Origin of the sequence: Streptomyces sp. NPDC058620, from assembly GCF_042717135.1 — a bacterium.
Taxonomy (GTDB): domain Bacteria; phylum Actinomycetota; class Actinomycetes; order Streptomycetales; family Streptomycetaceae; genus Streptomyces.
Map to the genome: position 1 here is coordinate 1 of NZ_JBHXQO010000028.1, position 57,671 is coordinate 57,671.

General features: G+C 68.2%; 52 protein-coding genes and 3 tRNA genes (1 of these 55 running past the window's edge). 33 read left to right on the forward strand and 22 right to left on the reverse strand.

All coding sequences use genetic code 11. The features are described from left to right. Positions 1-64: 64 nt before the first annotated feature. Positions 65-1,507 (reverse strand): CCA tRNA nucleotidyltransferase, encoded by a 1,443-nt coding sequence (locus ACFWSK_RS23465; RefSeq protein WP_383789467.1) that lies wholly within the window; start codon positions 1,505-1,507, stop codon positions 65-67. Between the two features lie 183 nt (positions 1,508-1,690). On the opposite strand from ACFWSK_RS23465, the gene ACFWSK_RS23470 reads away from it, so the two are divergent. The 7 genes from ACFWSK_RS23470 (at position 1,691) to trxA (ending at position 11,166) form a co-directional block, all read left to right on the forward strand. After that, on the forward strand, positions 1,691-3,988 hold the full coding sequence (locus ACFWSK_RS23470; protein WP_383789470.1) for a DUF6049 family protein: 2,298 nt from the start codon (positions 1,691-1,693) through the stop codon (positions 3,986-3,988). A 49-nt stretch (positions 3,989-4,037) separates the two neighbouring features. Next, positions 4,038-6,194, forward strand: a complete 2,157-nt coding sequence (gene murJ / locus ACFWSK_RS23475) for a murein biosynthesis integral membrane protein MurJ (protein ID WP_383789474.1) — start codon at positions 4,038-4,040, stop codon at positions 6,192-6,194. Positions 6,195-6,322: 128 nt separating this feature from the next. Then, positions 6,323-8,020 (forward strand): serine/threonine protein kinase, encoded by a 1,698-nt coding sequence (locus ACFWSK_RS23480; RefSeq protein ID WP_383789477.1) that lies wholly within the window; start codon positions 6,323-6,325, stop codon positions 8,018-8,020. A gap of 25 nt (positions 8,021-8,045) precedes the next feature. Beyond that, the gene (sigM, locus tag ACFWSK_RS23485; protein WP_383789480.1) at positions 8,046-8,750 is read left to right on the forward strand and encodes an RNA polymerase sigma factor SigM; all 705 of its coding nucleotides are present in this window, start codon (positions 8,046-8,048) and stop codon (positions 8,748-8,750) included. Continuing rightward, entirely contained in the window at positions 8,747-9,691 is a 945-nt protein-coding gene (locus tag ACFWSK_RS23490; protein WP_383789483.1) for a hypothetical protein, read from the forward strand. The genes sigM and ACFWSK_RS23490 overlap by 4 nt, the downstream gene beginning before the upstream one ends. A gap of 124 nt (positions 9,692-9,815) precedes the next feature. Further along, positions 9,816-10,787 carry a thioredoxin-disulfide reductase gene (gene trxB / locus ACFWSK_RS23495; protein ID WP_383789486.1) on the forward strand — a complete coding sequence of 324 codons (972 nt, stop codon included), beginning with the start codon at positions 9,816-9,818 and terminating at the stop codon, positions 10,785-10,787. A 46-nt stretch (positions 10,788-10,833) separates the two neighbouring features. Beyond that, the gene (gene trxA, locus ACFWSK_RS23500) at positions 10,834-11,166 is read left to right on the forward strand and encodes a thioredoxin (RefSeq protein ID WP_383789490.1); all 333 of its coding nucleotides are present in this window, start codon (positions 10,834-10,836) and stop codon (positions 11,164-11,166) included. A 79-nt stretch (positions 11,167-11,245) separates the two neighbouring features. On the opposite strand, the gene ACFWSK_RS23505 is transcribed toward trxA, so the two are convergent. The 9 genes from ACFWSK_RS23505 to rpmH form a co-directional block, all read right to left on the reverse strand. Next, positions 11,246-11,863 carry a GNAT family N-acetyltransferase gene (locus ACFWSK_RS23505; RefSeq protein WP_383789493.1) on the reverse strand — a complete coding sequence of 206 codons (618 nt, stop codon included), beginning with the start codon at positions 11,861-11,863 and terminating at the stop codon, positions 11,246-11,248. Positions 11,864-12,166: 303 nt separating this feature from the next. Beyond that, complete coding sequence (locus tag ACFWSK_RS23510; RefSeq protein ID WP_383789496.1) at positions 12,167-13,258, reverse strand: ParB/RepB/Spo0J family partition protein; 1,092 nt, start codon at positions 13,256-13,258, stop codon at positions 12,167-12,169. Beyond that, positions 13,255-14,331 (reverse strand): ParA family protein, encoded by a 1,077-nt coding sequence (locus ACFWSK_RS23515; protein WP_383789685.1) that lies wholly within the window; start codon positions 14,329-14,331, stop codon positions 13,255-13,257. Before ACFWSK_RS23515 ends, ACFWSK_RS23510 begins: the two co-directional genes overlap by 4 nt. A 304-nt stretch (positions 14,332-14,635) precedes the next feature. Next, the gene (gene rsmG, locus ACFWSK_RS23520) at positions 14,636-15,352 is read right to left on the reverse strand and encodes a 16S rRNA (guanine(527)-N(7))-methyltransferase RsmG (RefSeq protein WP_383789499.1); all 717 of its coding nucleotides are present in this window, start codon (positions 15,350-15,352) and stop codon (positions 14,636-14,638) included. A gap of 109 nt (positions 15,353-15,461) precedes the next feature. Then, positions 15,462-15,971, reverse strand: coding sequence for a protein jag (locus ACFWSK_RS23525; protein ID WP_383789503.1), 510 nt, complete (start codon positions 15,969-15,971; stop codon positions 15,462-15,464). A gap of 14 nt (positions 15,972-15,985) precedes the next feature. Further along, positions 15,986-17,263, reverse strand: a complete 1,278-nt coding sequence (gene yidC / locus ACFWSK_RS23530) for a membrane protein insertase YidC (protein WP_383789506.1) — start codon at positions 17,261-17,263, stop codon at positions 15,986-15,988. A 3-nt stretch (positions 17,264-17,266) separates the two neighbouring features. After that, complete coding sequence (gene yidD / locus ACFWSK_RS23535; protein ID WP_383789509.1) at positions 17,267-17,629, reverse strand: membrane protein insertion efficiency factor YidD; 363 nt, start codon at positions 17,627-17,629, stop codon at positions 17,267-17,269. Next, positions 17,626-17,997, reverse strand: a complete 372-nt coding sequence (gene rnpA, locus ACFWSK_RS23540) for a ribonuclease P protein component (RefSeq protein WP_328911246.1) — start codon at positions 17,995-17,997, stop codon at positions 17,626-17,628. The genes yidD and rnpA overlap by 4 nt, the downstream gene beginning before the upstream one ends. 19 nt (positions 17,998-18,016) lie before the next feature. After that, entirely contained in the window at positions 18,017-18,154 is a 138-nt protein-coding gene (rpmH, locus tag ACFWSK_RS23545) for a 50S ribosomal protein L34 (RefSeq protein WP_003967884.1), read from the reverse strand. A gap of 379 nt (positions 18,155-18,533) precedes the next feature. Between rpmH and dnaA the strand changes: the two genes are divergently transcribed. The 9 genes from dnaA (at position 18,534) to ACFWSK_RS23590 (ending at position 31,136) form a co-directional block, all read left to right on the forward strand. Continuing rightward, positions 18,534-20,318: a chromosomal replication initiator protein DnaA gene (gene dnaA / locus ACFWSK_RS23550; protein WP_383789512.1), complete on the forward strand. Its 1,785-nt coding sequence runs from the start codon at positions 18,534-18,536 to the stop codon at positions 20,316-20,318. A gap of 916 nt (positions 20,319-21,234) precedes the next feature. Beyond that, positions 21,235-22,365 (forward strand): DNA polymerase III subunit beta, encoded by a 1,131-nt coding sequence (dnaN, locus tag ACFWSK_RS23555; protein WP_383789515.1) that lies wholly within the window; start codon positions 21,235-21,237, stop codon positions 22,363-22,365. A gap of 132 nt (positions 22,366-22,497) precedes the next feature. Beyond that, positions 22,498-23,376: a phosphogluconate dehydrogenase (NAD(+)-dependent, decarboxylating) gene (gnd, locus tag ACFWSK_RS23560; RefSeq protein WP_362844775.1), complete on the forward strand. Its 879-nt coding sequence runs from the start codon at positions 22,498-22,500 to the stop codon at positions 23,374-23,376. Between the two features lie 46 nt (positions 23,377-23,422). After that, positions 23,423-24,553: a DNA replication/repair protein RecF gene (gene recF / locus ACFWSK_RS23565; RefSeq protein ID WP_383789518.1), complete on the forward strand. Its 1,131-nt coding sequence runs from the start codon at positions 23,423-23,425 to the stop codon at positions 24,551-24,553. Beyond that, on the forward strand, positions 24,550-25,170 hold the full coding sequence (locus ACFWSK_RS23570; RefSeq protein WP_383789521.1) for a DUF721 domain-containing protein: 621 nt from the start codon (positions 24,550-24,552) through the stop codon (positions 25,168-25,170). The genes recF and ACFWSK_RS23570 overlap by 4 nt, the downstream gene beginning before the upstream one ends. Before the next feature lie 403 nt (positions 25,171-25,573). After that, on the forward strand, positions 25,574-27,643 hold the full coding sequence (gene gyrB, locus ACFWSK_RS23575) for a DNA topoisomerase (ATP-hydrolyzing) subunit B (protein WP_383789524.1): 2,070 nt from the start codon (positions 25,574-25,576) through the stop codon (positions 27,641-27,643). Between the two features lie 46 nt (positions 27,644-27,689). Continuing rightward, positions 27,690-30,305, forward strand: a complete 2,616-nt coding sequence (gyrA, locus tag ACFWSK_RS23580; RefSeq protein ID WP_383789527.1) for a DNA gyrase subunit A — start codon at positions 27,690-27,692, stop codon at positions 30,303-30,305. Positions 30,306-30,410: 105 nt separating this feature from the next. After that, the gene (locus ACFWSK_RS23585) at positions 30,411-30,989 is read left to right on the forward strand and encodes a DUF3566 domain-containing protein (protein ID WP_383789530.1); all 579 of its coding nucleotides are present in this window, start codon (positions 30,411-30,413) and stop codon (positions 30,987-30,989) included. 70 nt (positions 30,990-31,059) lie between these two features. Further along, positions 31,060-31,136, forward strand: a tRNA-Ile gene (locus ACFWSK_RS23590). 377 nt (positions 31,137-31,513) lie between these two features. Here the strand turns inward: ACFWSK_RS23590 and ACFWSK_RS23595 are convergent. Then, entirely contained in the window at positions 31,514-31,870 is a 357-nt protein-coding gene (locus ACFWSK_RS23595; RefSeq protein ID WP_383789533.1) for a DUF6344 domain-containing protein, read from the reverse strand. Between the two features lie 272 nt (positions 31,871-32,142). Here ACFWSK_RS23595 and ACFWSK_RS23600 point away from each other — a divergent pair, with 272 nt between their 5' ends. The 4 genes from ACFWSK_RS23600 (at position 32,143) to ACFWSK_RS23615 (ending at position 34,920) form a co-directional block, all read left to right on the forward strand. Next, positions 32,143-32,277, forward strand: a complete 135-nt coding sequence (locus tag ACFWSK_RS23600; protein WP_208809277.1) for a DLW-39 family protein — start codon at positions 32,143-32,145, stop codon at positions 32,275-32,277. Positions 32,278-32,487: 210 nt separating this feature from the next. Continuing rightward, complete coding sequence (locus tag ACFWSK_RS23605) at positions 32,488-32,832, forward strand: hypothetical protein (protein ID WP_383789535.1); 345 nt, start codon at positions 32,488-32,490, stop codon at positions 32,830-32,832. A 49-nt stretch (positions 32,833-32,881) separates the two neighbouring features. Next, complete coding sequence (locus ACFWSK_RS23610; protein WP_383789538.1) at positions 32,882-33,583, forward strand: hypothetical protein; 702 nt, start codon at positions 32,882-32,884, stop codon at positions 33,581-33,583. Continuing rightward, the gene (locus tag ACFWSK_RS23615; RefSeq protein ID WP_383789541.1) at positions 33,580-34,920 is read left to right on the forward strand and encodes a hypothetical protein; all 1,341 of its coding nucleotides are present in this window, start codon (positions 33,580-33,582) and stop codon (positions 34,918-34,920) included. Before ACFWSK_RS23610 ends, ACFWSK_RS23615 begins: the two co-directional genes overlap by 4 nt. Positions 34,921-34,953: 33 nt before the next feature. On the opposite strand, the gene ACFWSK_RS23620 is transcribed toward ACFWSK_RS23615, so the two are convergent. Both ACFWSK_RS23620 and ACFWSK_RS23625 read right to left on the reverse strand, forming a co-directional pair. Further along, complete coding sequence (locus tag ACFWSK_RS23620; protein ID WP_383789543.1) at positions 34,954-36,378, reverse strand: serine/threonine protein kinase; 1,425 nt, start codon at positions 36,376-36,378, stop codon at positions 34,954-34,956. Between the two features lie 72 nt (positions 36,379-36,450). Continuing rightward, positions 36,451-36,999, reverse strand: coding sequence for a DNA-binding protein (locus ACFWSK_RS23625; RefSeq protein ID WP_328911234.1), 549 nt, complete (start codon positions 36,997-36,999; stop codon positions 36,451-36,453). Between the two features lie 171 nt (positions 37,000-37,170). On the opposite strand from ACFWSK_RS23625, the gene ACFWSK_RS23630 reads away from it, so the two are divergent. Beyond that, positions 37,171-37,243, forward strand: a tRNA-Ala gene (locus tag ACFWSK_RS23630). 247 nt (positions 37,244-37,490) lie between these two features. On the opposite strand, the gene ACFWSK_RS23635 is transcribed toward ACFWSK_RS23630, so the two are convergent. Next, positions 37,491-38,210, reverse strand: a complete 720-nt coding sequence (locus tag ACFWSK_RS23635; RefSeq protein WP_383789545.1) for a DUF5324 family protein — start codon at positions 38,208-38,210, stop codon at positions 37,491-37,493. 286 nt (positions 38,211-38,496) lie between these two features. On the opposite strand from ACFWSK_RS23635, the gene ACFWSK_RS23640 reads away from it, so the two are divergent. Both ACFWSK_RS23640 and ACFWSK_RS23645 read left to right on the forward strand, forming a co-directional pair. Beyond that, entirely contained in the window at positions 38,497-39,024 is a 528-nt protein-coding gene (locus tag ACFWSK_RS23640) for a peptidylprolyl isomerase (protein ID WP_383789548.1), read from the forward strand. A gap of 154 nt (positions 39,025-39,178) precedes the next feature. Continuing rightward, positions 39,179-40,072 (forward strand): rhomboid family intramembrane serine protease, encoded by an 894-nt coding sequence (locus tag ACFWSK_RS23645; protein ID WP_383789551.1) that lies wholly within the window; start codon positions 39,179-39,181, stop codon positions 40,070-40,072. Positions 40,073-40,420: 348 nt separating this feature from the next. Here ACFWSK_RS23645 and crgA read toward each other — a convergent pair whose 3' ends face one another. After that, entirely contained in the window at positions 40,421-40,675 is a 255-nt protein-coding gene (gene crgA / locus ACFWSK_RS23650) for a cell division protein CrgA (protein ID WP_383789554.1), read from the reverse strand. A 141-nt stretch (positions 40,676-40,816) separates the two neighbouring features. On the opposite strand from crgA, the gene ACFWSK_RS23655 reads away from it, so the two are divergent. Genes ACFWSK_RS23655 through ACFWSK_RS23680 form a run of 6 tightly spaced genes read left to right on the forward strand, consistent with a single transcriptional unit; the run spans position 40,817 to position 45,331 of the window. Then, a complete protein-coding gene (locus ACFWSK_RS23655; RefSeq protein WP_383789557.1) occupies positions 40,817-41,584 on the forward strand; it encodes a DUF881 domain-containing protein in 768 nt (255 codons plus the stop codon). A 20-nt stretch (positions 41,585-41,604) separates the two neighbouring features. After that, entirely contained in the window at positions 41,605-42,285 is a 681-nt protein-coding gene (locus tag ACFWSK_RS23660; RefSeq protein WP_383789559.1) for a class E sortase, read from the forward strand. A 56-nt stretch (positions 42,286-42,341) separates the two neighbouring features. Further along, positions 42,342-42,530: a hypothetical protein gene (locus ACFWSK_RS23665; RefSeq protein WP_383789562.1), complete on the forward strand. Its 189-nt coding sequence runs from the start codon at positions 42,342-42,344 to the stop codon at positions 42,528-42,530. Then, positions 42,527-43,165, forward strand: coding sequence for an aminodeoxychorismate/anthranilate synthase component II (locus ACFWSK_RS23670; RefSeq protein WP_383789565.1), 639 nt, complete (start codon positions 42,527-42,529; stop codon positions 43,163-43,165). Before ACFWSK_RS23665 ends, ACFWSK_RS23670 begins: the two co-directional genes overlap by 4 nt. Beyond that, positions 43,162-44,577, forward strand: a complete 1,416-nt coding sequence (locus tag ACFWSK_RS23675) for a class E sortase (RefSeq protein ID WP_383789568.1) — start codon at positions 43,162-43,164, stop codon at positions 44,575-44,577. The genes ACFWSK_RS23670 and ACFWSK_RS23675 overlap by 4 nt, the downstream gene beginning before the upstream one ends. Positions 44,578-44,602: 25 nt before the next feature. Beyond that, positions 44,603-45,331, forward strand: coding sequence for a class E sortase (locus ACFWSK_RS23680; RefSeq protein ID WP_383789571.1), 729 nt, complete (start codon positions 44,603-44,605; stop codon positions 45,329-45,331). 119 nt (positions 45,332-45,450) lie between these two features. On the opposite strand, the gene pknB is transcribed toward ACFWSK_RS23680, so the two are convergent. The 6 genes from pknB to ACFWSK_RS23710 form a co-directional block, all read right to left on the reverse strand. Next, a complete protein-coding gene (gene pknB, locus ACFWSK_RS23685; protein ID WP_383789574.1) occupies positions 45,451-47,451 on the reverse strand; it encodes a Stk1 family PASTA domain-containing Ser/Thr kinase in 2,001 nt (666 codons plus the stop codon). 165 nt (positions 47,452-47,616) lie between these two features. Then, on the reverse strand, positions 47,617-49,071 hold the full coding sequence (locus tag ACFWSK_RS23690; protein WP_383789578.1) for a peptidoglycan D,D-transpeptidase FtsI family protein: 1,455 nt from the start codon (positions 49,069-49,071) through the stop codon (positions 47,617-47,619). Next, a complete protein-coding gene (locus ACFWSK_RS23695) occupies positions 49,068-50,468 on the reverse strand; it encodes an FtsW/RodA/SpoVE family cell cycle protein (RefSeq protein WP_383789581.1) in 1,401 nt (466 codons plus the stop codon). The genes ACFWSK_RS23690 and ACFWSK_RS23695 overlap by 4 nt, the downstream gene beginning before the upstream one ends. A 20-nt stretch (positions 50,469-50,488) precedes the next feature. After that, positions 50,489-52,000 carry a PP2C family protein-serine/threonine phosphatase gene (locus ACFWSK_RS23700; protein ID WP_383789584.1) on the reverse strand — a complete coding sequence of 504 codons (1,512 nt, stop codon included), beginning with the start codon at positions 51,998-52,000 and terminating at the stop codon, positions 50,489-50,491. 129 nt (positions 52,001-52,129) lie between these two features. Next, positions 52,130-52,651 (reverse strand): FHA domain-containing protein, encoded by a 522-nt coding sequence (locus ACFWSK_RS23705; RefSeq protein ID WP_382725982.1) that lies wholly within the window; start codon positions 52,649-52,651, stop codon positions 52,130-52,132. Between the two features lie 10 nt (positions 52,652-52,661). Then, positions 52,662-53,546, reverse strand: coding sequence for an FhaA domain-containing protein (locus tag ACFWSK_RS23710; RefSeq protein WP_383789587.1), 885 nt, complete (start codon positions 53,544-53,546; stop codon positions 52,662-52,664). A gap of 315 nt (positions 53,547-53,861) precedes the next feature. Between ACFWSK_RS23710 and ACFWSK_RS23715 the strand changes: the two genes are divergently transcribed. Beyond that, positions 53,862-53,944 (forward strand) — tRNA-Leu (locus tag ACFWSK_RS23715). A 160-nt stretch (positions 53,945-54,104) separates the two neighbouring features. On the opposite strand, the gene ACFWSK_RS23720 is transcribed toward ACFWSK_RS23715, so the two are convergent. Next, entirely contained in the window at positions 54,105-54,554 is a 450-nt protein-coding gene (locus tag ACFWSK_RS23720) for a MarR family winged helix-turn-helix transcriptional regulator (protein WP_383789589.1), read from the reverse strand. A gap of 107 nt (positions 54,555-54,661) precedes the next feature. Between ACFWSK_RS23720 and ACFWSK_RS23725 the strand changes: the two genes are divergently transcribed. The 3 genes from ACFWSK_RS23725 to ACFWSK_RS23735 form a co-directional block, all read left to right on the forward strand. Continuing rightward, positions 54,662-55,777, forward strand: a complete 1,116-nt coding sequence (locus tag ACFWSK_RS23725) for a hypothetical protein (RefSeq protein WP_383789592.1) — start codon at positions 54,662-54,664, stop codon at positions 55,775-55,777. A gap of 159 nt (positions 55,778-55,936) precedes the next feature. Beyond that, positions 55,937-57,397: a DUF2252 domain-containing protein gene (locus ACFWSK_RS23730; protein ID WP_383789595.1), complete on the forward strand. Its 1,461-nt coding sequence runs from the start codon at positions 55,937-55,939 to the stop codon at positions 57,395-57,397. 58 nt (positions 57,398-57,455) lie between these two features. Then, a protein-coding gene (locus ACFWSK_RS23735; RefSeq protein WP_383789597.1) for a hypothetical protein crosses the window boundary here: on the forward strand, positions 57,456-57,671 show its start. Its footprint extends 768 nt past the window's final position; only the first 216 of its 984 coding nucleotides appear in the window; the start codon lies at positions 57,456-57,458; the stop codon falls past the right edge of the window.

The following is a 57,671-nucleotide window of genomic DNA, read 5'->3' on the forward strand; positions in this document are numbered from 1 at the left end:
CAACACGCCCCCCGTGCGGTGGGCGCGGCGTAATTTTTCCAGGTTAAAATGGCGGGAGGGGACCTCAGCTCTGCTTCGCCCACCACTCCTTGAGCGCGGCGATGGCCGTACCGCGCTCCATCGGCCCGTTCTCCAGTCGCAGCTCCAGCAGGAACCCGTACGCCTTGCCGATCACCGGCCCCGGACCGACGCCCAGGATCTCCATGATCTCGTTGCCGTCCAGGTCGGGCCGGATCGAATCAAGCTCCTCCTGCTCCTGCAACTGGGCAATGCGCTCCTCAAGGCCGTCATACGTCCGCGAGAGGGCGTTCGCCTTGCGCTTGTTCCGCGTCGTGCAGTCCGAGCGGGTCAGCTTGTGCAGGCGCTCCAGGAGCGGGCCCGCGTCGCGCACGTACCTGCGAACCGCGGAGTCGGTCCATTCCCCGTCGCCGTAGCCGTGGAAGCGCAGATGCAGCTCGACGAGCTTCGATACGTCCTTGACCATGTCATTGGAGTACTTGAGGTCGGTCATCCGCTTCCTGGTCATCTTCGCGCCCACCACTTCGTGGTGATGGAAGGAGACGCGGCCGTCCTTCTCGAAGCGACGAGTCCTCGGCTTGCCGATGTCGTGCAGCAGGGCGGCAAGCCTCAGCACGAGGTCGGGCCCGTCCTCTTCGAGGTCGATGGCCTGCTCGAGGACGGTCAGCGAATGCTCGTAGACGTCCTTGTGACGGTGATGCTCGTCACTCTCCAGACGCAGTGCGGGAAGCTCCGGCATCACGTGGGCCGCCAGGCCGGTGTCGACCAGAAGCCCCAGCCCCTTGCGCGGGTGTGCGGAGAGAAGCAGCTTGTTGAGCTCTTCGCGGACCCGCTCGGCCGAGACGATCTCGATGCGCCCAGCCATGTCCGTCATCGCCGCGACCACTTCGGGGGCTACCTCGAAGTCCAGCTGTGCCGCGAAGCGCGCCGCACGGAGCATGCGCAGCGGGTCGTCGGAGAAGGACTCCTCCGGCGTGCCAGGGGTGCGCAGGACGCGCTCCGCGAGGTCCTTCAAGCCGTCGTGCGGGTCGACGAACTCCTTCTGCGGCAGCGCGACGGCCATCGCGTTGACCGTGAAGTCCCGACGTACGAGGTCTTCCTCGATGGAGTCGCCGTAGGAAACCTCGGGCTTCCGTGAGGACCTGTCGTACGCCTCCGACCGATATGTCGTGACCTCGACCTGGTATCCGTCCTTCTGGCACCCGACAGTGCCGAAGGCGATTCCGACCTCCCACACCGAGTCCGCCCACGGTCGGACGAGCTTGAGCACGTCCTCGGGACGGGCGTCGGTCGTGAAGTCCAGGTCGTTCCCGAGCCTGCCGAGCAGCGCGTCGCGAACCGAGCCACCGACCAGAGCGAGACTGAACCCGGCCTCCTGGAATCGGCGGGCGAGGTCGTCGGCGACCGGGGACACTCGCAGCAGTTCGCTCACTGCGCGGTGCTGCACTTGGCTCAGTGCACTGGCGTTGTCTTCCTTGGCGTTCGGCACAACAGAAAAGGGTACGTGCACCGACCGGCCCGGGCGTCATCGTTTCTTGTGACCCTGCGAGACTCTCCCGATCATGTGGCGCAGTCCCCAGCACTTAGCTCCGGCGCACATCGTTACCATGCGGGGACGCAGGGACCGACAACGATCGACAGCAGTTGACGACGACGAGGGACGGGTAGGCGCGTGGCCGAGGCGGCAGACTTTCAGGGGATGAGTCCCGCTCCTGCCCGCCGGTGGTTGCGGCGCACAGCCTCCTTGCTCCTCGGAGCACCGTTGCTGGCCGGCCTCCTCGGCGGTCCCACAGCGCCCGCAGCGCAGGCCGCTGGAACGGCAAAGGCTCCCACCGGCTCCAGCACCGTCGCAGTGTCGCTCGACACACTGAGCCCCAGTGCACCGGTGAAGGGGGACACCCTCACCGTCTCCGGCACGCTGACGAACAACGGCCGGGAGACGATCAGCCGCGCCAATGTCGATCTGCGGGTGGGCCCGAAGCTGTCCGGCAGGACGGCGATCGACAATGCCGCAAAGCGCACCGGCTACGTGCCCGGGGTCGATCCGGCCCCGCTCGGCGGCAAGTACACGGTCAAGACCGCGAACCTGCGGCCCGGGCTCAGTCAGGACTTCGAGCTCTCCGTGCCCGTCAGCAAGCTGCCGCTGGACGACGCGGGCGTCTACCAGCTCGGCGTCTCGCTCTCGGGCCGGACTGCCCGTGCACCGTACGACCGGGTGCTGGGTCTCCAGCGCACCTTTCTTCCCTGGCAGCCCAAGGAAAGCAACGGCAAGACCAAGCTGACCTACCTCTGGCCGCTCATCTCCTCTGCCCACGTCAGCGCCGAGACGGGCTCGGACGAACAGCAGACCCCCGTCTTCGCCAACGACGACCTCGCGGCCGAGCTCGCCCCGGGGGGCCGGCTCGAACAGCTGGTCTCCCTGGGGCGTTCTCTCCCTGTGACCTGGGTCATCGACCCGGATCTGCTCGCCACGGTCGACGCGATGACCAAGAACTACCGGATCAAGGTCGGGGACACCACCGTCGCGGGGGAGGACCAGGACGTCGCCAAGCAGTGGCTGACAGCGCTGGGGACGGCGGTGCAGGACGGCAAGGTGATCGCTCTCCCGTTCGCCGACCCCGACCTGGCATCGATCGCCCACCGCGGCAAGAGCGTCTCGGGCACCCTCAGCCATCTGCAGACCGCCACCGAGGTGGCGGACATGACGGTGGAGACGATCCTTCACGTGACTCCCTCCACCGACTTCGCATGGCCGGTGGAGGGAGCGGTCGATCCGTCCATCGTCGATGTCGCCACCTCGGCCGGCGCGCACAACGTGATCGCCCGCAGCGACAGCCTCGCGGAAACCGGCAGCCTTCCCTACACGCCGACCGCGGCCCGGCCGATCGGTGGCGGTACCACTGCCGTCGTCGCGGACTACCGGCTCTCGACGGCGTTCAGGGGCGACATGTCGCATGCCGGGGATTCCACGCTCGCCGTCCAGAAGTTCCTGGCGCAGACGCTGGCGATCACGGAGCAGGACCCCGAGAAGCAGCGCAGCATCGTCGTCGCTCCCCAGCGGACCCCCAGTGCGTCCCAGGCACAGACGATGGCCGACGCCCTGCACGCGCTCATCGACGAGCGCTGGACGCAGCCTCTGGACCTGACCGCTGCGGCCGAGGAGAAGCCCGACGCGGGGGCGACGACCAAGGTGCCGCGGTCCTCCCAGTACCCGAAGAAGCTGCGCGGCCAGGAGATCCCCACCCAGGCGTTCCAGGACATCAGGACGACCAAGGACTCGCTCAACAGCTTCCAGGTCATCCTCACCCACCCCGACCGGGTCGTGACCCCGTTCGGCAACGCGATCAACCGCTCCATGTCGACGTCATGGCGCGGCAGGCCGCTGGAGGCACAGAGGTACCGTGACGCGGTACGCACCTATCTGCGTAGTCTCACCAGCGAGGTCCAGCTCATCGCCAAGTCGGACGTCACGCTGTCCGGCCGGAGCGCGACGATTCCCGTCACGGTCCAGAACAAGCTGGTGCAGGGCGTCGACAACCTCGTGCTCAGGCTGACGTCGGAGAACGCGACCCGGCTGAAGCTCAACGACGACGGCCCGGTGGCGGAGCAGCCCGTAAGGATCGCGGGCGGCCACAGCCAGTCCGTGAAATTCGACGCCGCGGCCAACGTCAACGGGCAAGTGCAGGTCACAGCAAGGCTGTTCACCGAAGACGGCACACCGTACGGCGAAGAGATGACCTTCACGGTGAAGGTCTCCGAAGTCACACCGACTGTGCTTCTCGTCATCGCCGGCGGACTGCTGCTGCTGGTCCTCGCGGGCATCAGGATGTACACACACCGCAAGCGCACCATCGCAAGCGACACCACGGAGGACAACGGCGGCGAACCCGAGCAGCCGAGTGACCCGACGCCGGACACTGGTCCGGAAAGCGGGGACCCGTCGGGCACGGGTGAGAAAGTGGACCGTTGAGCGATGTCTGTCGTGGCCGGTCGGCCGGAAACGATGAGGTGGGGTTTCGATGAACGCGCCGTACGACGGTGACCGCGGCCAGGGCGCGGGCGGAGGTGGGGCTCCCGGTGGGCCAGCGGTCCCTCCGGGCGGCTACGAGAGCCCGACACCTCCGGATCCGTATCTCCAGCACGCCTACGACCATGATCCCTACCAGGCTCAGGACCTCGCGGCCCAGGACCCGGTGACCGAGGCGCTCTACGACCGCGCCTCGCACCCACCGCCGCCCCCGGGCTCGTTCCAGGAACCCCAGCCCCTCTACCAGCAGCCTCCGGCGGCCCCGTACGCCCCCGATCCCCGGCTGTGGGCCCAGACGCCCGCCCCGGAGCCCTCGGGTCCCTCCCGGCACCTCCCGTACGGTGACAACGCGGCGACCACCCAGTTCGTCGGAGTGGACGACCTGGTCACCCGCGCAACGGACGACCGCGAGGAGCCGGACGCCTTCGCCCATCTCTTCCGTGACCAGGAGGGCTCGGCAAAGCCCCCGGGTCAGCCGGAGCCCGCACCGGCCCCTGCTCCCGTCCCGCCCAAGTCCGGCGGCCGGGCCTCCAGCCTGCTGAAGTCCAGTGCACTCATGGCGGCCGGCACCCTGGTGTCCCGGCTGACCGGTTTCGTACGCAGCCTGGTGATCACCGCCGCGCTGGGTGCGGCCCTGCTCGGTGACGCCTTCACCATCGCGTACACCCTGCCCACGATGATCTACATCCTCACCGTGGGCGGCGGACTGAACTCGGTGTTCGTCCCGCAGCTCGTCCGGTCCATGAAGGAGGACGAGGACGGCGGCGAGGCGTTCGCGAATCGTCTGCTGACCCTCGTGATGGTCGCCCTCGGTGTGATCGTCGTGCTCGCGGTGTTCGCCGCACCCTGGCTGATCGGCATGATGTCGCAGACGATCGCGACGAGGCCCGACGCCAACAGCGTGGCTGTCACCTTCGCCAGGTACTGCCTGCCCACCATCTTCTTCATGGGTGTCCATGTCGTGATGGGCCAGATCCTGAACGCCCGCGGGAAGTTCGGCGCGATGATGTGGACCCCGGTCCTCAACAACGTCGTCATGATCTTCACGTTCGGTCTGTTCATCTGGGTCTACGGCACCTCGGGCGAGTCCCAGATGGGTGTCGAGACGATCCCGGAGGATGGCATCCGGCTCCTGGGCATCGGCACCCTGCTCGGCCTGACCGTCCAGGCGCTCGCCATGATCCCGTACCTGCGGGAGGCGGGCTTCCGCTTCCGCCCCCGCTTCGACTGGAAGGGCCACGGGCTCGGAAAGACGATCAGGCTGGCCAAGTGGACCGTCCTGTTCGTCCTGGCCAACCAGGCCGGTGTGCTGGTCGTCACCCAGCTGGCGACCTCGGCGGGCGAATCCTCCGGCACGGACGGCACCGGCTTCCTCGCCTACTCGAACGCCCAGCTGATCTGGGGCATGCCGCAGGCCATCATCACCGTCTCGGTCATGGCCGCTCTGCTCCCCCGCATCTCCCGGGCCGCCCATGACAACGACCCCGGTGCGGTCCGCGACGACATCTCGCAGGGGCTGCGCAACTCGGCCGTGGCCATCGTGCCGGTCGCCTTCACCTTCCTGGCGCTCGGCCTGCCCATGTGCACCCTGCTGTACGCCTCCAGCGGCACCGAGGCCGCCCGGTCCATGGGCTTCATCCTGATGGCGTTCGGGCTCGGCCTCATCCCGTACTCCGTGCAGTACGTCGTACTGCGCGGCTTCTACGCGTACGAGGACACCCGCACCCCTTTCTACAACACCGTCATCGTCGCTGTGGTCAACGCAGCCGCCTCCGCCCTCTGCTACGTGGTCCTTCCGGCCCAGTGGGCAGTCGTCGGCATGGCGGCCTCGTACGGGCTGGCCTACGCGGTCGGCGTCGGGATCGCCTGGCGCCGGCTGCGCAACCGGCTGGGCGGCGACCTGGACGGCGCCCACATCGTGCGCACCTACGCCCGCCTCTGCCTGGCGGCGGTGCCTGCGGCCGTCGTCGGTGGCGGCGTCGGATTCGCCCTACTGACAGTTCTCGGCGAGGGCGCCCTCGGCTCGCTCGCCGCTCTGGTGTGCGGTGGCATCGTGCTGCTGGGCATCTTCTTCCTGGCGGCGAAGAAGATGCGCATCGAAGAGCTCAACGGCATGGTCGGCATGGTCCGGGGGCGGCTCGGACGGTAAAGGGGACCCGGCCGCACAACCTTCGCCCGACACCGCGTGTCGTGCATAGCGCCGGAGTGTGGGCACAATTGGCCTGACTGTGCAGAGCCGGCTGGCATCGCTCAACGGATGGGGAGGCAGGAACGACGGTGGCGGAACGTAGCACGGCTGCCGTCGACGTGGCCGACAACAGCGGCGACGAGCCGCTGACCGCCAAGGCGGACGAGGCCACGACCGACGGGACCGCGGAACCCCAGGACACAGCAGGCGCGAGCCCCAAGAATGCGGATGGTGGGCGAGATGCCTCACGTGCCATTCCCCCGGCGCCCGATGTGCACAGTGGCCACAAACTCGCCGGACGCTATCGCCTCGAAGAGTGCGTCACCCGTCTGGACGGATTCAGCAGCTGGCGTGCTGTCGACGAGAAGCTGCGCCGTGCGGTGGGAGTGCATCTCCTCCCCGCAGATCACCCGCGCGCCCGCTCCGTGCTGGCCGCCGCCCGGTCCTCCGCTCTGCTCGGGGACCCGCGCTTCGTACAGGTCCTGGACGCCGTCGAGGAGGACGACCTCGTCTACGTCGTCCACGAATGGCTTCCGGATGCCACCGAGCTCACCGCTCTGCTGGCGACGGGCCCCCTGGAGGCCCACGACGCCTACCAGCTCGTCAGCCAGATCTCACAGGCGATGGCGGCCGCTCATCGTGAGGGCCTCGCACATCTGAGGCTCACTCCCGGAGCCGTGCTGCGCAGTTCGACCGGGCAGTACCGGATTCGCGGCCTCGCCGTGAACGCCGCCCTGCGCGGCATCACCGCGGAACGCCCCCTGCGTACCGACACCGAAGCCATCGGGGCGCTGCTCTACGCCGCTCTCACCCACCGCTGGCCCTACGAGAACGACGCCTACGGCCTTTCGGGGCTGCCCAAGGGCGTCGGGCTGATCGCCCCCGACCAGGTGCGGGCCGGCGTCCACCGCGGGCTCTCGGAGATCGCCATGCGGGCGCTCGCCAACGACGGCGCGACCGCCTCCCGGCAGGAACAGCCCTGCACCACGCCGGACGAGCTGGCCAAGGCCGTCGCCGCCATGCCGCGCATCACGCCGCCGGAACCGACGTTCACCGCACCGCCCGAGTACCAGCGCACGACCTACCAGCAGGGCACCTACGGGCGCCCCTCGTCCCGTCCGAGCCAGGCGACACAGCCCGTCATGGCTCCGCCGCCCCCGCTGCAGAGCCGCACCGGCAAGGCCCTGAAGTGGGCCGTGTCCGCCCTTCTGATCGCGGCGCTGGGTCTGGGCAGCTGGCAGCTTGCCGAGACCGTCCTCGACCGGAGCAAGGACCCCGTGGACCCGGGAACCACCCAGACGCCCCCGGACGACGACAAGAAGAACAAGGCGAGCGAAGCCGGCAAGCCCGTATCCATCGCCGGGGCCCGGGACTACGACCCGCTCGGTGCGGACGGTTCCGAGAAGCCCGCTGCGATAAGGAACGTGCACGACGGCGATGCCAGCACCTTCTGGCACACGGACGGCTACTACAGCGCCGACTTCGGCAGACTGAAGGAAGGTGTCGGAGTCGTTCTCGACCTGGGCAAGGTCCAGCAGGTCGGGACCGTGGACGTCTCCTTGCTCGGAGGCACCACGTCGGTCGAACTCCGGACGACGGAAAGCGCGTCCGCGCCGGCACTTCCCGGTGGTTTCACCAAGGTCGCCGACGGATCAGGTACGAAGGTGTCACTCAAGCCCGACGAACCGGTAAAGGCACGGTACGTTCTGGTCTGGCTGACCAATTTGCCGCTGAGCGACGACGGAAGATTCCGCGGCAAGATCTCGGATATCAAGATCACCAGCTGACGGCACCAGGGGAGGGGGCTCACCGTTGGACAACGCCAGATTCGCCGACACGAACGACCAGGATCTCCTGGCCCAGCACGTCGCAGGCGAACAGGACGCCTTCGGCGAGCTCGTACGGCGACACCGTGACCGGCTCTGGGCCGTGGCCCTGCGCACGCTCGGCGACCGTGAGGAAGCTGCGGACGCGGTCCAGGACGCCCTGATATCCGCCTTCCGCGCCGCCCACACCTTCCGAGGCCAGTCCGCCGTCACCACATGGCTGCACCGCATCACGGTCAATGCCTGCCTCGATCGGGCGCGCAAGGCCGCCTCGCGGAAGACATCCCCGGTGGACGACGCCGAGCGGCTCGATCAGCTCCTGGAACCCCATGAATCCGCCGAGGCACCCGCCGAACGCCAGGATCTGCACCGCGAACTCCTGGCCGCCCTGGCTACACTGCCGGCCGAGCAACGCGCCGCGCTCGTCCTGGTAGACATGCAGGGCTACCCGGTCGCGGAGGCCGCCCGCATTCTCGACGTCCCGACCGGCACCGTGAAGAGCCGCTGCGCACGGGGGCGCGCGAGACTGGTCCCCATGCTCACTCATCTGCGCGGTGATGGCAGGGATAGCGGCGACCTCACCGTGGGAAGGAACCGCACGCAGGGGACATCCGTCCCACCGGCGTCGGGACCTAGAGATGCAGGGGCAAGCGACCCTGCTGCTGCGAAGGGAGGAGGTGGGCGCTCGTGACTTCCACGGCCGATATGAATCAGCACCCGGACGTCTCGGAGATCTCGGACCTCACTGAGGGACTCCTCTCCGCCTCCCGCACGGCGGATGTCCGTCAGCACATCGACGGATGTGAGCTCTGCGACGATGTCCAGAGCTCCCTGGAAGAGATCCGCAGCCTTCTCGGAACCCTTCCCGGCTCCCCGCGGATGCCCGACGACGTCGCCGGACGCATCGATGCCGCGCTCGCCGCCGAAGCACTTCTGAACGCCACCGCGCCCGCTGAGGAAGCCTCTGTTTCACGTGAAACAGAACCCGCTGCCGACGAACCGGCCGGCGCCAAGCCCAGCCCCTCCGGCCGCCCGGCAGGCCACCCACGAGGCGCGACCGGGCCCAGCCGCCGTCCCGCCCGTCGGCGGCGCCGCACGGCCGTGCTCGGTGCAGCGTTCGGCGCAGCGGTTATCGGCGTGAGCGTCTTCCTGTTGCAAGCCGTTCAGCCCTCTCAGAACTCGGATTCGGCCTCGAAGATGGCGGACAGCAGCGCCAGTGCGGCCGAGGACGGTGCCCGCACCTTCTCGGAAGGCACATTGGGGGCTCGCGTCGACGCCCTGCTCAGCAGCGCCACGACGTCGCAGGTTCCGGGCGGTGAGAAGAGGGAACCGACCTCGGACTCCCAGTTGACCCCCGAGGTTTCGTCAGCGGACCCCTCGGCGCCCACGAGCCCCCTGCGCACACCCGTGGTGGCCGTCCCGTCCTGCGTTCAGCAGGGCACCGGCCGCAACACCCCGCCCCTGGCCGTGGAACAGGGCGTGTACCAGGGAAGCGACGCCTACCTCGTCGTCCTGCCCCACACCACGGACGCCTCACGCGTGCAGGCCTACGTCGTCGATGCGGCCTGCGTGGACGCCACCCCCGCGGCAAAGGGAACGCTGCTCCTCACTGACTCCTACGCCCGCTCCTGAACTCTGCGCCGACTGCCGCGGCACGTCGGGAATGCACGGCCCGTAGGATCCGTTGGGTGGGGTGAGAGTCGTTGAACCGGCCCCAGTAGGCAGTAGGCAGTCTGCAGAGACGAGGAAGACACCAGTGAGCGACGTCCGTAATGTGATCATCATCGGTTCCGGGCCGGCCGGTTACACCGCCGCCCTGTACACGGCTCGTGCGTCGCTGAAGCCGCTGGTGTTCGAGGGCGCCGTCACCGCCGGTGGTGCTCTGATGAACACCACCGACGTGGAGAACTTCCCTGGCTTCCAGGACGGCATCATGGGCCCCGAGCTCATGGACAACATGCGCGCCCAGGCCGAGCGCTTCGGGGCGGAGCTCATCCCCGACGACGTGGTCTCCGTCGACCTGACCGGTGACATCAAGACCGTCACCGACACGGCGGGCACGGTCCACCGGGCCAAGGCCGTGATCGTCACCACCGGTTCCCAGCACCGCAAGCTCGGCCTGCCCAACGAGGACGCCCTCTCCGGACGAGGTGTCTCCTGGTGCGCGACCTGTGACGGGTTCTTCTTCAAGGACCAGGACATCGCCGTGGTGGGCGGCGGCGACACGGCGATGGAGGAAGCAACCTTCCTCTCCCGCTTCGCAAAGTCCGTCACGATCGTCCACCGCCGTGACTCGCTGCGTGCCTCCAAGGCCATGCAGGAGCGGGCCTTCGCCGACCCGAAGATCAAGTTCGCCTGGGACAGCGAGGTCGCCGCGGTCCAGGGCGAGCAGAAGCTTTCCGGTCTGACGCTGCGCAACACCAAGACGGGCGAGACCTCCGAACTCGCGGTCACGGGCCTGTTCATCGCTGTCGGCCACGACCCGCGCACCGAGCTCTTCAAGGGCCAGCTCAACCTGGACGACGAGGGCTACCTCCAGGTCGAGGCGCCTTCGACGCGCACCAACCTGTCGGGTGTATTCGGCGCCGGAGACGTCGTCGACCACACCTACCGCCAGGCCATCACCGCGGCCGGCACCGGATGCTCCGCGGCACTCGATGCCGAACGCTTCCTTGCCGCGCTCGCCGACGAGAAGCTCGCCGAACCGGAGAAGACCCCCGCGGTCTGACCCGCGGCAACCCCACCCCACACCCCGCGAAGTTAAGGAGGCCGCCGTGGCCGGCGACCTGAAGAACGTGACCGACGACACCTTCGACGAGGTAGTCCTCAACAGCAAGAAGCCCGTACTCGTGGACTTCTGGGCCGCCTGGTGCGGTCCGTGCCGTCAGATCGCCCCCTCGTTGGAGGCCATCGCGGCTGAGCACGGGGAGCAGATCGAGATCGTCAAGCTCAACATCGACGAGAACCCGGCCACCGCCGCCAAGTACGGCGTGATGTCCATCCCGACGCTCAACGTCTACCAGGGCGGCGAGGTCGCCAAGACCATCGTCGGCGCCAAGCCGAAGGCCGCGATCCTCCGCGACCTCGAAGCCTTCATCGGCGAGTAGCAGGCACCGCACTCTGTTTCACGTGAAACGGGCCCACCCCCTCGGGGGTGGGCCCGTTTCGCTATCTGCGCCGAACTGCTCAGAGCGGCCGCAGCGCAGGCTCCTTCTGAACCGCGCCCAGCAACCTGTCCAAGGCCAACTCGACGTCTTCCTTCCAGGACAGGGTCGTCCTCAGCTCCAGTCGCAGACGCGGGTACTTGGGATGCGGCCGCACGGTCTTGAATCCGACCGCCAGCAGGTGGTCCGCCGGCAGCACACAGGCAGGTTCCTTCCACCGTGCGTCCCCGAACGCCTCGATGGCCTTGAACCCGCGCCGCAGCAGATCCTTGGCAACCGTCTGCACCAACACCCGTCCCAGCCCCTGCCCCTGATAACCGGGCAGGATCAGAGCAGTGATGAGTTGCACGGCGTCGGGCGACACAGGGCTCGTGGGAAACGCCGTCGCACGCGGCACATAGGCAGGCGGTGCGTAGAGGACGAAGCCGGCCGGCACGTCGTCCACGTAGACGATTCGGCCGCAGGAACCCCACTCCAGCAGCACCGCGGAGATCCAGGCTTCCTTCTCCAGCTCAGGTCTGCCCGCCTTTACCGCAGCTTCCCCACTGACCGGGTCAAGCTCCCAGAAGACACACGAGCGGCAGCGTCCGGGGAGATCCGGAAGGTTATCCAAGGTGAGCGGTACGAGCCGACGCCCCATGAAGGCGGTTCCTCACTTCCTTCGCCCGCCGCATCCCGTGCGGCTGTCAGCGCACTCCGTTCACGAAACAGGCTGCCGAAGAACCCACCGACGGCCCCCAAGCCCAAGGCGACTGTCACCAGTCGACTGCGGCTCATTGTTCGCATACCCGCGACCTCCTCCGAGGTGGCATCAAGGTGGGTGCGCCATACCAGAACGCATCGTATCCACCCAGACGTGCCACGGAAACCGGGAGAGAGCAAAGGGCGGGCAGTGGTCCGGCAATAACCTGGACCCCTGCCCGCCCTCGGTTCGAACGAGGGATCAGTCCTCGTCGCCCTCGGCGGGCCCTTCGGAGAGTGCGCGGTCCAGCACGCGCCCCTCGCCCGGCGCGAGGCTCCCGAGAATGCGGTCCAGATCCTCCATCGAGGCGAACTCGACGACGATCTTTCCCTTCTTCTGACCGAGATCGACCTTCACCCGGGTCTCGAAGCGGTCCGAGAGCCGGGTGGCCAGGTCGCTGAGAGCCGGCGACAGCCGACCCCCAGCCCGCGGCCCCTTCGGCTTCGCGGAACTCGTAGGAGTGGACCCCAGGAGAGTCACGATCTCCTCCACCGCCCGCACCGAGAGCCCCTCGGCGACGATGCGGTGGGCGAGTCGGTCCTGCTCCTCGGAGTCCTCCACGGACAGAAGCGCTCGCGCGTGACCGGCCGACAGCACGCCCGCCGCGACCCTGCGCTGCACCGGCGGCGAGAGCCGCAGAAGACGCAGCGTGTTGGAGACCTGCGGACGGGACCGGCCGATCCGGTCAGCGAGCTGGTCGTGCGTGCACTTGAAGTCCCTCAGCAACTGGTCGTACGCCGCCGCCTCTTCCAGGGGGTTCAGCTGCGCACGGTGCAGGTTCTCCAGGAGCGCGTCGAGAAGCAGCTTCTCGTCATCGGTCGCCCGCACAATCGCGGGAATCCGCTCCAGGCCGGCCTCACGGCACGCCCTCCATCGCCGCTCACCCATGATGAGCTCGTAGCGGTCCTCCGCCACCTTGCGCACCACGACGGGCTGGAGGAGACCCACCTCCTTGATCGAGGTCACCAGCTCGGCGAGAGCATCCTCGTCGAACACCTCACGCGGCTGCCGGGGGTTGGGCGTGATCGATCCCAGAAGAACCTCGGCGAAGTACGCTCCGGCCGCATCCCTCGTCTCGGCCGACGCCTCCGGCCCCGAGACAGGAACAGTGGGTTCAGGCACCACCGGAGCAGCAGGCAGCGTGGTCACCTTGGCCGCGGCCACACCACGCTCGGCAGTGAGTACCGGAGTCGCCCCCGGTCCGGCCCCGGGGGACCCGACCTGTCGCTCCTGCGGTGCGGCGGGGATCAGCGCACCGAGCCCACGTCCCAGCCCTCTACGACGCTCACTCACTGGATGCCCTCCGAAACGCTCTGCTGGCTGTTCTGACTGCCCGTCCGGGCATGCTGGGCCTCGTAGTGCAAGCCGACGCCCCTCAAGGCGATCTCGCGGGCCGCCTCGAGGTACGACAAGGATCCGCTGGACCCCGGGTCGTACGTCAGCACCGTCTGCCCATAACTCGGCGCCTCGGAAATACGCACCGACCGCGGAATGCTCGTCCGCAGCACTTCCTTGCCGAAGTGGGTGCGCACCTCCTCCGCGACCTGCGACGCGAGCCGGGTCCTGCCGTCGTACATCGTGAGCAGGATCGTCGACACGTGCAGATCCGGGTTGAGATGTCCTCGCACCAGGTCGACGTTCCTCAGCAACTGTCCCAGCCCCTCCAGCGCGTAGTACTCGCACTGGATCGGGATCAGAACTTCGGCTCCGGCAACGAGAGCGTTGACCGTGAGCAGACCGAGCGAGGGCGGGCAATCGATGAGGATGTAGTCGAGCGGCTGCTCGTACGCCTGGATCGCCCGCTGCAGTCGGCTCTCCCGTGCCACCAGTGACACCAGCTCGATCTCCGCACCGGCGAGATCGATGGTGGCAGGAGCACAGAAAAGACCTTCGATGTCCGGGACGGGCTGGACCACTTCGGAGAGTGGCCTGCTGTCGACAAGGACGTCATAGATGGAGGGGACTTCGGCGTGATGGTCGATCCCCAGAGCCGTGGAGGCGTTCCCCTGCGGGTCGAGGTCGACCACCAGGACGCGAGCACCGTGAAGTGCCAGGGAAGCGGCAAGATTGACCGTCGAGGTCGTCTTGCCCACCCCGCCCTTCTGGTTGGCCACCACCATGACGCGCGTCTGGTCAGGGCGGGGCAGCCCCTCGCCGGCGCGGCCGAGGGCCTCAACCGCCAGCTGGGCCGCACGACCGATGGGTGTGTCGTCCATCGGGGGCGGTGTTTCACGTGAAACACCCTCCCCCGCAGACTCGGTTCGGGGACCGGGGACCGGATCGGTCATCGGTCCCGCGATGTTGGCGTCGGACCGCAAGGATTCACTCTCCTCGACTTCAGGCTCGCAATGAGCAGAGCCTGCCATGCTTTCGGGGTCGTGAACCAGCGAGGCCCGCTCTTCTGTGGATGAATCCACTTCTGTGGACAACTCGGCAGCCCGTACGAGCCTACGGTCGCGCGGCGCGGCAGCCGCACGACCGCGGCTGATGATTCCCTGCAGCAGAGAGCGACGTTTCACGTGAAACACGATGCCTGCGAAGCGCCGCCAGCCCTCTACGACACTCCGCAGCGAGTACGTATGGCTGCTTGTATGGAGCATCACTGAAAGAAGGTATGAACTGTACGTAACAGCCCGAAACGGCCAGTCACAGTCGAGCGCGGACTGCGCTTCAGCGGCGTCGGCGGGTGCGGCTGACCCTTGCCGCCTTGGCCTTCTTTGCGGCGAACCTCACACCGCCAGGGCTCTCCCCGACCACCACACGCACCACCGTGGTCGTCGGATCGACCACTCCCTCACCGGCGTGCAGCACCTCGGTCTCCACCACCCCGAGCTTGCTGAGCGCCGCACGAGCCCCGTTGATCTCCTCCTCGGCGGTGTCGCCCTTGAGTGCCAGCATCTCCCCGTACGGGCGCAGCAACGGCACACCCCAGCCCGCGAGCCGGTCGAGCGGGGCGACGGCACGAGCTGTCACGACGTGCACCGGCTGCAACGTGCCGAGAACCTCTTCGGCCCTGCCTCTCACGACCGTCACATGATCAAGCCCCAGCAGTTCGACGACCTCCTGGAGAAAATTGGTCCGTCGCAGCAACGGCTCCAGCAGGGTGATCTTCAGATCCGGCCGCACCAGGGCCAGCGGGATGCCGGGTAGACCGGCCCCGGAGCCCACGTCGCACACCGTGACACCCTCCGGAACCACCTCGGAGAGCACCGCGCAGTTCAGCAGGTGCCGCTCCCACAGCCGCGGTACTTCACGGGGGCCGATCAGCCCTCGCTTGACCCCCGCGTCCGCAAGCAGTTCCGCGTACCGGACAGCCTCTGGGAAGAGCTCACCGAATACTGCCCGCGCCTCCTCAGGTGCCTGGGGGAGCTCTGCTGCCTCCGTCACGGGGACCGTCCTTCCGTACCGCACTAGCGCACTGTGGGTGGCTGACTATCAGGCTGACAAAGATCGGCCCCGCCTGCGAACAGACGGGGCCGACAGTACAAGGGTCCGGTCAGGCCGGCAGAACGACGACGAAGCGCTGCGGCTCCTCGCCCTCGGACTCGCTGCGCAGACCGGCTGCCGCGACCGCGTCATGCACGACCTTGCGCTCGAACGGCGTCATGGGGTCCAGCTTCACCGGCTCACCGGAGTTCTTGACCTCATCCGCGGCCTTGGCACCCAGCGCGGCAAGAACCTCACGCTTCTTGGCCCGGAAGCCGCCGATGTCCAGCATCAGACGGCTGCGGTCGCCGGTCTCCCGGTGGACAGCGAGACGCGTCAGCTCCTGCAGAGCCTCCAGCACCTCACCGTCGCGCCCCACCAGCTTCTGCAGATCACGTGCCGAGTCGCTGATGATCGAGACTGCCGCCCGGTCCGCCTCGACATCCATGTCGATATCGCCGTCGAGGTCGGCAATGTCGAGCAGGCCCTCGAGGTAATCAGCCGCAATCTCACCCTCCTGCTCAAGGCGGGTCAGAGTGTCGCTGCCCTCAGCGGCCGCGGTCACGGTGCCTTCCGTCACGGATGGACTCCTTCTTACTTCTTGGACGGGTGCTTGGGCCGCTGCGGGCCCTTGCGCTGTCCGGACTTGGCTTGGCGTGAGGAGCCGGAAGCGGGCTTGCCCGCCGGCTTCGGCTGGTCGTCCTGTGCTGCGTCCTGTGAGGCATCCCGCTTCTCCAGCGAGGTCTTGGCTTCCGGCTCGGTGGAGTCGGATTCCTTGGCCCCGCCGGGCTGGGCGGCACTCGTGTGGCGCTTCGCCTTGGTCTGGCGCTTGGGCTGCTGGCGCTTCGGCGCGGGAGCACCCTCGGCCTCGGCGATAGCGGCGTCGCTCTTGGCGACGGTGCCGTCCTCCTGGGCCGCGAGACCCAGCTTGGCCAGACCGGTGATGAACTTGCGCTCGATGTCGTTACGGTCCGTGCCCTTGGCCACGACCCGCTTGACGGTGTTGCGCCGCGTCCGGCCGCGTACCTGTCCATGAGCGGTGACGCTCTTCAGCAGACGCCCCAGGTACTGCTCCTGCGCCTTGCTGCCCGGCGTCGGGTTCTGGTTGATCACGTACATCTGCTGACCCATGGTCCAGACGTTGGTGGTCAGCCAGTACACGAGGACACCGACGGGGAAGTTGATGCCCATGACGGCGAAGATGATCGGGAAGATGTACATCAGCATCTTCTGCTGCTGCATGTACGGGGTCTTCACCGTCAGGTCGACGTTCTTCGTCATCAGCTGGCGCTGCGTGAAGAACTGCGAGGCCGACATCATCACGATCATGATCGCGGTGACGACACGGACGTCCATCAGCGAGGCGCCGAGCGCCTGGACCTTCTCTTCGCTGTCCATGAACTTCGCGGCCAGCGGAGCGCCGAAGATGTGCGCCTGACGTGCGCTGTCGAGCAGCGGCTGGTCGATGACGCCGATCGTCTTGCCCGAGGCGATGGACGAGAGCACGTGATACAGGGCGAAGAAGAACGGGGACTGCGCCAGGATGGGAAGGCACGAGGAGAGCGGGTTGGTACCCGTCTCCTTGTACAGCTTCATCATCTCTTCGGACTGACGCTGCTTGTCGTTCTTGTAGCGCTCCTGGATCGCCTTCATCTTCGGCTGGAGCACCTGCATGTTCCGGGTGGACTTGATCTGCTTAACGAAAAGCGGGATCAGGCAGATCCGGATCAGGACCACCAGAGACACGATGGACAGGCCCCAGGCCCATCCCGTGTCGTCACCGAAGAGCGCGCCATAGACCTTGTGGAACTGGACGATGACCCAGGAAACGGGTGTGGTGATAAAGCTGAACAGACTGGCAATCGTGTCCACTAATCAGGCTCCTTGAGCATTGGGCGAGGTCTCTGTGGCCGGGCTCAGGGGTTCGGAGGCCGATCCCCTGGAAGGCGGCACATCGGCGGCGGAGTCCCCGCCCTTGCCACCGCGCAAAGAGCTGCGCAGCAGTTCGTGCCAGCGCGGACGTCTGCGTGGCGGAACATGATCCACACCGCCGGGTGACCACGGATTGCATCGAAGGATGCGCCATGCGGTCAGCGCCGTTCCCTTGATCGCACCGTGCCGGTCGATCGCCGTATATCCATAGTGGGAACACGACGGGTAGTAGCGGCAGACAGGCCCGAGAAGTGGGCTGATCGTCCACTGATACAGCTTGATGAGAGCCAGCAGCGGGTACTTCATCGCGCGCCCCCTCCCAGGAGCCGCTGAAGGGCGGCATCCAGGTCTCGGGCCAGCTGTGCATGGTCGGCGTCGCCCGATCCGGGCAGCGCTCGTACGACAACAAGGCTACCGGGGGGCAGCTGAGCCAGCCGTTCGCGGACCAGATGGCGAAGCCTTCGCTTCACCGCAGTGCGTACGACCGCTCCACCCACAGCTTTGCTGACAACGAAACCCGCACGCGGCGGGGGAGCACTCTCCCCAGTCACGTGCGGGTCCGTTGAACCGCTGCTCAGATGGACAACGAGTAGCGGGCGACCAGCCCTGCGTCCTCGTCGTACCGCGGTCGCGAAGTCCTCGCGCCGCCTCAGCCGATTCTCGGTAGGCAGCACGTCATGGACCTGTTAGCGATCAGGCGGACAGGCTGCTGCGGCCCTTGCCACGGCGGTTCGCGAGAATCGCACGGCCGGCACGGGTACGCATACGCAGGCGGAAACCGTGGGTCTTGGCGCGACGACGGTTGTTCGGCTGGAAGGTGCGCTTGCTCACTCGGGGGCTCCAGAAATGATCGTGTGTTGGCGGGACATCGCCTGGCTGTCACCGTGCGCCCACGAGGAACTCGCGTAAACGCCTTAGTGCACCGCTTCACAATCACAGATCGTGATCTTTGCCCATCGGAGGCAGGCGGCAGCAGCCATCGACAACTCGACCTGGTCACGGTACGCGCGGCTGCGCCATCCGGTCAAACCGGCCCCGCGCGGCCCCCCGCTGTGCACAGCCTGTGGACAACAACTTGAACCGTGCGGGTCGGCCTGACTACCGTGGTTGAACTTCGGTTCTTTTCCTTCCCGACTGCCGGGCCTCACCCGACCCGACCCATCCGTCCCGAGAACCACACATTCGTGGGACCTGCGAGAGAGCGTGCCCTGTGGCTGACGTACCTGCCGATCTTGCCGCAGTGTGGCCACGCGTGCTGGAGCAACTGCTCGGGGAGGGGCAGCAGGGCATCGAGCCGAAGGACAAGCAGTGGATCGAGCGCTGCCAGCCCCTGGCACTCGTCGCCGACACCGCACTGCTCGCCGTCCCCAATGAATGGGGCAAGCGCGTCCTGGAGGGCCGGCTCGCGCCGCTCATCAGCGAGACGCTCACCCGTGAGTGCGGCCGTCCGATCCGTATCGCGATCACCGTCGACGACTCGGCCGGCGAACCGCCGTCCCCGCCGGCACCCCCGATGCATCAGTCGCACCAGGGCCAGCAGTCCCACCGCTACCAGGGGCCGCAGCGCGACGACCCCCAGCACGAGGACTCCTACGACAACTACGGCCGCCGGCCCTCCGACGACGGCATGCCGACGGCTCGTCCGGCCTACCCGGACTACCAGCAGCAGCGCCCCGAGCCCGGCGCCTGGCCGCGTACCCAGGACGACCTCTCCTGGCAGCAGCCCCGGCACGGCGGCTACCAGGACCGCGACCCGTACGCGAACCCGCGCTCCCAGCAGCCGCAGCACGACTACCGCCCCCAGCCGCCGGAGCGCCAGGGCTACGAACAGCGCCCCGACCGCCACGACATGCAGGAGTCGCAGCCCCAGCACCGGCAGAACGGCCCCGGTACAGGGCGCAGCGGTGGCGGTCCCGGCACGATGGGCGGGCAGTCGTCACCCTCGCCCCGCCCCGGCGAGCCGCAGGCACGGCTGAACCCGAAGTACCTCTTCGACACCTTCGTCATCGGTGCGTCGAACAGGTTCGCCCACGCCGCGGCCGTGGCTGTCGCCGAGGCTCCGGCCAAGGCGTACAACCCGCTCTTCATCTACGGGGAGTCGGGGCTCGGCAAGACCCACCTGCTGCACGCCATCGGGCACTACGCGCGGAGCCTCTATCCGGGGACCCGGGTGCGGTACGTGAGCTCGGAGGAGTTCACCAACGAGTTCATCAACTCGATCCGCGACGGCAAGGGCGACACCTTCCGCAAGCGCTATCGCGACGTGGACATCCTGCTGGTCGACGACATCCAGTTCCTGGCGAGCAAGGAGTCGACGCAGGAGGAGTTCTTCCACACCTTCAATACGCTCCACAACGCGAACAAGCAGATCGTGCTCTCCTCGGACCGGCCGCCCAAGCAGCTGGTGACGCTGGAGGACCGGTTGCGCAACCGTTTCGAGTGGGGTCTGACCACCGACGTGCAGCCGCCCGAGCTGGAGACGCGCATCGCGATCCTCCGCAAGAAGGCGGTCCAGGAGCAGCTCAACGCCCCGCCCGAGGTGCTGGAGTTCATCGCTTCCCGCATCTCGCGGAACATCCGGGAGCTGGAGGGCGCCCTGATCCGGGTGACCGCCTTCGCCAGCCTCAACCGGCAGCCGGTCGACCTGGGTCTGACCGAGGGTGTGCTGAAGGATCTGATCCCGGGGGGCGAGGACGCGGCACCCGAGATCACCGCGCCGGCCATCATGGCGGCGACCGCCGACTACTTCGGTCTGACGGTGGAGGACCTCTGCGGATCGTCCCGCAGCCGGGTGCTGGTGACGGCCCGCCAGATCGCCATGTACCTGTGCCGTGAGCTGACGGACCTGTCCCTGCCGAAGATCGGCGCCCAGTTCGGCGGCCGTGACCATACGACGGTGATGCACGCGGACCGGAAGATCCGTGCGCTGATGGCGGAGCGGCGCTCCATCTACAACCAGGTCACCGAGCTCACCAACCGCATCAAGAACAGCTGACGGGCTGGGGATTCCGCTCCTGTACGACGAAGGGCGCCCCAGGAGGACCGTAAATGGCCTCCTGGGGCGCCCTTCGTCGTGCCGGGAAGGCTCTCGGAGCCGCCCGAGACCCCTCGCGGCCACGTTCCGGCCCGCCCCTTCGCGTCCGCGCTGTTCGAATATCGCCTCGTGGAGAGCACTTCTCCACAGATCTGCGGGTAATCCACCGTCCACAGCCTGGGGACTACAAAGTTGTCCATAATGCGTCCACAGGCTCGCCAGCCGATACTCCATCAGGCCAGGTCAGGTGGTTGGGGATTTGTGGTCAACGATGATCCACAGCCTGTGGACAACTTATTCGTCCACAGGGGGCCGTTTGGGTTGTCCACCGACGGCCCACAGGCTGGATGATGTTGTCCCCAGCTTCTCCACACCCCTGTCCACTGTTCGGCAACACAACACACGCTCTCACCGCCCGGAGTGAAAGGCGTCACACCAAGAGGGTCGGTTGGGCTGTGGGGAACGTGGGTAAAGCTGGGGACAGCCCTGGGGAGAAGTGACTGGCTCCTGTGCACCGGGTGTGCAGAACTTTCGCGTGTCCACAGAAGCCCTCGGTTGTCCACCGGCGCCGCCCACAGGGTCGGTGGACAAAAAACCGGGCCTGACCTGCGAAAACGACGTTATCCACGGTTTCCACAGGCCCTACTACTACTGCCACACATAGTTAGCCAGGAATCCGCTTCGAAGTGGGGCCTGTGCACAACTTCGGCCAGGACCGCTCCGGACCTCTCGTCGCGACTTGACCCCGAGCAGCAACGAGTGTCGGTGCCGTACGTCAGACTGGACCCCGGCGTCCTCCCCAGCCCCACGGCAGGAAGACCCCGACCAGACGACGAAGGCCAGCAGGGCGAGCGAGCAACAGCAGGAGGCGGTTCCGGTGAAGATCCGGGTGGAGCGCGATGTACTCGCGGAGGCGGTGGCCTGGGTGGCCCGAAGCCTCCCGGCCCGTCCGCCGGCGCCCGTTCTCGCGGGCCTTCTTCTGAAGGCTGAGGACGGAGCCCTCAGCTTCTCGAGCTTCGACTACGAGGTCTCGGCAAGGGTCTCGGTGGACGCGGAGGTCGACGAGGACGGCACGGTGCTCGTCTCCGGCCGGCTGCTCGCCGACATCTGCCGCGCCCTTCCGAACAGGCCGGTGGAGATTTCCACAGACGGTGTACGGGCGACCGTGGTCTGCGGCTCCTCGCGATTCACACTCCACACCCTTCCTGTGGAGGAGTACCCGGCGCTGCCGGAGATGCCGACGGCGACCGGCACCGTTCCCGGTGAGGTCTTCGCCTCGGCCGCGGCCCAGGTCGCCATCGCCGCGGGCCGGGACGACACGCTGCCCGTCCTCACCGGCGTCCGGATCGAGATCGAGGGCGACACCGTCACCCTCGCCTCCACCGACCGCTACCGCTTCGCGGTCCGTGAGTTCCTGTGGAAGCCGGAGAACCCGGACGCCTCGGCGGTGGCTCTCGTCCCCGCCAAGACGCTTCTGGACACCGCCAAGGCGCTGACAAGCGGTGACACGGTCACGCTCGCGCTGTCGGGTTCCGGTGCCGGTGAAGGGCTGATCGGTTTCGAGGGTGCGGGGCGCCGCACGACGACGCGGCTGCTCGAAGGCGACCTGCCGAAGTACCGGACGCTGTTCCCCACCGAGTTCAACTCGGTCGCGGTCATCGAGACCGCCCCGTTCGTCGAGGCCGTCAAGCGTGTGGCTCTCGTCGCCGAGCGGAACACCCCGGTGCGGCTCAGCTTCGAGCAGGGCGTGCTGATCCTGGAGGCAGGTTCCAGCGACGATGCACAGGCTGTGGAGCGCGTCGACGCCGTGCTCGACGGTGACGACATCTCGATCGCCTTCAACCCGACGTTCCTGCTGGACGGGCTCAGCGCGATCGACTCCCCGGTCGCCCAGCTCTCCTTCACGACGTCCACCAAGCCCGCCCTGCTGAGCGGCCGGCCGGCCGTCGACGCGGAGGCGAACGACGCTTACAAGTACCTGATCATGCCGGTCCGCCTCTCCGGCTGATCCGACGACCGGGACCTGTCACGGCAGCATCCGGCGGGCACGCTCAGCGCTGAGCAGGCCCGCCGCGCTGTCCCCGGCCGGGCGTAGGCTCGTCCTTGGGTACGAATCGGCACAACGCTTAAGGAATCTCTGATGGAGCTCGGTCTCGTCGGCCTCGGCAAGATGGGCGGCAACATGCGCGAGCGCATCCGCCGCGCAGGCCACACCGTCATCGGTTACGACCGCAACCCGGATGTCTCCGATGTCCAGAGCCTCGAAGAGCTCGTGGGCAAGCTGAAGGGCCCGCGGGTCGTCTGGGTGATGGTCCCGGCGGGTGCCGCGACCCAGTCCACCGTCGACGAGCTGGCCGCCCTGCTGTCGCCCGGCGACATCGTGGTCGACGGTGGGAACTCCCGCTGGACGGACGACGAGAAGCACGCGGTCGAGCTGGGCATCAAGGGCATCGGCTTCGTCGACTGCGGAGTCTCCGGCGGCGTCTGGGGTCTGGAGAACGGCTACGCGCTGATGTACGGCGGCGACGCCGAGAACGTCGCGAAGGTCCAGCCGATCTTCGACGCACTCAAGCCCGAGGGTGACTTCGGCTCCGTGCACGCGGGCAAGGTCGGCGCCGGCCACTTCGCGAAGATGGTTCACAACGGCATCGAGTACGCCATGATGCAGGCGTACGCCGAGGGCTGGGAGCTCCTGGAGAAGGTCGACTCCGTCACCGACGTGCGCGAGGTCTTCCGCTCCTGGCAGGAGGGCACGGTCATCCGTTCCTGGCTGCTCGACCTGGCGGTCAACGCGCTGGACGACGACGAGCACCTCGACAAGCTGCGCGGCTTCGCCGCCGACTCCGGAGAGGGCCGCTGGACGGTGGAGGCCGCCATCGACAACGCGGTGCCGCTGCCCGCGATCACCGCGTCGCTCTTCGCGCGGTTCGCCTCGCGCCAGGACGACTCCCCGCAGATGAAGATGATCGCCGCGCTGCGCAACCAGTTCGGCGGCCACGCGGTCGAGAACAAGAAGTAGATCGAGCAGTACCAGCACGGAGCAGGAAATCGGGAGGTCGGCGCACATGCACGTCACGCATCTCTCGCTGGCCGACTTCCGCTCGTACGCCCGGGTCGAGGTTCCTCTCGACCCGGGCGTCACCGCGTTCGTGGGCGCCAACGGCCAGGGCAAGACCAATCTCGTCGAGGCCATCGGCTACCTCTCGACGCTCGGCAGCCATCGCGTCTCGTCCGATGCGCCGCTGGTGCGGATGGGGGCCGAGCGGGCCGTCATCCGGGCCGCCGTCACCCAGGGCGAGCGCTCGCAGCTGATCGAGCTCGAACTCAATCCGGGGCGGGCGAACCGTGCCCGGATCAACAGGTCTTCGCAGGTCAGGCCGCGTGACGTGCTGGGCATCGTACGGACGGTGCTGTTCGCTCCGGAGGATCTGGCCCTGGTGAAGGGTGATCCCGGAGAGCGCCGCCGCTTCCTCGACGAGCTGGTCACGGCGCGTTCGCCGCGGATGGCGGGGGTCCGTTCCGACTACGAGCGCGTGCTGAAGCAGCGCAACACCCTGCTGAAGTCCGCGGCGATGGCGCGCCGGCACGGTGGCCGTTCGATGGACCTGTCGACGCTGGACGTCTGGGACCAGCATCTGGGCCGGGTGGGTGCCGAGCTGCTGGCGCAGCGGCTGGATCTGATCGCCACGCTGGAGCCCCTCGCTGACAAGGCGTACGGGGATGTCGCGCCGGGCGGCGGACCCGTGACCCTGGAGTACCGGAGCTCGATCGGGGCCGGGGTGGAGCCCGCGCGGACCCGTGAGGAGCTGTACGAGCAGGTGATCGCCGCGCTCGCCGAGGTCCGTAAGCAGGAGATCGAGCGGGGCGTGACCCTGGTCGGCCCCCACCGTGACGATCTGCTGCTCGGGCTGCGCGGGATGCCGGCGAAGGGCTACGCGAGTCATGGCGAGTCCTGGTCGTACGCGCTGGCGCTGCGCCTCGCCTCGTACGAGCTGCTGCGCTCCGAGGGCAACGAGCCGGTGCTGATCCTGGACGACGTGTTCGCGGAGCTGGACGCGCGGCGCCGGGAGCGGCTGGCGGAGCTGGTGGCTGCGGGTGAGCAGGTGCTGGTGACCGCCGCCGTGGACGACGACGTCCCGGGTGTGCTCGCGGGTGTGCGGTACGGGGTGTCCGCGGGCGGGGTGGAGCGGGTATGAGCAACCGCAGAGCGACGTCAGGGATGTCGGGGCTTGGTACGGGAGGTTCCGAGCCCTCGCTGGATTCCGTGGGTGAGCCGGATGTACGGGAACGGGTGGCGAAGCAGCCGGAGGTCTCGGGGGTCGATCTGGCGCGGGTGGCCCTGCGGGCGGCGAAGGAGCAGGCGCGTGCGCGTGGTGCTGCGGCGCAGCAGAAGAAGCAGGCCAGGCGGGGCGGCGGGCTGCGTTCGGGGGCGCGGTCCGACGGTCGTGATCCGTTGCCGCTGGGTTCGGCGATCAACCGGCTGATCACCGAACGCGGCTGGGAGACGCCTGCGGCGGTGGGCGGTGTGATGGGTCGGTGGCCGCAGATCGTGGGTGACGATCTGGCGAATCACTGCGTGCCCCTGCGGTACGACGAGGCTCCGGCCGAGCGCGTGCTGACCGTGCAGTGCGATTCGACGGCATGGGCGACGCAGCTGAGACTGCTGGCTCCGCAGCTGGTGGCACGGCTGAACACGGATCTCGGGCAGGGCACGGTGCGGTTGATCAAGGTCCTGGGGCCGACGGGTCCGCAGCGCCGCTTCGGTCCCCTGCGCGCACCGGGGAGTACGGGTCCTGGGGACACGTACGGCTGAGCTGGGGTTTTCCGCTCGGTGGTGGTAGTGCCCCGGCCTGTGCCGGGGCTTTTCGCTTCGCCTTCCCCTGGGTGGGGGGCCGCTCCCGGGCACTGTCCACTGCTCCCGTCTTATGGCGTTATGTACGGGTTGGCGACCGCCGGTCGATGTGCTGCGTCCCTCACCGTAGCGGGAGGTTGACAGGCCGAAGCGCTCAATGCCCGCGTGAGCCTCCTCGGCCCCCTTCCCGAATATGGGGAGTCGGTGGGCTCTGGTTCAGGGCGGCACATGCGGACTCAGGTACCGGCAAACCCCCATTCGTGTCAGCGCTACCGGTAGACTGGTGAGTAATCCCGTCCCTGTGCGGGATTCGTCGATACAAGCCGAACGACGCAGCCGCTCCCGCCTGTCCGGAGAACGGCCTGTGCTGTGCCAGAAAGGGCGCTTCGTGGCCGATTCCGGCAACCCCAACCAGAACAACCCGTCCACAACCGGTGAGAACGGCGAGATCACGTCCTCGTACGACGCCAGTGCGATCACGGTGCTCGAGGGCCTGGACGCGGTCCGCAAGCGCCCTGGCATGTACATCGGTTCCACCGGTGAGCGCGGTCTCCACCACCTCGTGCAGGAGGTTGTCGACAACTCGGTCGACGAGGCGATGGCCGGGCACGCGGACACCATCGACGTCACGATCCTCGCCGACGGCGGGGTGCGCGTCATCGACAACGGCCGTGGCATCCCGGTCGGCATCGTGCCGTCCGAGGGCAAGCCGGCCGTCGAGGTCGTCCTCACCGTGCTGCACGCCGGCGGCAAGTTCGGCGGCGGCGGCTACGCCGTCTCCGGTGGTCTGCACGGCGTCGGCGTCTCCGTCGTCAACGCCCTGTCCACGCGGGTGGCCGTGGAGATCAGGACCGATGGCTACCGCTGGACCCAGGACTACAAGCTCGGCGTCCCGACCGCCCCGCTGGCGCGTCACGAGGCCACCGACGAGACCGGCACGAGCGTCACCTTCTGGGCTGACGGAGACGTCTTCGAGACCACCGAGTACTCCTTCGAGACCCTCTCGCGCCGCTTCCAGGAGATGGCGTTCCTGAACAAGGGGCTCACGCTCAAGCTGACGGACGAGCGCGAGTCGGCGAAGGCGACGGCGGGCGCGGACAGCCTCGAGGCGGTCGACCTCCCCGAGGAGGAGACGACCCGGACGGTCACGTACCACTACGAGGACGGCATCGTCGACTTCGTGAAGTACCTGAACTCCCGCAAGGGCGACGTCATTCACCAGTCGGTGATCGACATCGAGGCCGAGGACAAGGAGCGACTCCTCTCGGCCGAGATCGCGATGCAGTGGAACACGCAGTACACGGAGGGGGTCTACTCCTTCGCCAACGCGATCCACACGCATGACGGCGGTACGCACGAGGAAGGCTTCCGTGCGGCGCTGACCTCCCTCGTCAACCGGTACGCGCGCGAGAAGAAGCTGCTGCGCGAGAAGGACGACAACCTCACCGGTGAGGACGTCCGCGAGGGTCTGACGGCGATCATCTCGGTGAAGCTGGGCGAGCCGCAGTTCGAGGGCCAGACGAAGACCAAGCTGGGCAACACGGAGGCCAAGACCTTCGTGCAGAAGGTCGTCCACGAGCAGCTGACGGACTGGTTCGACCGGAACCCGAACGAGGCCGCCGACATCATCCGTAAGGGCATCGCCGCGTCGACCGCCCGGGTGGCGGCCCGCAAGGCCCGTGACCTGACCCGCCGCAAGGGGCTCCTGGAGAGCGCCTCGCTGCCGGGCAAGCTCAGCGACTGCCAGTCCAACGACCCGACGAAGTGCGAGATCTTCATCGTCGAGGGTGACTCCGCCGGTGGTTCGGCGAAGTCGGGCCGTAACCCGATGTACCAGGCCATCCTGCCGATCCGCGGCAAGATCCTGAACGTCGAGAAGGCCCGGATCGACAAGATCCTGCAGAACACCGAGGTCCAGGCCCTCATCTCGGCCTTCGGTACCGGGGTCCACGAGGACTTCGACATCGAGAAGCTCCGCTATCACAAGATCATCTTGATGGCGGACGCCGACGTCGACGGCCAGCACATCAACACCCTGCTGCTGACGTTCCTGTTCCGCTTCATGCGGCCGCTGGTCGAGGCCGGGCACGTGTACCTCTCGCGCCCGCCGCTCTACAAGATCAAGTGGGGCCGGGAAGACTTCGAGTACGCGTACTCGGACCGTGAGCGCGACGCCCTGGTCGAGCTCGGCAAGCAGAACGGCAAGCGGACCCGGGAAGACTCGATCCAGCGCTTCAAGGGTCTCGGCGAGATGAACGCCGAGGAGCTCCGCATCACCACGATGGACCAGGACCACCGGGTCCTCGGCCAGGTCACCCTGGACGACGCGGCGCAGGCCGACGACCTGTTCTCGGTGCTGATGGGCGAGGACGTCGAGGCTCGGCGCTCGTTCATCCAGCGCAACGCCAAGGACGTCCGCTTCCTCGACATCTGAGTCGGCCGTACAAGCAAGCCGCAGTGCGAAAGGACTTTGACCAGCAATGGCCGACGAGAACACCCCTGTGATGCCCGAAGAGGAGCCCGCTGTCCCGGGCGTCGGTATGCGTGTCGAGCCCGTCGGGCTCGAGACGGAGATGCAGCGCTCATACCTCGACTACGCGATGTCCGTCATCGTGTCGCGTGCCCTGCCGGACGTACGGGACGGTCTGAAGCCCGTCCACCGCCGTGTGCTGTACGCGATGTACGACGGCGGCTACCGGCCCGAGAAGGGCTTCTACAAGTGCGCCCGTGTCGTCGGTGACGTCATGGGTACGTACCACCCGCACGGCGACTCCTCGATCTACGACGCGCTCGTGCGACTGGCGCAGCACTGGTCGATGCGCATGCCACTCGTGGACTCCAACGGCAACTTCGGTTCTCCGGGCAACGACCCGGCCGCGGCGATGCGGTACACCGAGTGCAAGATGATGCCGCTGTCCATGGAGATGGTCCGGGACATCGACGAGGAGACCGTCGATTTCAAGGACAACTACGACGGCCGTAACCAGGAGCCGGTCGTCCTCCCGGCGCGTTTCCCGAACCTGCTGATCAACGGCTCGGCGGGCATCGCGGTGGGTATGGCCACCAACATCCCGCCGCACAACCTGCGCGAGGTCGCGGCCGGCGCGCAGTGGTACCTGGAGCACCCGGAGGCTTCGCACGAGGAGCTGCTGGACGCGCTGCTGGAGCGGATCAAGGGCCCCGACTTCCCGACGGGCGCGCTCGTCGTGGGCCGCAAGGGCATCGAGGACGCGTACCGCACGGGCCGCGGTTCGATCACGATGCGCGCGGTCGTCGCGGTCGAGGAGATCCAGGGCCGTCAGTGCCTGGTCGTCACGGAACTTCCGTACCAGACCAACCCCGACAACCTCGCGCAGAAGATCGCCGACCTGGTGAAGGACGGCAAGGTCGGCGGCATCGCCGACGTCCGTGACGAGACGTCCTCGCGCACCGGTCAGCGCCTGGTCGTCGTGCTCAAGCGTGACGCGGTCGCCAAGGTCGTACTGAACAACCTGTACAAGCACACCGACCTGCAGACGAACTTCGGCGCGAACATGCTGGCGCTCGTCGACGGTGTGCCGCGCACGCTGTCGATCGACGCGTTCATCCGGCACTGGGTGACGCACCAGATCGAGGTCATCGTCAGGCGTACGAAGTTCCGCCTGCGCAAGGCCGAGGAGCGGGCGCACATCCTGCGTGGCCTGCTCAAGGCGCTGGACGCGATCGACGAGGTCATCGCACTCATCCGGCGCAGCAACACGGTGGAGATCGCGCGCGAGGGCCTGATGGGCCTCCTGGAGATCGACGAGATCCAGGCGAACGCGATTCTGGAGATGCAGCTGCGCCGGCTGGCCGCGCTGGAGCACCAGAAGATCACCGCCGAGCACGACGAGCTCCAGGCGAAGATCAACGAGTACAACGCGATCCTGGCCTCGCCCGAGCGGCAGCGCCAGATCGTCAGCGAGGAGCTGGCGGCGATCGTCGAGAAGTTCGGCGACGACCGGCGGTCCAAGCTGGTGCCCTTCGACGGTGACATGTCCATCGAGGACCTGATCGCCGAGGAGGACATCGTCGTCACGATTTCTCGCGGCGGCTATGTGAAGCGCACGAAGACGGACGACTACCGCTCGCAGAAGCGCGGCGGCAAGGGCGTGCGCGGTACGAAGCTCAAGGAAGACGACATCGTCGACCACTTCTTCGTGTCGACGACGCACCACTGGCTGCTGTTCTTCACGAACAAGGGCCGGGTGTACCGGGCGAAGGCGTACGAGCTCCCGGACGCCGGACGGGACGCGCGTGGTCAGCACGTCGCCAACCTGCTGGCCTTCCAGCCGGACGAGCAGATCGCCGAGATCCTGGCGATCCGTGACTACGACGCGGCGCCCTATCTGATCCTGGCCACGAAGGGCGGTCTGGTGAAGAAGACCGCGCTCAAGGACTACGACTCGCCCCGTTCCGGCGGTGTCATCGCGATCAACCTCCGGGAGACCGAGGACGGCAGCGACGACGAGCTGATCGGTGCGGAGCTGGTCTCGGCCGAGGACGACCTGCTGCTCATCAGCAGGAAGGCCCAGTCGATCAGGTTCACTGCGACGGACGATGCGCTGCGCCCCATGGGCCGTGCCACCTCGGGCGTCAAGGGCATGAGTTTCCGTGAAGGAGACGAACTGCTCTCGATGAATGTTGTCCGGCCGGGTACGTTCGTGTTCACTGCCACCGACGGTGGGTACGCGAAGCGGACTCCCGTCGACGAGTACCGCGTTCAGGGTCGGGGCGGCCTGGGTATCAAGGCCGCCAAGATCGTGGAGGACAGGGGCTCGCTCGTCGGTGCGCTGGTGGTGGAGGAGACGGACGAGATCCTCGCCATCACGCTCGGCGGTGGTGTGATTCGCACGCGAGTCAATGAAGTCAGGGAGACGGGCCGTGACACCATGGGCGTCCAACTGATCAATCTGGGCAAGCGTGACGCCGTCGTCGGCATTGCGCGCAACGCCGAGGCCGGTCGTGAGGCTGAAGAGGTCGATGGGGCCGATGATGCTGAAGGCGAGACGGTTGAGGCTCAGGCCGAGAGCGTGGTCGAGGGCACTGCCGAGGGCACGGAGCCTTCGGCCGGGTAGCACGAGGAGTAGAGCGTGAGTGGAGCCACGGGCGCCGGTTCGGCCGCTTCCGGAGCTGGAGCGAACGGTGCCCGTGGCCCTGCCACGGACTCCCAAGGGGGCACTGTGACGGACACTCGGGGGCCACAGCCCCAGTACGAGGGTTATGCGACCGGGCCGTTGCCCGGTGAGCGTGAGCCCGCGCAGGGGCAGGCGGGCCCCTATCACCCGCCGCAGGCCTACGCGGCGCCTGTGGGCGGCACGCAGGGCGGGGGCACCGCGGGGGGCGCGCAGGCCATGCGCCGTCCCCGGACGGGCGCACGGACCACTCCGCGTACGCGGAAGGCGCGTCTGCGGGTGGCCAAGGCCGACCCGTGGTCGGTGATGAAGGTCAGCTTCCTGCTGTCCATCGCGCTGGGCATCTGCACGGTGGTCGCGGCCGCGGTCCTGTGGATGGTGATGGACGCGATGGGCGTCTTCTCCACCGTGGGCGGCACGATCAGCGAGGCCACCGGTTCGAACGAGAGCAACGGCTTCGATCTGCAGTCGTTCCTGTCGCTGCCGCGGGTGCTCGTCTTCACCTCGGTCATCGCGGTGATCGACGTGGTACTGGCCACCGCGCTGGCGACGCTGGGCGCCTTCATCTACAACTTGTCGGCCGGCTTCGTGGGTGGAGTCGAGCTCACTCTGGCCGAGGACGAGTAGCGCGCCAGGTATCGATTTTGGGACTGGCCCCGACGTGCGCTAATCTTCAGAAGTCAGCGCACAGCGCGGCGGGGCTATAGCTCAGTTGGTTAGAGCGCATCCCTGATAAGGATGAGGCCACAGGTTCAAATCCTGTTAGCCCCACCAGTACAAAGGCCCCCAACCATTCGTGGTTGGGGGCCTTTGGCGTTCACGGGGCGCCTTTGGGGCCACGGCGGAGTGGAGCCGACCGGTCCGCGGGTCGTCGGCCCCCTTCCTTCCCGTACGACTTCGTCTCCCTGGCGCACACCGCGACCGCGCGCGGCGCGATCCGCTGCCGTAAGGCGGCGAAGGGGCGAAGAGGCGAAGGGGCGACGTGGCGAAGAGGTGAGCGCCCTCCCGTCGGTGGAGCGGGGACTGGGTGGGGCTCAACAGCCCGGACGCACGGAAAAGGCCCCTGCCCGGTGTGAACCGGACCTGGGGCCCTGTGTGTCGGTCGCGGGCGCTATCGGCGCCTCCAGGCGCTCTCAGCGCCCGCGGTGCTCTCAGGGCGGGAGAAGTGAGGAGTCGCCCGCAGGGGCGCCGTGGGTGGTGCGTGCGCCGTCGGTGGTGAGGGGCGCGTCCGTCGTGTCGGCGGACAGAGGACGGGTGGCCGGCGAGGAGCCGTGCGCCTCGGCGCGGATGCGCTGCTTCATCGTGGGTGGCAGCGCCCTGTCACGCGGAAGGGTCCATCGCACGGCAGGGGCTGTCGGAGTTGCCGCGGTGGCACCCGTGTGCTCGTGGGTCGTGACCGTCGGCTCGGCGGCCGTGGCGTGGCTTGTGGCGAGCCCCAGTGACGCGAGGATCGCGAAGAAGGCGGTGATGAAGGCGGTCCAGATGCTCTTGACCCTGAAGGTGCTCATGGCCCCTCGCTTTCAGGTGGTCCGGTTTGCTTACCTTCCCGATGATGTGGATCCGGCCCGCGATTTCGGCGACCGACGCCCCCGGTACGCCGATCTTCAGATGAACACCACTCGTATGGTGCAACCGGTCCGGAAAATGCCGATTTCGGTGGTTCCGCGAGGCGGATGACCGGGCGGCAGTTGCGTTCCAGGCAGGTCACCGATCGGTATCGGCCGGTGTGTATAGTCGAGCGGCAGAAGTCCCTTACGCCAAGGAAAGACGAGGTCGCGCGGTGAAGAAGCTTCTCCTGGTCGCACTGGCTGCCATCGGCGGGCTCCTCGTGTACCGCCAGATCCAGGCGGATCGCGCCGAGCAGGATCTGTGGACGGAGGCGACCGACTCCGTGCCCTCAGGTTCGGGTGTGTGAGACGGAACAGTCCGTTGCGAGCCCCGGTCGCTGAGCGGCCGGGGCTTCGTGCTGTCCGGGGGCCGCTGCCGCTGTTGCGGGAACGTGACAGCGATGCCCTTGAGTTCACCTACGCAAATCGCTAGCTTGCGAGAGCAAACTTGCTGCGATTTCGGCCTGGGGGCACGGGTGACGGCACGTAGGAGCCGACGCACTGCGACGGCAGGGGTGTTGACCGGCGGAGCGTTCCTCGACTGCGGTAAGCCGCAGCCCTGCGAGGCCGCCGAGCGGCTCGGCAAGGACGGGACCGGGCTGCGGATCGACACCGTGGGCTTCCAGGTCCGGGGCGCGGCCCGCGAGCAGCTGGAGTGCATCGCACGGGCGGCCAACGGGCGGTACTACGACGCCCCGGATGCCGCGGCACTCGCGAGGCAGCTTCAGCGGGCGGCCCAACTCTACGCGGACGACTACCGGTTGAAGGGCGCGCGCATCGCGGGCGCCGCCACCCGCGACGAGGCCCCCGCCCTCGTACCAGGGCAGTACCTGGGCACGATCGGGCCGGGCGAGAAGCGGTAGCACGCCGGGTGGCAAGCAGGCCGTACTGCCGACCGGAGACCCGCGTGACGTGCGGGGCGGCACGGGCTTCAACGGTGCCGAGAAGTTGGGCCACGGCGTGTGGCGGGACCGGCTCCTGCCCGCGCAGACCCTCTGGTACAAGGTGTCGGCCGGGCGGGGCCAGCAGGTCCGTTACGACGTGGAGTTCGCCAACGAGCCGACGGTGAAGGGGATTTCCGGCACCTATTCGTACGGCGGGACGCAGTCGTTCACCCCGGCCCGCTTCCCCGTCAGCGAGGGGCGCGGTGAATTCAGCTCGACGGCGCTGTACAGCGGTCGTCCCGCGGCGGTCAGGATGGGATCGGTCCCGGTCGCCTGGACCAACCGTTACGAATACCGCTCCGTCGTCCAGCCGGTCCACAGCGAGGGCGATTTCTGCATTGCCGTGACGCTGCCGGCAAAGGCCGCGGAGATTGCGGAGAATCCGCAGATCGGCTTCGTACTGAGGGTGGCGGTTCTCGGGGACGAACTGGCCGGTCCGCAGCACGGTGCCCCTGTCCTGGCGCGGAAGGGCGCGGGCGCACAAGGCGAGAAGACGGACAATCAGGGCAATTCCACTGCGGCCGAAGACAGCGGCGGTACGGGCGGGGCAGGATGGACCGGCATCGCGGCCGCTGCCGGAGCGGGCGCCGTGGTGGCTGTGATCGCGGGGCTCGTGTTCGTACGCAGTCGGCGCAGGGCGGCCACGCAGACGACGAGGGGAAGCGCGTGAAGAGGCAGCGCAACAGGGGCCGGGTGACGCTCGCGTCCATCGCGGCGATGTGCGCGGTGGCGGCGCTGCCGGGTCAGGCGCACGCGGCCGACGACCCGGCTCCGTACGCCTTCGACCCCGAGGCGAGGACGGTGCGGGGCACGGAGACCAATGCCGAGGCGTCGGAACTGACCTCCGGTTCGGTCTACAGGAGTGCGATCAAGCCGGGCCAGAAGCTCTACTACCGGCTGAACCTCGACGACGAGACCAGTGCCTACGTCTCCGCGGTGGTGGTGCCCGAGTCGGGCGGCAAGGTCGCCTACGGGGACGGCATCACCATCAGCATCAGGGACGTCGATGACACCCAGTGCAGCTCGGAGGACGCGATCTTCGGTTCGGCGGAATTCGCCCGCCCGATCGCCGCGTACGCGCACCGGATCGTCGAGAAGGGCAACAGCATCTGCCGGGAAGGCGGCGAGTACAACGTACTGATCGAGCGGAAGAGCAACGCGACGTCGTCTCCCGCCGAGTGGGACCTGGAGCTGCGGTACGAGTCGGAGCCGGAGGCGAAGGCCGCTGACGCGCAGGCGACCGAGGCGCCGGAGAACTGGTCGTCGGCCTCGCCCACACCTCCCACGGGCCAGCGGAAGCGGTCCGGCGGCAACAGCGTCTACGAGGCCACCGGACTGGAGACCGGCGAGTGGCGCGACACGATCGCGCCTGGTCAGACCCGCTTCTACCGGGTGCCGGTGGACTGGGGACAGCAGATCTTCGCCAGCGCCGCGCTGAGCAACAACAGCAAGTCGACCGAGTACCTGGGCAACGCGCTCGCGCTGTCGCTGGAGAACCCGGCCCAGGGCCACGTCGACGACGTGACGCTCTCCTACTCGGGTGAGCCCGCCTCCGTCTCCCTGGACCCGCTGCCTCCGGTGGACTACCGGAACCGGTTCGACTCCGCGTCCGATGTCAGCGCCATGCGCTTCGCCGGCTGGTACTACCTGTCGGTGACGCTGAGCCCGAAGGTCGCGAAGTCCTACGGTGACCAGGCGATTCCGCTGAGGCTGAAGGTCAGTGTCCGCAACGACCCGAAGACGTCGCCGTACGCCGGTGCACCGGGCATCTTCGGTGTCAGCGACGAGGACAAGGACATGGCCAGGAGCGGGCAGAGCGCCCCGCAGGCGGCTCAGAGCGACACGATGAAGCTGGTGGCCGCGGCCGGGCTCGGCGCGGGCACCGTGCTGGTGCTGGGGCTCGGGGCGTGGACGCTGCTGGCCAGGCGGCGCACGGCTCCGGCCGCCGTTCCACCGGGCACGGGCGGACAGCAGCCGCCGTACGGCGGGCCGCCGCAGACCTGGTAGGCCGGGCCCCCGCGGACGGCAGGGGCCTGCGGATCAGGTCTGGGTCAGTGCCCAGACACCCACTGCGAAACAGAGCAGAGCGACGAGCAGGACCGGGATCGCCACCTTCGGGGGCGGTCCCGGACGCGTCTGGCGGGCGGGTGCGCCGTGGTGCGGGACGGGGGCCGGTGAAACCGGCGCGCCGGGATGGGGAACCTGCGGGTGCTGTGCGGTGTAAGCACGAGTAGGAGACGGATCGTGCTGCACCGCGGTGGTGGGGGCCTGGGCGAGATCCGGCGCGGCAGCGGGGAAGGGGGAGCCCGTTTGCGCCTGGAGCGGAGAGTGCGCGGCGGCAGGATGAGCCGTGTGGTGCGGTGTCGCGGTCTGCTGGGGAGGCGGCGCGAGGTGGAAGCTGCCTGTCTCCGACATGGGCGCGGGGACGGGCGTGGGCGGGCCGGACGGCTGGCCGCCGGACGGCTGGGAGTACGGCTGCTGGGTGTAGGGCTGCTGAGCGGAGTGCTGTGGGGCCTGTGAGTCCTGCTGAGGATTGTGGGGCGCACCGGCCTGGAGGGGCGCCTGCTCGGCCGTCTGACGGGCGTTGAGGGGGCCTGCGGGGCCGAATCCAGCCGGCAGCGGGCCGATCTGGTCGAAGACCTCCACCGGCTCCTCGCCTTCGGCCGGCTCGGGCAGCATCTCGGCCGCCGCGGTGAGGGCCTTGCGCGCACCCGTGGCCGTCCGGAAGCGGGCCTGCGGGTCGGGTTGCAGCAAACCGGCAAGAACCTGCCACAGCGGCTCGGGGATTCCCTGCGGGGCACTCGGGGTTCCGTACGAGGCGAAGTGTTCGACCAGGGCCTGGGAGTCGGGCTTCTTGCCCTGGAGCAGATAGAGCGCGACGAGACCGACCGCGAACAGGTCGGCGGGGAAGTCGGGTTCGGCGCCCATCATCTGCTCGGGCGCGAAGTAACCGGGGGTGCCCACCACGTAGTTGGTCTCGGTCAGGCGGGGCTCGCCCTTGCGCATCGAGATGCCGAAGTCGGAGAGCCGCAGATGCGGCCTGCCCGTCCCGGTGGCCTCCATGAGGATGTTGGCCGGCTTGATGTCGCGGTGCACGACTCCTTCCGCATGCACCGTCGAGAGCCCGGACAGCAGCTGATCGAGGAGCATGCAGACGAAGCGCGGCGGCAACGGGCCGTAGTCACCGATGACATGGGCCAGCGAGCCGCCGCTGACGAGATCCATGGTGAACAGGACCTTGTCGTCGTCGGCGGCCCAGCTCGCGGGGGCCAGCACATGGGGATGCTCGATCCGCAGCGCCTGCTCGCGTACGAAGCGCAGCAGCGTATGAGCGTCGCTCTGCTGGAGGACCTTGGCCGCCACATAGCGGCGGCGTCGGTGGTCCCAGGCACGCCAGACGGCACCGACCCCACCACGTCCGATCGGATCGATCAGTTCGTACCGACCAGCGAAGACCTCACCCATTGCGCTGCGTCCGCTCCCAGTTCTGTTTCGGCTCCTGCCCGGCTGTGGGGAGCTGCCTCCCGGCCCGGGTGCTCAGCTCTGGTGTCCTTCGTAGTGCGCGACCGCGTCGGCGGTGCGCCCGGCGCCGTACACCTTGAGGAACTCTGCCAGTTCCGGGTGGGTCGGGGCGAGGGAGTCCGCCGCATCGATGATGTCGCCCGCCGCGGCGACCGACCGCAGCAGGGACTGGATCTCCCGGACGACGCGCCTGACGGTGGGCGCTCCGCCCGTGGTCGAGGTCTGGCCGGTGGAGGTCAGGACCGATCCGCCCTGTGACTTCTTGATCTCTTCCATCCGGTCGGTCGCCTCTCCCGCGCTGACACTGCCGTCCGCGACCTGACTGGCCAACTCCTGGAGCGCCTGCACCCGCTGTACGACCGCGGGGTTGCCGATCTTGGCGCGCTGGCCGCTCATCAGCTGGGAGAGCATGGGAGCCGACAGCCCGAGCACCGCGGCGAGCCTGGCCTGGTTCAGGCCGAGATCATCTATCAGCCGACGGAAGAGCGCCCCCAGCGGCTCTCCGTACCAACTGCGCTGAAGCTCTCTGGCTCTCGCCGTCGCCTCTTGCTGCGCTGCGTCCATTGCGTCTCCCCTTCGCTGCGGCTTCGCTGCTGCGAACCTCGTCACGCATCTTACGGAGAGTGGTTGCCCACCGGGAGTCCCAATCCTTTTGCAGGATTCCGGGGGTCACCCGGTACTCTGGTCTGCGACGGTCGCCGCGACACGGACGTGTTCGGTGCTGTCCACTTTTTCGGGGCCTTAGCTCAGTTGGTAGAGCGCTGCCTTTGCAAGGCAGATGTCAGGAGTTCGAATCTCCTAGGCTCCACACGTATATATGCCCCCTGACCTGCGGAAACGCGGATCAGGGGGCATTTTTCGTCGGATTCCTGGATGTGCTCGCTGCTGCGCAGGGTGACCACGTGGCGGTCCGCCTGTTCGCGGGTGCGGACGATGTGCCCGTCGGAGAAGGAGCCCGTCCTCCCTTGAGAGACGGCATACGGAGAGGGGCGCCGGAGACCGAGGTCTTCCGGCGCCCCTCTCGTTCCTGGAGGGTCGTGCTGGTCCCGCTCCGGTCAGGGGCGGTCGTCGCGGTCGGTGCCGTCCAGGCCGTTCGCTTCGGCGTCGGACTGCTTGGGCTGGACGTCCGGGTCGAACACCGTCTGCCCGCTGCCGTCGACCGAGGTCAGCGGTGCGCGGTCGTCTGGCACCTCCGTGGGGGCGGGCGGCTCGACGAGCCAGTCCGGGTTGGCCTGCTTGTCCCACCACCTCCACGCGGCGTAGGCGCCACCCGCGACGAGGCCCAGCACGGTGAGATTCCTGGCCAGCCGGCCGGCCTTGGCCCGTCGCTGGTGCTTCTTGACCAGCCGCTGGATCTCCTTGGCCGTCACCTGGCCGCGCAGTGCCGCCAGCGCGGCCGCACTGCGTGCGGCGGCCTCCTCCGCCATCGGCTGGGCGACGGACACGACGTGCTCGACGCGCGGCGCGGTGTACTCCGCGGCGCTCCGGGCGACGTGGCGGGTCCGGACCGCGGCGCGTTGCGCGGCCACGTCCACCTTGGGCGGCACATGCGTACGTGCCTGTTCGATGTGTGGTGCGAGGTGTGCCACGTACTGGACGCGAGCCTGGTGGGCTGCCTTGGACATCTTGGGCGCGAGTCGCACACGCGCCTCGTGTGCGTAGTGCGCTGCCTGTTCCTTGGCCGTGTCGGCATAGGGCGCCACCACTTCCGCGGCGTGCTGCGCGCTCTCCCTCGCCGAGTCGGTTGCGGCGCGCACGCTGTCGATGCGGGTCACGAGATCCTCCTCCTTGGTGGCGGATAGGTACTCCGCCTTTCCACCCAATTCGAAATCATGCACCGGCGGTGCCCCGAGTGGCATGCGGGGCGGGCATCCGGGTCATGAATCGCTACTGCGGACATTGCGGTGCAAGGGGAGTGTGGCGACGACAATGCCACGGTTCGGTCCGGGACGCGCCGTGTCGTCGCGCACTTGGCCGCACGGGCACCCGTGGCCGGACGGCGTGGTGGGTCCTCCGTGCGAGGATCGGTGAACGTCAGTGAGGACTTACGGAAGGCAGATTGTGGCCGAGCAGCTTTACGCCACCTTGAAGACCAACCAGGGCGACATCGAGATCCGGCTCCTGCCGAACCACGCGCCGAAGACGGTCAAGAACTTCGTCGAGCTCGCCAGGGGTGAGCGTGAGTGGACCCACCCGGCGACCGGGCAGAAGTCCACGGACGCGCTGTACGACGGCACCGTCTTCCACCGGGTCATCAGCGGCTTCATGATCCAGGGCGGCGACCCGCTGGGCAACGGCACGGGCGGCCCGGGGTACGAGTTCGGTGACGAGTTCCACCCGGACCTCAGCTTCAACAAGCCCTACCTGCTTGCCATGGCCAACGCCGGTCCGGGCACCAACGGCTCGCAGTTCTTCCTGACCGTGTCGCCGACCGCGTGGCTGACGGGCAAGCACACCATCTTCGGAGAGGTCGCCAACGACGCCGGGAGGAAGGTCGTGGACGCCATCGCGGCGGTGCAGACCAACCCGCGTACCGACCGCCCGATCCAGGACGTGGTGATCGAGTCCGTGGTCATCGAGACCCGCTGAATCCGGCCCGGCGCTGATCGGTCCCGTCTGCACGGGGAACCAACCGTGCACGGGGAACCAACCGCCCTGCTCGTCCGTACTGTTACATAGCGGACGAGCAGGGCGTCGGTGCGTCCGTCGCCGTCAGGACAGGACCGACCGAGGGCGAGGACCGATGGACCAGCAGCCGCCAGCAGGCCAGGACCCGTCCGCGGTCTCCGGCGGTCCTCCCACCTGCTACCGCCACCCCGGCCGCGAGACGGGCATCCGCTGCACGCGCTGCGAGCGGCCGATCTGCACCGAGTGCATGGTCAACGCATCCGTCGGCTTCCAGTGCCCCGACTGTGTCCGTGAGGGCTCCGGCACCGGGCACCACCCGGCCGCGAACCAGCCCCGTACGCTCGCGGGCGGCAGGGTGGCCGCGGACCCGCGGCTGATCACCAAGATCCTGCTCGGCATCAATGTCGCGGTCTTCATCGCGGTGTGGGCGGCAGGGGAGTGGCTGCTCGATGATCTGCTGCTGTTCGGCCGCGCGTACTCCTCCGACGGGCTGGAGGGAGTCGCCGAGGGGCAGGGGTACCGGCTGCTGACCTCGATGTTCCTGCACCAGGAGGTGTGGCACATCGCCTTCAACATGCTGGGGCTGTGGTGGCTCGGCGGACCGCTGGAAGCGGCCCTGGGACGGGCCCGCTACCTCGCGCTCTATCTGCTCTCCGGGCTGGCGGGCAGCGCCCTCACCTACCTGATCGCCGCGCCCCAGCAGGGCTCGCTCGGCGCCTCGGGCGCGATCTTCGGGCTGCTGGGTGCCACGGTCGTCCTGATGCGCCGGATGAACTACGACATGCGGCCGGTCCTCGCACTCCTCGCGCTGAACCTGCTCTTCACCTTCACCTGGGGCGGCATCGCCTGGGAGGCGCACGTCGGTGGTCTCATCGCGGGCGTCCTGATCGCGGTCGGCATGGTGCACGCACCGCGTGAGCGCCGGAATCTGGTGCAGTACGGGACCTGTGGGCTGGTCCTGGTCGCGGTCGTCGCCATCGTTCTCGCCCGGACCGCCATGCTCAGCTGAGCGGCTCCTGAGCGGCTCCTGAGCGGCTCCTGAGCGGCTCCAGGGCGGCTCCAGGGCGGTGCCTCGGCGTGATCGGAGCGGAATCCGCCCTTCGGGCTCCGAGTTGTCCACAGAGCGTGCCGAATCTTGTGCATTACGTGGGGAACAGGTGTGCCCCTTGTCGCTGAGCTGGGTTTCTCCAGTCAGGACAAGGGGCGAGCCCTCCCTCGATGAGGGAGGGTGTAGTCACACCGGCGTCAACTTCGACGTAGGTTATCCACAGATCGTCTGACCTTTTCCCCCACCTGTGGATAACTCTGTGGGTAACTCAGGGCAGGGCTTGTGGAAGAGGGGCTGATCCGGGTGGGGCTACTTCCACTGCGTGGACACACCGAAGCCGCCGGCGATGAAGCCGAAGCCCACGACGATGTTCCAGTTGCCCAGTGCCTTGAGGGGCAGGTCGCCCTCGGTCACGTAGAAGACGACGATCCAGGCCAGACCGATCAGGAACAGCGCCAGCATCACCGGCGCCACCCAACTGCGGTTGGTCAGCTTTATGTTCGTGGCCGTCTTCGCCGGAGGGGGCGTGAAATCGGCCTTCTTGCGGATACGTGACTTCGGCACGAGGAACTCTCCTGTCGATGCGCTGCGTGACCGCGCAGGGAACTGTGGCTGACGCCGGGGCTGGGCACGAGGGGGAGTGATGCCGCCCCCGGGCGTCCGTTAGCGTAGTGCTTCCGTGGCGCCTAAGGAGATAAGGGTACGTTGAGCAATTCTGCCGACTCTCCCGAAGGCCCGGTCCGGCACGCCTCGCGATGGCCGGTCCGGGGGCTCACCGCTGCCGTTTTCGCCCTGGCCGGACTGATCTTCGTCACCAGTGCCAACACGGCCAAGGGCACCGACATCCGTACCGACTCCTCGCTGCTGAAGCTCTCCGACCTCATCCAGCAGCGCAGCCAGAACAACGCCGAACTGAACGAGTCGACCGCCACGCTCCGCGAGGACATCGACACCCTGGCCCAGCGCGACGACGGCAGCACCAAGGCCGAGGACGCCAAGCTCAAGGCGCTGGAGAGGGCTGCGGGCACCACGGAGATCACCGGGGAAGCGGTCGGTGTCACGCTCGACGACGCCCCTCCGAACGCCACGGCCAACCCCGGATACCCCGAGCCGCAACCCAATGACCTGGTCATTCACCAGCAGGACCTGCAGGCCGTGGTCAACGCGCTCTGGCAGGGCGGAGCCCGCGGCATCCGGGTCATGGACCAGCGGCTGATCTCCACGAGTGCCGTCCGCTGCGTGGGCAACACCCTGATCCTCCAGGGCCGGGTCTACTCGCCGCCGTACAAGGTCACCGCGGTGGGTGACCCGGACAAGCTCAAGCAGGCGCTCAACGACTCCACGGCTATCCAGAACTACCAGCTGTACGTGAAGGCGTACGGACTGGGCTGGAAAGTCGACGAGGACGACCGGGTGACTCTGCCCGGCTACTCGGGCACAGTGGATCTCCACTACGCGAAGCCTGTGGAGTAGTCCTCCGGGGAGGCCGGCCGGTGTCGGTGCGACTGATCGTCAGAAGTTTCAGCGAACTGTGCATCACGGTCGGCGCCCTGATCATCCTCTTCGTCCTCTACGTGCTGTTCTGGACGGGCGTGAAGGCGGCCGGAGCCACCGAGGGCGAGATCGACACGCTCCAGAACCAGTGGTCCCAGGGAGCCGTGTCCGCACCGGCACCCGCACCGGCGTCCCCGGCTCCGCGGTACCGGGACGGAAAGCCCTTCGCGATGATGTACATCCCCCGCTTCGGCAAGGGCTGGGAGTGGCCCGTACTGGAGAACACGAAGGTCAGAACCTTGCAGAAGGGGCTCGGCCACTACGCGGGGACCGCGCGTCTAGGGGCGACAGGGAACTTCGCGGTGGCCGGCCACCGGCGGACGTACGGGGACCCGTTCAAGGACTTCCCCCGGCTGCGTCCCGGGGACGCGGTCGTGCTGACGGACGGGGCGACCTGGTTCACGTACCGCATCGGGAAGAAGCCCTACCGGACCGTGCCGGGCGACACCGCGGTCATCGACCCCGTGCCCGTCAGGTCCGGTTTCGACGGCCCGGGCCGCTACCTCACGCTGACCACGTGCGAGCCCGAGTGGGGCAGCAGTCACCGGCTGATCGCCTGGGCCCATCTGGACGCCACCCAGCCTGTGACCGACGGCAGGCCGGCGGCTTTCCACAGCTGACCCACGCCTGAGCCCCGGCCCTTTAGTCTGGTGCTGTACCGAATGGAGGGGACAGCATGTACGGCTGGATCTGGCGGCATCTGCCGGGCAACGCGTGGGTGCGGGCAGTCATCTCGCTCGTGCTGGTCCTGGCTGTTGTCTATGCGCTCTTCCAGTACGTCTTCCCCTGGGCGGAGCCGCTGCTTCCGTTCGGTGATGTCACGGTGGACGGCGAAGGCACCAGTGGAGCGGGGACCGGTCAGTGAGCGCACGCATTCTCGTCGTCGACAACTACGACAGCTTTGTCTTCAACCTCGTCCAGTACCTCTACCAGCTCGGCGCCGAGTGCGAGGTCCTGCGCAATGACGAGGTGACGCCCGCCCACGCCCAGGACGGCTTCGACGGAGTCCTGCTGTCGCCGGGACCCGGCGCTCCCGAGCAGGCCGGGGTCTGCATCGACATGGTGCGCCACTGCGCGGACACGGGCATTCCGGTGTTCGGTGTCTGTCTCGGTATGCAGTCGATGGCCGTCGCGTACGGCGGTGTGGTGGACCGCGCCCCGGAGCTGCTGCACGGCAAGACCTCCCCCGTGACCCACGAGGGCAAGGGCGTGTTCGCGGGACTCCCCTCCCCCTTCACCGCCACGCGCTATCACTCGCTCGCGGCCGAACCAGGCACGGTTCCGCCCGAGCTGGAGGTCACGGCGCGCACGGCGGACGGCATCATCATGGGACTGCGTCACCGTGAACTGGCGGTGGAGGGCGTGCAGTTCCACCCGGAGTCGGTGCTCACCGAGCACGGCCACCTGATGCTCGCCAACTGGCTGGCGCAGTGCGGTGACACGGGGGCCGTGGCGAGGTCCGAGGGGCTCGCGCCGGTGGTGGGCAAGGCCGCCGCGTGAGCGGACTCCGCCCCGAACGAGGTGCCGGAGACGAAGGCCCGTACGCGCAGGGAGCGTACGAGGCCGATGGCACGTTCGTGGCGGCGGTCGACCAGCTCGCGGATCCGCTGACGGACCCTTTGCCGGGGCAGCACGCCTCACCCTGGTTCCGGGCGGGCAACATCCCGGGCAACGAGGCGGCACCACAAGCACAACAGGCACCCCAGCTCCCCCAGGCGCAGCAGGCTCAGCAGGGGCCCCAGCGGGCCCAGGAGGCCCCGAAGGAGTGGTACGACCCCGAAGGCTACCAACGGGACTGGTACCGCCAACAGGAGCCGGTCCAGGCCCCTGCTCAGGCCCCCGCCCCTGCTTCTGCTCAGGCCCCTGCTCCTGCTTCTGCTCAGGCCCCTGCTCCTGCCCCCGGCCCGGCAGCCGTTCCGCCCGTTCAGGCGACCCGCCCCGTGCGGCCCACCGTCCACACTCCCTTGCACGACGAAACGGTCGCACTCCGTACGGCCGATACGCGACGTACAGCGGCAGGTGGTGAGCTGTCCGGCGTGGAGCTCTCGGACGTACACCCCGCGCCGCCGCCGGCGGTGGCGGCCGAACCTCGTACCGGAGGACGCGCCGAGCGCCGGAAGGCGGCGAAGGGGCGAGGCAGGCGACGTACGGAGACCGCGGCCGGGGCGGAACTGGAAACAGCCCGGCCCGCCGCCCCCATGTCACGGGTCGAGGCGCGGAGGGCGGCCCGCGCGGCCAAGGACAGCCCGGCCGTCGTCGCCAGCCGGGTCGTGGGCGAGGTGTTCATCTCGCTCGGCGTGCTGATGCTGCTGTTCGTCACGTACCAGCTCTGGTGGACCAACATCCGGGCCGGCCTGATCGCCGGCAAGGAGACGAACAAGATCCAGGACGAGTGGGCGAACGGGGAGCGCAAGCCCGGGGCCTTCGAGCCCGGTCAGGGCTTCGCCATCATGCACATTCCGAAACTGGACGTCGTCGCGCCGATCGCGGAAGGCATCGACAAGGAGAAGGTCCTCGACCGCGGGATGATCGGTCACTACGGCGAAGGCAAGCTGAAGACCGCGATGCCGTCGGCGAAGCAGGGCAACTTCTCGGTGGCGGGCCACCGGAACACCCATGGGGAACCGTTCCGCTACATCAACAAACTGCGGCCCGGTGACCCGATCGTCGTCGAGACGCAGGACACGTACTACACGTACGAGATGACGCGGACCCTTCCCCAGACGTCACCCTCCAACGTCTCGGTGATCGCCCCCGTCCCTGTCGGTTCGGGGTTCACCGGGCCGGGCCGGTACCTCACCCTGACGACCTGTACGCCGGAATTCACGAGTACGTACCGATTGATCGTCTGGGGCAAGATGGTCGACGAACGGCCGCGCAGCAAGGGGAAGCCCGACGCGCTCGTGGGCTGAACATCATCACGACAGGGGCGGTGCGGTGGCAACGAGGACCGAGCACGAAGCGCGGAACGGCGAGTCCGTGCCTACGGCACGCCCCGGCGGACGCCACCCCGTCGCCACCGCCATCAGCGTCTTCGGTGAGCTGCTGATCACCGCGGGCCTGGTGCTCGGCCTCTTCGTCGTCTACTCCCTGTGGTGGACCAACGTCCTCGCCGACCGCGCGGCCGACAAGCAGGGCAACACGATCCGCGACCGCTGGGCGGGCGGCCCGGGAGCCCTGGACACCAAGGACGGCATCGGCTTCCTGCATGTCCCCGCCATGAAGAACGGCGAGGTGCTGGTCAAGAAGGGCACCAACATCAAGGCGCTGAACAACGGCATCGCGGGTTACTACACGGACCCCGTGAAGTCGGCCCTTCCCTGGGACGAGCAGGGCAACTTCACGCTTGCCGCGCACCGGGACGGGCACGGCGCCAAGTTCCACAACATCCACAAGGTGAAGACGGGCGACTCGGTCGTCTTCGAGACCCGGGACACCTGGTACGTCTACAAGGTCTACAAGAAGCTCCCCGAAACGTCGAAGTTCAACGTCGGCGTGATTCAGCCGGTGCCGAAGGAGTCGGGCGTGACCAAGCCCGGCCGCTACATCACGCTGACGACCTGCACGCCGGTCTACACGTCGAAGTACCGCTACATCGTGTGGGGCGAGCTGGTGCGTACGGAGAAGGTCGACCGGGACAGGACCGAGCCGGTCGAGCTGCGCTGAGGCCGCCAGCCCCTCCGGCGCCGCGTTACCGCGAAGGGCCCCGTTCCACCAGGTCGGTGAACGGGGCCCTTCGAGCGTGCCGGGTGGTGCGGGTGGTGCCTGCCGTGCGGGGTTACGGGTCAGTCCCGGGCGCCCAGGCCGCCGAAGAGGCCGCCGCCGTCGTCCCCACCGCCCCCGCCACCACCGTCGACGGTGAACAGGGTGACCGTGCTGCCCTTCGCCACCGGGGCGTTGCCGCCCGGGTTGCTGTTGGCCACGATGGCGTTCGGCTTGTCCACGGCGCCGGGGGCGAGCGCGACCACCAGACCGAGGCCCTCCAGCTGGCCCTTCACGTCCTGGTACTTCTTGCCCAGGAGGTCGCCGGGGATGGTGACCTGCTCCGGCTGCGGCGGGCCCTTGGAGACCTTCAGGACGATCTGGACGTCCTTGGCCTGCTTGCTCGGCCCGGTCGGGGTCTGCTCCAGGACCGTGCCCACCGGCTCGTTGGAGTCGACCTCCGCCTTCGAGACGTTGGCGAAGCCGAGAGCGTTGAGCTGGGCCAGCGCCGCGTCGTACGTCCGGGTGCGGACGTCGGGCAGGTTGTACATCTTCTCCTTGGCCACGGTGATCGTGACCTCGGACTCCTTCTGGGCCTTCGAGCCACCCGCCGGGTTCTGCTTGACGACCGTGTCCGGCGTCTGCTCGGACTCGACCGACTCGACGGTCACCGAGAAGCCCTGTTCCTCCAGCGCCTTGCGGGCGTCGGCCTCGGTCTCGTCGGTGACGTCGGGGACCTCGACCTTCGGCGCTCCGCTGGAGACGACGACCGTGACGGTCTCCCCCTCCGCCATGTTGCCGGTATCCGGCGACTGGCTGCAGATCTTGTCCTTCGCCTGGGTCTCGCAGGGTTCCTTGCCGCCGACCTTGAGGACGACGCCGGCGTTGTCCGCGAGTCTCTGCGCTTCCGGCACGGTCGAACCGACCATGTTCGGCACGTCCACCTGGCCGCTGTCGCCTCCGTTGGAACCGAAGACGGACTTACCGATCAGGATGGCGCCGATCAGTACCAGAATGCCCGCCACGATCAGGAGGATCGTCGAGGTGCTGCTCTTCTTCTGGTTCTGGCGCCGCCGGTCCGGGCGGTCGTCGTATCCGTGGTCGTCCGCGCTGACGGGCGGCAGCATGGATGTCTGCGCGTTGTTCGGGTCGGCCTGGCGCAGGGCGGTCGTGGGCTGGTCCTGGCCGTAGCCGCCGTAACCGCCGTAGCCGGCCGCGCCCATCGCCGCCGTGGCCGCGACCGGCTGACCGTCGAGGCATGCCTCGATGTCGGCCCGCATCTCGTCGGCGGACTGGTACCGGTAGTCGGGGTCCTTGGTGAGGGCCTTCAACACGATCGCGTCCATCTCGGGCGTGATCTCGGGGTCGAAGTTGCTCGGCGGCTGAGGCTCTTCCCGTACGTGCTGGTAGGCGACCGCGACAGGTGAGTCCCCTATGAACGGGGGCCGGACCGCGAGCAGCTCGTAGAGCAGGCAGCCCGTGGAGTACAGGTCGGAGCGCGCGTCGACCTGCTCGCCCTTGGCCTGCTCCGGGGAGAGGTACTGGGCGGTGCCGATGACGGCGGCGGTCTGCGTCATCGTCATGCCGGAGTCGCCCATGGCCCGGGCGATGCCGAAGTCCATGACCTTGACCTGCCCGGTGCGCGTCAGCATGACGTTCGCCGGCTTGATGTCGCGGTGGACGATCTGGGCGCGGTGCGAGTACTCCAGCGCCTGGAGGATGCCCACCGTCATCTCGAGGGTGCGCTCGGGCAGCAGCCTGCGACCGGAGTGCAGCAGTTCCCTGAGCGTCGACCCGTCGACGTACTCCATCACGATGTACGGGATGGAGACCCCGTCGACGTAGTCCTCGCCGGTGTCGTAGACAGCGACGATCGCGGGGTGGTTGAGCGAGGCGGCGGACTGGGCCTCACGGCGGAACCGGGCCTGGAAGGACGGATCGCGGGCCAGATCGGCCCGCAGCGTCTTCACGGCGACGGTGCGGCCGAGCCGGGTGTCGTGCGCGAGGTAGACCTCGGCCATGCCACCACGGCCGAGCACCGAGCCCAGCTCGTACCGGCCGCCGAGGCGACGCGGCTCTTCCATACGTTCCAGCCCTCTCCGTCAGTCCCGACCGCACCCGTGTGTGGTCCGGCGGTGCGCTGTTCGCGCATACGCTACCGGGCACGCCCTATGTGATCGGCCCGCCCCCGTCAGCTGATATCTGACCGGTATCCCAATGTGCTGGTAGGACGGCCGCTGTGACGGGCCTCACTTGCTGTCGATGACCGCCTTCATCACATTCCTGGCGATGGGGGCGGCCAGTCCGCCACCGGAGATGTCGTCCCGGTTGGCGTTGCCGTCCTCGACCACCACCGCCACGGCGACCGGGGAGCCGCTGTCGGTCCTGGCGTACGAGATGAACCAGGCGTACGGCTTCTCGCTGTTGTTGAGACCGTGCTGGGCGGTACCGGTCTTGCCTCCGACTGTGACGCCGTCGATCCGGGCGTTGGTTCCCGTGCCCTCGCTGACGACGGTCTCCATCATCTGCTGGACCTTCTGGGCGTTCTCCCCCGAGAGCGGCTGACCGAGCTGCTCCTTCTCGTGGGTGTAGATGACGTCCAGGTTGGGCGCCTGGCGCTCGGCGACCATGTACGGCTGCATGAGCTTGCCGTCGTTGGCGATCGCGGAGGCGACCATGGCCATCTGGAGCGGGGTGGTGCGGTTTGACGCCTGGCCGATGCCCGCCATCGCGTTCTGCGGCCGGTTGTCCTTGGGGTAGATGCTGGCGTCGGCGCGGACCGGAGTGAAGATCTCCTTGTTGAAGCCGAACTTCTCGGTCTGCTCGATCATCTTCTCGTTGCCGAGGTCGTCGCTCACCTTGCCGAAGACGCTGTTGCAGGACCAGCGGAGCGCTTCCCGGAGAGAGGCGTTCTCACACGGGATGTTGCCCTCGTTCTTCAGCGGGACGGTGGTCTGGGGCAGCGTCCAGGGAAGCGGGGAATCGGTCTTCGCGTCGATGTCGTCGTACAGGCCGTTCTCCAGCGCCGCGGCGGCGGTGACGACCTTGAACGTCGAGCCGGGCGGGTAGGTCTCCCGCAGGGCCCGGTTGAGCATCGGCTTGTCTTTGTCCTTGAGGAGCTTCTGCCGGGCGTCCGAGTCCTTGAGCGAGTTGCCCGCGAAGACCGAGGGATCGTACGAAGGGGTGCTGGCCAGAGCCAGGATGGCGCCGGTCTGCGGGTCGATCGCCGCGACTGCGCCCTTCTTGCTGCCGAGGCCCTTGAAGGCGGCCCTCTGGGCGGCGCCGTTCAGCGTGGTGACGATGTTGCCGCCGGTCTTCTTCTCGCCGGTGAACATCGACAGCGTCCGGTCGAAGAAGAGCTGATCGTCGTTGCCGGTGAGGATGCCGTCCTCGAGGCTCTCCAGCTGGGAGGCGTCGAATGCCTGGGAGGAGTACCCGGTGACGGGCGCCCACAGGGGGCCGTCCTTCCAGACCCTCTTGTACTTGAAGTCGCTGCCGGTGGTCTCGACGGAGCCGGTGACGGGATTGCCGTCGACGATGATGTTGCCGCGCTCGTGCGCGTATCGCTCGATCTGGACGCGGCGGTTGTGCTTGTGATTGTTCAGCTCGTCCGCGCGGACGTACTGGAGCCAGTTGTCCCGGACCAGCAGGGCGAGGACGAGGACTCCGCAGAAGATCGCGATCCGGCGCAGAGGCTTGTTCACGGCCGGACCACCTGGGTCATTTCGGCATCGGTGGAGGGCGCGGGCGCCGGAGCGGGGCGGCGTGCGGTGTCGCTGATACGGATCAGGATGCCGATCAGCGCCCAGTTGGCGATCACGGACGAGCCACCGGCCGCGAGGAACGGCATGGTCATACCGGTCAGCGGGATGAGTCCCATGACGCCGCCGGCGACGACGAAGACCTGGATCGCGAAGGCACCGGAGAGCCCGATGGCCAGCAGCTTGCCGAACGGGTCACGGGCCGCCAGTGCGGTGCGTACGCCGCGCTCGACGATGAGCCCGTACAGGAGGAGGAACGCCATCATGCCCGCGAGCCCGAGTTCCTCGCCCACGGTGGCGAGGATGAAGTCGGTGTTCGCGGCGAACAGGATGAGGTCGGAGTTGCCCTGGCCCAGTCCGGTGCCGAGCGTGCCGCCGGAGCCGAAGGACATCAGCACCTGGGCCATCTGCTCGCTGGCCGCATGGGTGTTCCAGCCGCCGAAGGGGTCGAGCCAGGCGGTGACGCGGTCCTGCACGTGCGGTTCGAAGGAGGCGACGCCGACGGCGCCCGCCGCCGACATGGCCAGCCCGAAGACGATCCAGCTGGTGCGCTCGGTCGCCACGTACAGCATGACGACGAACATTCCGAAGAAGAGGAGCGAGGTGCCGAGGTCGGTCTCGAAGACCAGGATCAGGATGGACATCGCCCAGATCATCAGGATCGGTCCGAGGTCCCGGCCGCGCGGGAGGTACATGCCCATGAAGCGGCGGCTGGCGAGCGCCAGGGCATCGCGCTTGACCATCAGGTATCCGGAGAAGAACACCGCGATGATGATCTTCGCGAATTCGCCGGGCTGGATGGACCCGAGGCCCGGGATCGTGATCCAGATCTTCGCGCCGAACTGTGCCGGGAAGAACATCGGCAGGATCAGCAGAACCAGCGCGACCACCATGGAGATGTAGGTGTAGCGCTGGAGGATGCGGTGATCCTTGAGCAGGATCAGTACGCCGATGAACAGGGCAACGCCCATGGCCGAGAAGATCAACTGCTTGGAGGCGGCGGGCGCGAAGCTGGGAAGCCGAAGCAGCCGCTCCGACTGGTCCAGGCGCCAGATGAGCGCCAGGCCGAGGCCGTTGAGCAGCGTCGCCAGCGGCAGCAGCAGCGGATCGGCGTACTTGGCGAACCTCCGCACCGCGAGGTGGGCCACGCCGCCGAGGAGGGCGAGCCCGGCCCCGTATCCGAGCATGCCGGAGGGCAGCTCGCCGTTGATCGCGAGGCCCACGTTGGCGTAGGCGAACACCGAGATGACGACGGCGAAGACGACAAGCGCCAGCTCGGTGTTGCGGCGGCTCGGTGCGTCGATCGCGCCGATGGTGGTCGTGTTGGTGACAACGCTCATGTGCTGGGGCCCCCTACGGCTTACTGCTTACCGCACTGCGGGACCAGCTTTTTCTCTTCCTCCGAGAGGCTGGGGCCGGGAGTGGGAGTCGCTGCGGTCTGCGTGGTCCCCGTGGCGGCGGACGTGGCGGAAGTCTTGTCTGCGGGTGCACCGGCGGTGCCCCCTGCCTGGCCCTCGCCGGTGCGGGCGTCGGCCTCGGCCTCGGCTGCGCGGCGCTGGGCGTCCTTCTTGCAGGCGGATGCCTGGGCGGCGAGTTCGCCGACCTTCTTGCGGGCATCGGCGAGGCTGCCCTCGGCGATGGTCGCCTCGACCTGCTTGCGCTGGTAGGGCGGGAGGTACTTCAGTTCGATCTCGGGGTGGTCCTTCGCGACCTTCGAGAGCGATACCCAGGCGAGGTCCTGGCTGATGCCGCGGTACAGGGCGACGTTCTCGCCCTTCGCACCCACGTAGTACTGCGTCTGCGTCCAGCGGTAGCCGCCGTACAGACCGCCGCCGATGACGGCGAGCGCCAGGATTACGTACAGGGACCCCTTCAGCCACCTCCGGCCGCCGCGACGCGGCTTGGTGAGGTCGTCGTCGGTGTACGAACCGAAGGCGCCGTCCGGCGCTCCGCCGTAACCGTTGTCGTCTCCGCTGCCGGGCGGGCCGAAGCCGCCGGCGGGCGGCGGGACGGGGCGGCCCAGTCCGGCCGCGCGTCCCGCCGGGGTCTGCATGGCCCCGCCGTCGTTGTGCTGGGCGGCCTGGTTCTCGGCGACCGCTCCGACGATGACCGGGGTGTCGTTGAGCTGAGCGGCCAGGGTGTCGTTGCTGTCGACGTCCAGGACGTCGGCCACGATGCAGGTGATGTTGTCGGGACCGCCGCCGCGCAGAGCGAGCTGGATGAGGTCCTGGATGGTCTCCTGCGGGCCCTGGTAGCTGGCCAGGGTCTCTTCCATCGTCTGGTGGGAGACGACGCCGGAAAGTCCGTCGGAACAGATCAGATAGCGGTCGCCGGCCCGGACCTCACGGATGGAGAGATCGGGTTCGACGTGGTCGCCGCTGCCCAGTGCCCGCATCAGCAAGGAGCGCTGCGGGTGGGTGGTGGCCTCTTCCTCGGTGATCCGGCCCTCGTCGACGAGGCGCTGCACCCAGGTGTGGTCCTGGGTGATCTGCGTCAGCACTCCGTCGCGCAGAAGATAGGCGCGGGAGTCGCCGACGTGGACGAGGCCGAGGCGCTGACCGGTCCAGAGCAGGGCGGTGAGCGTGGTGCCCATGCCCTCCAGCTGGGGGTCCTCCTCGACCATCAGACGCAGCTGGTCATTGGCCCGCTGGACCGCTGTGCCGAGCGAGGTCAGGATGTCGGAACCCGGCACGTCGTCGTCGAGCTGGACGAGCGTGGAGATCACCTCTGAGCTGGCGACCTCTCCGGCCGCCTGGCCGCCCATGCCGTCGGCGATGGCGAGGAGGCGAGGGCCGGCGTAGCCGGAGTCCTCGTTGCCTTCCCGGATCATGCCCTTGTGCGATCCGGCGGCGAAGCGCAGGGACAAGCTCATGCGCACCTCGCCCGTCGGCTCGGGGTACAGCCGGTCTCGAGCCACACTGCCCACCCTCCGGTCGGGAGCCGGGCAGCGTCCGTCGTAAGGACCGCCGCGGCTCGCTCGCTCCGCTCGCTCATTGTCGTACTACTTCCGCAGCTCGATGACGGTCTTGCCGATGCGGATCGGCGCGCCCAGCGGAACAGGCGTCGGGGTGGTGAGTCGGGTCCGGTCGAGATACGTGCCATTGGTGGACCCGAGATCCTCGACGATCCACTGGCCGTCACGGTCCGGGTAGATCCTGGCATGCCTGCTGGACGCGTAGTCGTCGTCCAGCACGATCGTTGAGTCGTGCGCCCGGCCCAGGGTGATGGTCTGGCCCTGGAGCGCCACCGTAGTACCGGTGAGGGTGCCTTCGGAGACGACCAGCTTGGTGGGTGCCCCGCGGCGCTGGCGCCCGGGCTGCTGGCGTTGCTGCGGTGGAGCAGCAGCAGCGGATGGTTGGCGCCCCTGCTGCGGGCGCGCGTCGGCGGCAGTGCGGCGTGAGCCGCGCTGCGTTACGCGCGTTCCGAACAGGTCGCTTCTGATGACCTGGACGGCCACGATCACGAACAGCCACAGAACGGCTAGGAAACCTAGCCGCATGACCGTCAGGGTCAGCTCTGACATTGCCCCCGCTTCACCCTTCGGCTTGCCGGTAAACGATGGTGGTGCTGCCCACGACGATCCGCGAGCCGTCGCGGAGCGTAGCGCGGGTGGTGTGCTGCCCGTCTACCACGATGCCGTTGGTAGACCCGAGATCCTGGATCGTCGAGGGCGTTCCGGTCCGGATCTCACAGTGCCGGCGCGAGACGCCGGGATCGTCGATCCGCACGTCGGCTTCGGTGCTGCGACCCAGCACCAGCGTCGGGCGGGAGATCTGATGGCGGGTGCCATTGATCTCGATCCAGCGCCGTACCTGTGCGTCCGGCAGGGGGCCGGGCGTGCTCGGTGGGCGCCGGTCGTTCGAGGGACCGCCGGGCCGTCCTGCGCCGGGCGGCGGGGCCGCGGGCATGGGAGGTGCGGCGGTCGGGGGGTAGCCGTAACCGCCGGGTGCCTGCGGGGCGGCGGGCCGCCCCGGGCCTGGCCGGTTCGGCTGTACGTGCTGGGGAGGGCCGGCCGGCTGTCCGGGCTGACCCTGCTGTGACGAACTCGACGCGAGCGTCCGGCTGCGGACACGGTAGAGCCCGGTGTCGAGGTCGTCGGCCTTCTCCAGGTGGACCTTGATCTGGCCCATGAAGGTGTAGCGCTGCTGCTTGGCGTAGTCCCGTACGAGGCCGGAGAGCTCGTCCCCGAGCTGTCCGGAGTACGGGCTGAGCCGGTCGTAGTCGGGGGTGCTCAGTTCGACGATGAAGTCGTTGGGGACGACGGTCCGCTCGCGGTTCCAGATCGTGGCGTTGTTGTCGCACTCGCGCTGGAGGGCGCCCGCGATCTCCACCGGCTGGACCTCGGACTTGAAGACCTTGGCGAAGGTGCCATTGACCAGACCTTCGAGACGCTGCTCGAAACGCTTCATGACTCCCATGGGGCACCTCCTCCGGTGTCGTCGTCCCTGTACCGCTTACTGATCGTATCCACGCGTCGGGAAATCGGCTGGTTCCCCTTGTCTGCCCAGTGGATGAGTGTCACCCCTCACATGGATCGTAGAGGTGGCCTCCTCACAGTGTCCCGCACGCGGGGTGCGATCAGGAGGAGTGGGGGGCGGCGCTCCGCGTTCCCGCTTCCCCACATGTGTTCGCCAAAACAACGGATGTGAATCCACCCAGTCCATCGTGCTAATCTTCCGGATGTCGCCAGGCGCTCACACCAAACGGTGAGAGAGTCTCAAAACAACACTCATGCGCGAGTGGCGGAACGGCAGACGCGCTGGCTTCAGGTGCCAGTGTCCTTAGGGACGTGGGGGTTCAAATCCCCCCTCGCGCACAACGAAGCACCGATGGTTGGTGCTTGGTGGTAACGCAGGAACGGTCGTCATCGGAATCCCGGTGGCGGCCGTTTTTCGTTGCGCGACAGTGGCCTGTTTCACGTGAAACGCCCGCTTTGAGCCGAGCGGGCGGCGGGTGGCAGGTGGGCGCGGGTACCGCTACTCAGCCGCTGCCTCGCCGGCGGAGTTGTAGCGCAGCAGGTACCGCGCGAACTGGGAGAGGTCTTCCGCCGTCCAGTCCCCGAGCCGTTGCCGGTAAGCGGCCCGGCGGCTGGCCTTGGTCGATGCGAGGGCCTGCGTTCCGGCCTCGGTGGGGCGCAGCACCTGGATGCGGTGATCGGCGGGGTCCGAGTGACGCTCGACCAGGCCCAGCTTTTCCAGGGCTCCGATCTGTCGGCTGACGGTCGACTTGTCGAGCATGTAGTGCGCGGCCAGATCGGCGGCGCGGCAGCCGTGCTGTTCGTCGATATGGGCCAGCAGGGTGTACGAGACCAGCGGCAGTTGCGGGTGCAGTCGTGCGGCTGCCGATCGGGCGCGGCGCGCGAAGGCGGTCAGCTCGCGCTGAATGACGTCGAGCGACTCTTCGCGTTCCCCGGGTGTGCCTGTCACCGCTTCACCTTCCAGTTCACCTTTCCGGAATCCGCCTCTGCCGGATTTCAGTTGTATAGTACAACGGAACTTGCAGTTGTAAAAGCCAACCATTGGAGCTGTTCTCGATGTCCGCAGGCCCGAACAACGCCTCCGGCTCACCGGCCGCCGTGTTGCGCCATGTGCTGAGCCATCTCGTCACCCCGCTGCTGATGTGCGTGGGCATGGGCTTCGCCTACCTGGGCGCCTTCCATGCCCCGGCACCGCACGACATGAGGGTCGATGTGGTGGGCTCGGGCCCGAGCGCCCAGGTACTCGCCCAGACACTGCAGGACAAGGGTGACGGCGCACTGAGCGTGCGTACGGTGGCCGACCGCGCAACCGCCGAGGACCACTTGAGCACGCAGGCGAGTTACGGGGCGTACCTGCCGGGGAAGAGCCCGGAGCTTCTCGTGGCCTCCGCCTCGTCGGACACCAGCGCCACGGTGGTGGAGAAGGTCTTCACCAGGGTGGCGGCCGAACAGGGCGAGCCGCTGATGGTGACGGACGTGGCGCCGTCGGCGGACGGGGACGCGACGGGGCAGGGCATCTTCTTCCTGCTGGTCGTGCTGAGCATCGGCTCGTACGCGTCGGTCGCGGTGATCGGCGGTGCGGGCGCGGCGCTGGCGTTGTGGATCAGGGCCGCACTGGCGGCGGGGGCCTCGCTCGTGGTGAGCGTGATCGGCATGGCGCTCGCCGGACCGGTCTTCGGCCTGGTGGACCACGGGCTCGGTGGGCTCTGGGCGATGGCCTGGCTCTACTCGGCGGGCATCCTGCTGATCGGTGTCGGACTGCACACCTTCCTCAAGCGCTGGACGACGCTGAGCCTGATGGTGCTGTTCGTCATGCTCAACTTCACCAGCTCCGGCGGCATCTTCCGGCCCGAGGTGCAGCCCGGGTTCTTCGGCGCACTTCACTCGTTCTGGAACGGCGCGGGCTTCGTCGAGGGCGTGCGCAGCCATGTGTACTTCGGTGGCCATGCGCTGGGCGGGCACCTGCTGGTGCTCACGCTGTGGTTCGTGGCGGGTCTGGCCCTCATGGGCATGGCCGGCCGGGCGGAGGCGCAGCGGCGTCGGGCTGTCGTGGCTCCGGTCCCCCCGATTGCGGAGGGGGCCCGGCCGGAGGAGCGGCCGGAAGCGCGGCAGATCGGTGCCGGTACCGATGAGGATGCCGAGGAGGAGATGGAGGAGGCCGTCGTCGTCTGACCGGGCGGGATCGTCTGACCGGCGGAATCACGACCTGCTCGCTGTTGTCCACAGGGTGATCGGGGACTTGTCCACAGGGGCGGACGCTTGTCGGCGAACGGCGGTACCGTCATCGGGAATTGATGGCGGACGGCCGGAAGACGGGGGAGGCGGCGTTCCATGAGTGAGATCGATACGACTGCATGGGGACAGCGGAGCGGGGCGGGTGCCGCACGCATTCCGGTCGTGCCCGGGTTCGCGCGGCGCGCGGCACTGGGCTCGCCCGCTTCGGCGGGGGCCAACGGGTCGCTGAAGGCCGCGGGCAAGGCGCTGAGGGGCAAGGTGGAGCGGTCGGCGCACAGCTCGCTGGTCCTGCCTCCCGGCCGGCCCGACGCCGTTCAGGCGGTCGAGGAGTCGAACCGCGGCCGTGTGCCCGGGCTGACGCCGATAAGGGTGGGGCGGATGGCGGCCACCCCGTTCGCCTTCATGCGCGGCTCGGCGGGCCTGATGGCCCACGACCTCTTGGGCACGCCGGTCACCGGGGTGGGTGCGCAGATCTGCGGGGACGCGCATGCGGCCAACTTCGGTCTGTACGGAGACGCGCGCGGAAATCTCGTCATCGATCTGAACGACTTCGACGAGACGGTCTTCGGCCCGTGGGAGTGGGACCTCAAGCGGCTCGCCACCTCGCTGGTGCTCGCGGGCCGTGAGGCCGGTGCCGACGAGGCCACCTGCCGCAAGGGTGCGTACGACACGGTGGGCGCCTACCGGCGGACGATGCGGCTGCTGGCCGGACTGCCGGCGCTCGACGCGTGGAACGCGATCGCGGACGAGGAGCTCGTCTCGCACACGGACGCGCGGGACCTCGTCGGGACTCTGGAGAGGGTCTCGGAAAAGGCGAGGAACAACACGAGCGCCCGGTTCGCAGCCAGGTCCACGGAGGACTCCGGGGACGGCGGGCGCCGCTTCATCGATGCTCCGCCGGTGCTGCGCCGGGTGCCGGACGAGGAGGCCGCGGCAGTCGCCGCGGGGCTCGGCGGCTATCTGAGTACGGTCTCCGAGGACCGGGTGCCGCTGCTGGCCCGGTACGCCATCCACGATGTGGCGTTCCGGGTGGTCGGCACTGGAAGCGTCGGGACGCGGTCCTATGTGGTGCTGCTGCTGGATCACCGGGGCGAGCCGCTGGTGCTTCAGGTGAAGGAGGCCCGGCCCTCCGCGCTGGCGCCCTATCTGCCGCAGGCTGGCTTCGACGTGGCCGAGATCGCGCACGAAGGGCGCAGGGTGGTGCTCGGACAGAAGCGGATGCAGGTCGTCAGCGACATATTGCTCGGCTGGGCCGACGTCGAGGGGAGGCCCTTCCAGGTCCGTCAGTTCAGGAACCGCAAGGGCAGCGTGGACCCGGCGGCACTCGCGGCCGAACAGGTCGACGACTACGGGCGGATGACCGGTGCGCTGCTGGCACGCGCCCACGCGCACAGCGCCGACCCCCGTCTGCTGGCGGGTTACTGCGGCAAGAACAGCGAGCTGGACGAGGCGATGGCGTCCTTCGCCGTGACGTATGCCGACCGGACGGAAGCGGATCATGCCGAGCTGGTGCGGGCCGTCGCGGCGGGGCGGATAGCCGCCGAGCTCGGCGTCTGACGGAGATCCCGGCGACCGGACGTCCGCGGGGCGCCGGTCCTGGCCATACGCTGGACGGGTGACCCACGAAGCCGCCGGGGTGCCAACCACCCGGAACGACGATGACCGGCAGGACAACGACCGGCAGGACGAGCCGCACGACGCGCAGGACGCGTCGCAGGACGGCCGGCCCCACGGCGCGGACGGTGCGGCCCCGGCCGGGGGCGATGCTGCCAGGGGCGATGCTGCCTCGGCGGAGGGTGGTGCGGCCCCGGTGGAGGGGGCGGCGCCCCGT

Excerpts from the sequence above, each read along its gene's own strand:
- ACFWSK_RS23620 (WP_383789543.1), bottom strand. The coding sequence starts at position 36,378 with ATGGGTGAGGTCTTCGCTGGTCGGTACGAACTGATCGATCCGATCGGA.
- gyrA (WP_383789527.1), top strand. The coding sequence starts at position 27,690 with ATGGCCGACGAGAACACCCCTGTGATGCCCGAAGAGGAGCCCGCTGTC.
- murJ (WP_383789474.1), top strand. The coding sequence starts at position 4,038 with ATGAACGCGCCGTACGACGGTGACCGCGGCCAGGGCGCGGGCGGAGGT.
- ACFWSK_RS23695 (WP_383789581.1), bottom strand. The coding sequence starts at position 50,468 with ATGAGCGTTGTCACCAACACGACCACCATCGGCGCGATCGACGCACCG.
- ACFWSK_RS23665 (WP_383789562.1), top strand. The coding sequence starts at position 42,342 with ATGTACGGCTGGATCTGGCGGCATCTGCCGGGCAACGCGTGGGTGCGG.
- recF (WP_383789518.1), top strand. The coding sequence starts at position 23,423 with ATGCACGTCACGCATCTCTCGCTGGCCGACTTCCGCTCGTACGCCCGG.
- ACFWSK_RS23705 (WP_382725982.1), bottom strand. The coding sequence starts at position 52,651 with ATGTCAGAGCTGACCCTGACGGTCATGCGGCTAGGTTTCCTAGCCGTT.
- ACFWSK_RS23570 (WP_383789521.1), top strand. The coding sequence starts at position 24,550 with ATGAGCAACCGCAGAGCGACGTCAGGGATGTCGGGGCTTGGTACGGGA.
- ACFWSK_RS23595 (WP_383789533.1), bottom strand. The coding sequence starts at position 31,870 with ATGAGCACCTTCAGGGTCAAGAGCATCTGGACCGCCTTCATCACCGCC.
- pknB (WP_383789574.1), bottom strand. The coding sequence starts at position 47,451 with ATGGAAGAGCCGCGTCGCCTCGGCGGCCGGTACGAGCTGGGCTCGGTG.
- ACFWSK_RS23730 (WP_383789595.1), top strand. The coding sequence starts at position 55,937 with ATGAGTGAGATCGATACGACTGCATGGGGACAGCGGAGCGGGGCGGGT.
- ACFWSK_RS23710 (WP_383789587.1), bottom strand. The coding sequence starts at position 53,546 with ATGGGAGTCATGAAGCGTTTCGAGCAGCGTCTCGAAGGTCTGGTCAAT.
- gnd (WP_362844775.1), top strand. The coding sequence starts at position 22,498 with ATGGAGCTCGGTCTCGTCGGCCTCGGCAAGATGGGCGGCAACATGCGC.
- ACFWSK_RS23505 (WP_383789493.1), bottom strand. The coding sequence starts at position 11,863 with ATGGGGCGTCGGCTCGTACCGCTCACCTTGGATAACCTTCCGGATCTC.
- ACFWSK_RS23645 (WP_383789551.1), top strand. The coding sequence starts at position 39,179 with ATGGACCAGCAGCCGCCAGCAGGCCAGGACCCGTCCGCGGTCTCCGGC.
- ACFWSK_RS23515 (WP_383789685.1), bottom strand. The coding sequence starts at position 14,331 with ATGGCAGGCTCTGCTCATTGCGAGCCTGAAGTCGAGGAGAGTGAATCC.
- yidD (WP_383789509.1), bottom strand. The coding sequence starts at position 17,629 with ATGAAGTACCCGCTGCTGGCTCTCATCAAGCTGTATCAGTGGACGATC.
- ACFWSK_RS23700 (WP_383789584.1), bottom strand. The coding sequence starts at position 52,000 with ATGAGCTTGTCCCTGCGCTTCGCCGCCGGATCGCACAAGGGCATGATC.
- ACFWSK_RS23625 (WP_328911234.1), bottom strand. The coding sequence starts at position 36,999 with ATGGACGCAGCGCAGCAAGAGGCGACGGCGAGAGCCAGAGAGCTTCAG.
- ACFWSK_RS23725 (WP_383789592.1), top strand. The coding sequence starts at position 54,662 with ATGTCCGCAGGCCCGAACAACGCCTCCGGCTCACCGGCCGCCGTGTTG.